At 70.8% G+C, this 56,943-nt stretch carries 53 protein-coding genes, 2 tRNA genes and 1 pseudogene (2 of these 56 cut by a window edge); 12 read left to right on the forward strand and 44 right to left on the reverse strand.

The genetic code is table 11. The features are described 5' to 3' along the window. Both NLX86_RS02450 and pyrR read right to left on the reverse strand, forming a co-directional pair. Positions 1-262, reverse strand: partial view of an aspartate carbamoyltransferase catalytic subunit gene (locus NLX86_RS02450; protein ID WP_254369877.1) — the start only. 776 nt of this gene lie to the left of the window's left edge; 262 of the gene's 1,038 nt are visible here — the first part of the coding sequence; it begins with the start codon at positions 260-262; its stop codon lies beyond the left edge, outside the window. 97 nt (positions 263-359) lie between these two features. Next, on the reverse strand, positions 360-935 hold the full coding sequence (gene pyrR, locus NLX86_RS02455; protein WP_254369878.1) for a bifunctional pyr operon transcriptional regulator/uracil phosphoribosyltransferase PyrR: 576 nt from the start codon (positions 933-935) through the stop codon (positions 360-362). Positions 936-1,155: 220 nt separating this feature from the next. Between pyrR and bldD the strand changes: the two genes are divergently transcribed. Further along, on the forward strand, positions 1,156-1,656 hold the full coding sequence (gene bldD / locus NLX86_RS02460) for a transcriptional regulator BldD (protein WP_254369879.1): 501 nt from the start codon (positions 1,156-1,158) through the stop codon (positions 1,654-1,656). A 546-nt stretch (positions 1,657-2,202) separates the two neighbouring features. Here bldD and nusB read toward each other — a convergent pair. The 14 genes from nusB to NLX86_RS02530 form a co-directional block, all read right to left on the reverse strand. Further along, on the reverse strand, positions 2,203-2,631 hold the full coding sequence (nusB, locus tag NLX86_RS02465) for a transcription antitermination factor NusB (RefSeq protein ID WP_254369880.1): 429 nt from the start codon (positions 2,629-2,631) through the stop codon (positions 2,203-2,205). A 2-nt stretch (positions 2,632-2,633) separates the two neighbouring features. Continuing rightward, the gene (efp, locus tag NLX86_RS02470; protein ID WP_254369881.1) at positions 2,634-3,200 is read right to left on the reverse strand and encodes an elongation factor P; all 567 of its coding nucleotides are present in this window, start codon (positions 3,198-3,200) and stop codon (positions 2,634-2,636) included. A gap of 52 nt (positions 3,201-3,252) precedes the next feature. Beyond that, complete coding sequence (locus NLX86_RS02475; protein ID WP_254369882.1) at positions 3,253-4,359, reverse strand: aminopeptidase P family protein; 1,107 nt, start codon at positions 4,357-4,359, stop codon at positions 3,253-3,255. 85 nt (positions 4,360-4,444) lie between these two features. Next, positions 4,445-5,437 carry an AAA family ATPase gene (locus NLX86_RS02480; RefSeq protein WP_254369883.1) on the reverse strand — a complete coding sequence of 331 codons (993 nt, stop codon included), beginning with the start codon at positions 5,435-5,437 and terminating at the stop codon, positions 4,445-4,447. Positions 5,438-5,576: 139 nt separating this feature from the next. Further along, positions 5,577-6,017: a type II 3-dehydroquinate dehydratase gene (aroQ, locus tag NLX86_RS02485; protein WP_254369884.1), complete on the reverse strand. Its 441-nt coding sequence runs from the start codon at positions 6,015-6,017 to the stop codon at positions 5,577-5,579. Beyond that, the gene (gene aroB / locus NLX86_RS02490; RefSeq protein ID WP_374213819.1) at positions 6,014-7,150 is read right to left on the reverse strand and encodes a 3-dehydroquinate synthase; all 1,137 of its coding nucleotides are present in this window, start codon (positions 7,148-7,150) and stop codon (positions 6,014-6,016) included. The genes aroQ and aroB overlap by 4 nt, the downstream gene beginning before the upstream one ends. Next, a complete protein-coding gene (locus NLX86_RS02495; protein ID WP_254369885.1) occupies positions 7,147-7,662 on the reverse strand; it encodes a shikimate kinase in 516 nt (171 codons plus the stop codon). Before NLX86_RS02495 ends, aroB begins: the two co-directional genes overlap by 4 nt. After that, entirely contained in the window at positions 7,659-8,843 is a 1,185-nt protein-coding gene (gene aroC, locus NLX86_RS02500; protein WP_254369886.1) for a chorismate synthase, read from the reverse strand. The genes NLX86_RS02495 and aroC overlap by 4 nt, the downstream gene beginning before the upstream one ends. 209 nt (positions 8,844-9,052) lie before the next feature. Beyond that, the gene (locus tag NLX86_RS02505; RefSeq protein WP_254369887.1) at positions 9,053-9,877 is read right to left on the reverse strand and encodes a shikimate dehydrogenase; all 825 of its coding nucleotides are present in this window, start codon (positions 9,875-9,877) and stop codon (positions 9,053-9,055) included. Between the two features lie 4 nt (positions 9,878-9,881). Then, positions 9,882-11,558, reverse strand: coding sequence for an endolytic transglycosylase MltG (mltG, locus tag NLX86_RS02510; protein WP_254369888.1), 1,677 nt, complete (start codon positions 11,556-11,558; stop codon positions 9,882-9,884). 124 nt (positions 11,559-11,682) lie between these two features. Beyond that, complete coding sequence (gene ruvX, locus NLX86_RS02515) at positions 11,683-12,147, reverse strand: Holliday junction resolvase RuvX (protein WP_254369889.1); 465 nt, start codon at positions 12,145-12,147, stop codon at positions 11,683-11,685. Between the two features lie 8 nt (positions 12,148-12,155). Next, on the reverse strand, positions 12,156-14,825 hold the full coding sequence (alaS, locus tag NLX86_RS02520) for an alanine--tRNA ligase (RefSeq protein ID WP_254369890.1): 2,670 nt from the start codon (positions 14,823-14,825) through the stop codon (positions 12,156-12,158). Beyond that, entirely contained in the window at positions 14,825-15,166 is a 342-nt protein-coding gene (locus NLX86_RS02525) for a DUF6167 family protein (protein WP_254369891.1), read from the reverse strand. Before NLX86_RS02525 ends, alaS begins: the two co-directional genes overlap by 1 nt. A gap of 7 nt (positions 15,167-15,173) precedes the next feature. After that, positions 15,174-15,623: a DUF948 domain-containing protein gene (locus NLX86_RS02530; RefSeq protein ID WP_254369892.1), complete on the reverse strand. Its 450-nt coding sequence runs from the start codon at positions 15,621-15,623 to the stop codon at positions 15,174-15,176. 145 nt (positions 15,624-15,768) lie between these two features. Here NLX86_RS02530 and NLX86_RS02535 point away from each other — a divergent pair. Further along, positions 15,769-16,905, forward strand: a pseudogene (locus tag NLX86_RS02535) (hypothetical protein). Positions 16,906-16,954: 49 nt separating this feature from the next. On the opposite strand, the gene rpsD reads toward NLX86_RS02535, so the two are convergent. After that, positions 16,955-17,569, reverse strand: coding sequence for a 30S ribosomal protein S4 (gene rpsD / locus NLX86_RS02540; protein WP_254369893.1), 615 nt, complete (start codon positions 17,567-17,569; stop codon positions 16,955-16,957). A 188-nt stretch (positions 17,570-17,757) separates the two neighbouring features. Here rpsD and NLX86_RS02545 point away from each other — a divergent pair, with 188 nt between their 5' ends. Beyond that, positions 17,758-18,447, forward strand: a complete 690-nt coding sequence (locus tag NLX86_RS02545; protein ID WP_254369894.1) for a DUF2470 domain-containing protein — start codon at positions 17,758-17,760, stop codon at positions 18,445-18,447. Between the two features lie 24 nt (positions 18,448-18,471). Here the strand turns inward: NLX86_RS02545 and NLX86_RS02550 are convergent, their stop codons facing one another. From NLX86_RS02550 to NLX86_RS02565, 4 genes are all read right to left on the reverse strand, one after another. Further along, positions 18,472-19,827: a replication-associated recombination protein A gene (locus NLX86_RS02550; protein WP_254369895.1), complete on the reverse strand. Its 1,356-nt coding sequence runs from the start codon at positions 19,825-19,827 to the stop codon at positions 18,472-18,474. A 40-nt stretch (positions 19,828-19,867) separates the two neighbouring features. After that, complete coding sequence (locus tag NLX86_RS02555; protein WP_254369896.1) at positions 19,868-20,479, reverse strand: vitamin K epoxide reductase family protein; 612 nt, start codon at positions 20,477-20,479, stop codon at positions 19,868-19,870. 164 nt (positions 20,480-20,643) lie between these two features. Next, entirely contained in the window at positions 20,644-21,906 is a 1,263-nt protein-coding gene (hisS, locus tag NLX86_RS02560; protein WP_254369897.1) for a histidine--tRNA ligase, read from the reverse strand. Positions 21,907-21,919: 13 nt separating this feature from the next. Further along, on the reverse strand, positions 21,920-22,633 hold the full coding sequence (locus NLX86_RS02565; protein WP_254369898.1) for an MBL fold metallo-hydrolase: 714 nt from the start codon (positions 22,631-22,633) through the stop codon (positions 21,920-21,922). A 168-nt stretch (positions 22,634-22,801) separates the two neighbouring features. Here NLX86_RS02565 and NLX86_RS02570 point away from each other — a divergent pair, with 168 nt between their 5' ends. Both NLX86_RS02570 and NLX86_RS02575 read left to right on the forward strand, forming a co-directional pair. Next, on the forward strand, positions 22,802-23,581 hold the full coding sequence (locus tag NLX86_RS02570; protein ID WP_254369899.1) for a peptidylprolyl isomerase: 780 nt from the start codon (positions 22,802-22,804) through the stop codon (positions 23,579-23,581). Between the two features lie 154 nt (positions 23,582-23,735). After that, the gene (locus NLX86_RS02575; RefSeq protein WP_254369900.1) at positions 23,736-24,965 is read left to right on the forward strand and encodes a DUF349 domain-containing protein; all 1,230 of its coding nucleotides are present in this window, start codon (positions 23,736-23,738) and stop codon (positions 24,963-24,965) included. 65 nt (positions 24,966-25,030) lie between these two features. Here NLX86_RS02575 and NLX86_RS02580 read toward each other — a convergent pair whose 3' ends face one another. From NLX86_RS02580 to pgsA, 15 genes are all read right to left on the reverse strand, one after another. Beyond that, the gene (locus tag NLX86_RS02580) at positions 25,031-27,577 is read right to left on the reverse strand and encodes a RelA/SpoT family protein (protein ID WP_254369901.1); all 2,547 of its coding nucleotides are present in this window, start codon (positions 27,575-27,577) and stop codon (positions 25,031-25,033) included. A gap of 169 nt (positions 27,578-27,746) precedes the next feature. Next, positions 27,747-28,286, reverse strand: coding sequence for an adenine phosphoribosyltransferase (locus tag NLX86_RS02585; RefSeq protein ID WP_254369902.1), 540 nt, complete (start codon positions 28,284-28,286; stop codon positions 27,747-27,749). Continuing rightward, complete coding sequence (gene secF, locus NLX86_RS02590) at positions 28,283-29,401, reverse strand: protein translocase subunit SecF (RefSeq protein ID WP_254369903.1); 1,119 nt, start codon at positions 29,399-29,401, stop codon at positions 28,283-28,285. Before secF ends, NLX86_RS02585 begins: the two co-directional genes overlap by 4 nt. A 1-nt stretch (position 29,402) precedes the next feature. Further along, entirely contained in the window at positions 29,403-31,163 is a 1,761-nt protein-coding gene (gene secD / locus NLX86_RS02595; protein ID WP_254369904.1) for a protein translocase subunit SecD, read from the reverse strand. Between the two features lie 146 nt (positions 31,164-31,309). Next, complete coding sequence (gene yajC, locus NLX86_RS02600; RefSeq protein ID WP_254369905.1) at positions 31,310-31,798, reverse strand: preprotein translocase subunit YajC; 489 nt, start codon at positions 31,796-31,798, stop codon at positions 31,310-31,312. 164 nt (positions 31,799-31,962) lie between these two features. After that, complete coding sequence (gene ruvB / locus NLX86_RS02605) at positions 31,963-33,030, reverse strand: Holliday junction branch migration DNA helicase RuvB (protein WP_254369906.1); 1,068 nt, start codon at positions 33,028-33,030, stop codon at positions 31,963-31,965. Between the two features lie 105 nt (positions 33,031-33,135). After that, a complete protein-coding gene (gene ruvA / locus NLX86_RS02610; RefSeq protein WP_254369907.1) occupies positions 33,136-33,768 on the reverse strand; it encodes a Holliday junction branch migration protein RuvA in 633 nt (210 codons plus the stop codon). Then, positions 33,765-34,307, reverse strand: coding sequence for a crossover junction endodeoxyribonuclease RuvC (ruvC, locus tag NLX86_RS02615; RefSeq protein WP_254369908.1), 543 nt, complete (start codon positions 34,305-34,307; stop codon positions 33,765-33,767). The genes ruvA and ruvC overlap by 4 nt, the downstream gene beginning before the upstream one ends. A gap of 129 nt (positions 34,308-34,436) precedes the next feature. Next, entirely contained in the window at positions 34,437-35,189 is a 753-nt protein-coding gene (locus tag NLX86_RS02620; protein WP_254369909.1) for a YebC/PmpR family DNA-binding transcriptional regulator, read from the reverse strand. Positions 35,190-35,254: 65 nt separating this feature from the next. Further along, positions 35,255-35,845, reverse strand: coding sequence for a pyridoxal 5'-phosphate synthase glutaminase subunit PdxT (gene pdxT / locus NLX86_RS02625; RefSeq protein ID WP_254369910.1), 591 nt, complete (start codon positions 35,843-35,845; stop codon positions 35,255-35,257). Next, positions 35,845-36,759, reverse strand: coding sequence for a pyridoxal 5'-phosphate synthase lyase subunit PdxS (gene pdxS, locus NLX86_RS02630; RefSeq protein ID WP_308409536.1), 915 nt, complete (start codon positions 36,757-36,759; stop codon positions 35,845-35,847). Before pdxS ends, pdxT begins: the two co-directional genes overlap by 1 nt. Positions 36,760-36,866: 107 nt before the next feature. After that, positions 36,867-37,412: a hypothetical protein gene (locus tag NLX86_RS02635; protein WP_254369911.1), complete on the reverse strand. Its 546-nt coding sequence runs from the start codon at positions 37,410-37,412 to the stop codon at positions 36,867-36,869. Between the two features lie 703 nt (positions 37,413-38,115). Continuing rightward, the gene (locus tag NLX86_RS02640) at positions 38,116-39,276 is read right to left on the reverse strand and encodes a glycosyltransferase family 4 protein (protein WP_254369912.1); all 1,161 of its coding nucleotides are present in this window, start codon (positions 39,274-39,276) and stop codon (positions 38,116-38,118) included. Next, a complete protein-coding gene (locus NLX86_RS02645) occupies positions 39,273-40,175 on the reverse strand; it encodes a phosphatidylinositol mannoside acyltransferase (protein ID WP_254369913.1) in 903 nt (300 codons plus the stop codon). The genes NLX86_RS02640 and NLX86_RS02645 overlap by 4 nt, the downstream gene beginning before the upstream one ends. Continuing rightward, complete coding sequence (gene pgsA / locus NLX86_RS02650; protein WP_254369914.1) at positions 40,172-40,849, reverse strand: phosphatidylinositol phosphate synthase; 678 nt, start codon at positions 40,847-40,849, stop codon at positions 40,172-40,174. Before pgsA ends, NLX86_RS02645 begins: the two co-directional genes overlap by 4 nt. A gap of 247 nt (positions 40,850-41,096) precedes the next feature. Here pgsA and NLX86_RS02655 point away from each other — a divergent pair, with 247 nt between their 5' ends. After that, a complete protein-coding gene (locus tag NLX86_RS02655; RefSeq protein WP_254369915.1) occupies positions 41,097-43,295 on the forward strand; it encodes an elongation factor G-like protein EF-G2 in 2,199 nt (732 codons plus the stop codon). 181 nt (positions 43,296-43,476) lie between these two features. Then, positions 43,477-45,132 carry a hypothetical protein gene (locus NLX86_RS02660; RefSeq protein WP_254369916.1) on the forward strand — a complete coding sequence of 552 codons (1,656 nt, stop codon included), beginning with the start codon at positions 43,477-43,479 and terminating at the stop codon, positions 45,130-45,132. A gap of 25 nt (positions 45,133-45,157) precedes the next feature. Here the strand turns inward: NLX86_RS02660 and NLX86_RS02665 are convergent, their stop codons facing one another. Further along, positions 45,158-45,715: an HIT domain-containing protein gene (locus NLX86_RS02665; RefSeq protein ID WP_254369917.1), complete on the reverse strand. Its 558-nt coding sequence runs from the start codon at positions 45,713-45,715 to the stop codon at positions 45,158-45,160. Between the two features lie 67 nt (positions 45,716-45,782). Between NLX86_RS02665 and NLX86_RS02670 the strand changes: the two genes are divergently transcribed. Continuing rightward, the gene (locus tag NLX86_RS02670; protein WP_254369918.1) at positions 45,783-46,463 is read left to right on the forward strand and encodes a potassium channel family protein; all 681 of its coding nucleotides are present in this window, start codon (positions 45,783-45,785) and stop codon (positions 46,461-46,463) included. 104 nt (positions 46,464-46,567) lie between these two features. Here the strand turns inward: NLX86_RS02670 and thrS are convergent, their stop codons facing one another. The 3 genes from thrS to NLX86_RS02685 form a co-directional block, all read right to left on the reverse strand. Beyond that, positions 46,568-48,544: a threonine--tRNA ligase gene (gene thrS / locus NLX86_RS02675; RefSeq protein WP_254369919.1), complete on the reverse strand. Its 1,977-nt coding sequence runs from the start codon at positions 48,542-48,544 to the stop codon at positions 46,568-46,570. Positions 48,545-48,926: 382 nt separating this feature from the next. Then, on the reverse strand, positions 48,927-50,147 hold the full coding sequence (locus tag NLX86_RS02680) for a hypothetical protein (protein ID WP_254369920.1): 1,221 nt from the start codon (positions 50,145-50,147) through the stop codon (positions 48,927-48,929). After that, on the reverse strand, positions 50,147-50,713 hold the full coding sequence (locus NLX86_RS02685) for a DUF4365 domain-containing protein (RefSeq protein WP_254369921.1): 567 nt from the start codon (positions 50,711-50,713) through the stop codon (positions 50,147-50,149). The genes NLX86_RS02680 and NLX86_RS02685 overlap by 1 nt, the downstream gene beginning before the upstream one ends. A gap of 202 nt (positions 50,714-50,915) precedes the next feature. Here NLX86_RS02685 and NLX86_RS02690 point away from each other — a divergent pair, with 202 nt between their 5' ends. Next, positions 50,916-51,641 carry a 3'-5' exonuclease gene (locus NLX86_RS02690; RefSeq protein ID WP_254369922.1) on the forward strand — a complete coding sequence of 242 codons (726 nt, stop codon included), beginning with the start codon at positions 50,916-50,918 and terminating at the stop codon, positions 51,639-51,641. 67 nt (positions 51,642-51,708) lie between these two features. Here the strand turns inward: NLX86_RS02690 and NLX86_RS02695 are convergent. After that, positions 51,709-51,780, reverse strand: a tRNA-Val gene (locus NLX86_RS02695). Between the two features lie 140 nt (positions 51,781-51,920). Here NLX86_RS02695 and NLX86_RS02700 point away from each other — a divergent pair. Further along, positions 51,921-54,794, forward strand: coding sequence for an SCO7613 C-terminal domain-containing membrane protein (locus NLX86_RS02700; RefSeq protein ID WP_254369923.1), 2,874 nt, complete (start codon positions 51,921-51,923; stop codon positions 54,792-54,794). Positions 54,795-54,866: 72 nt separating this feature from the next. Here the strand turns inward: NLX86_RS02700 and NLX86_RS02705 are convergent. After that, positions 54,867-54,938: transfer RNA gene (locus NLX86_RS02705), tRNA-Val, on the reverse strand. Between the two features lie 55 nt (positions 54,939-54,993). Beyond that, positions 54,994-55,425, reverse strand: coding sequence for a TIGR02611 family protein (locus NLX86_RS02710; protein WP_254370083.1), 432 nt, complete (start codon positions 55,423-55,425; stop codon positions 54,994-54,996). A 190-nt stretch (positions 55,426-55,615) separates the two neighbouring features. Between NLX86_RS02710 and NLX86_RS02715 the strand changes: the two genes are divergently transcribed. Next, positions 55,616-56,029, forward strand: a complete 414-nt coding sequence (locus NLX86_RS02715) for an SsgA family sporulation/cell division regulator (protein WP_003959770.1) — start codon at positions 55,616-55,618, stop codon at positions 56,027-56,029. A 190-nt stretch (positions 56,030-56,219) separates the two neighbouring features. Further along, the gene (locus tag NLX86_RS02720; protein ID WP_254369924.1) at positions 56,220-56,777 is read left to right on the forward strand and encodes a CGNR zinc finger domain-containing protein; all 558 of its coding nucleotides are present in this window, start codon (positions 56,220-56,222) and stop codon (positions 56,775-56,777) included. Positions 56,778-56,805: 28 nt separating this feature from the next. On the opposite strand, the gene NLX86_RS02725 is transcribed toward NLX86_RS02720, so the two are convergent. Beyond that, positions 56,806-56,943: the 3' portion of a hypothetical protein gene (locus NLX86_RS02725; protein WP_254369925.1), read on the reverse strand. The gene runs 15 nt beyond the window's last position; only the last 138 of its 153 coding nucleotides appear in the window; its start codon lies off the right edge, out of view — the gene reads right to left on this strand; its stop codon occupies positions 56,806-56,808.

The raw sequence follows: 56,943 nt of genomic DNA on the forward strand, positions 1-56,943 counted from the left end.
TGAGCGACTCGCCCTTGGAGACGGACGAGCCCTTCGCGGAGAAGTTGATGACGTCGGCGGAGAGGCGCTTGGCGGCGGCCTCGAAGGAGATGCGCGTACGGGTCGAGTCCTCGAAGAAGAGGTTGACGACGGTACGGCCGCGCAGGGTCGGCAGTTTCTTGATCGGCCGGTCGGCCACCCGGGCCATTTCCTCTGCGGTGTCGAGGATGAGGACGGCGTCGTCGCGGGTGAGGTCGGCGGCCGAGATGAGGTGGCGCTTCATCTGGGAGTGCTCCGGGGGTGAGGAGGGCGCAGGCATGCGGTCGGGCGGGCAGGCAGGCCGTACGCACCTGGATCGGCAGGGGCGTACGCGGCAGTTGCTACTGCTCGCCGGCCGGGGCGGTCTGCTGGACACCGAGCAGCACGGCGTCGCGGCCGTCCTCCTCGGCAAGCTGGACCCTGACCGTCTCCCGCAACGACGTGGGGAGGTTCTTGCCGACGTAGTCGGCGCGGATCGGAAGTTCGCGGTGGCCGCGGTCGACGAGGACCGCGAGCTGCACAGCGCGGGGCCGGCCGATGTCGCCGAGGGCGTCCAGCGCGGCGCGGATGGTGCGGCCGGAGAAGAGCACGTCGTCGACGAGGACGACCAGGCGTCCGTCGACGCCGTCACCGGGGATCTCGGTGCGGCCCAGCGTGCGGGCAGGGCGAAGCCGCAGGTCATCGCGGTACATGGTGATGTCGAGGGAGCCGACGGGAATCTTCCGGCCGGTGATCTCTTCGAGCTTGGCGGCGATCCGGCCGGCCAGGAACACACCGCGGGTCGGAATGCCGAGGAGCACCACGTCGTCGGCGCCCTTGGCGCGTTCGACGATCTCGTGGGCGATGCGGGTCAGTACCCGCGCGATGTCGGGGCCCTCGAGAACAGGGCGCGCCGCATCAGTATTGATGGCGTCCATACGAAACGGACCTCCTTCTCCGCCTCACGGGACGGACCTTAAAGGACGTCGGATTTACGCCACCCACGGTACCAGGGGCTTGCGCGGGACCTCCGGGCGCCCCTCGAAAGGCGCGGTCGTGAGCATTCGGCTTGACGCAGCCAAGTAACGCTGCGTAACCTCACAGTGAGTTACCAGCCGCGCGGCGCAGCCGCATGTTGTCACAGCGTCCGGGAGCGTTATGTCCAGCGAATACGCCAAGCAGCTCGGGGCCAAGCTCCGCGCCATCCGCACCCAGCAGGGCCTTTCCCTCCACGGTGTCGAGGAGAAGTCCCAGGGCCGTTGGAAGGCCGTGGTGGTCGGCTCGTACGAGCGCGGCGACCGTGCCGTGACCGTGCAGCGTCTCGCCGAGCTGGCGGACTTCTACGGGGTGCCGGTGCAGGAACTGCTGCCGGGCACCACACCGGGCGGCGCCGCCGAGCCGCCGCCGAAGCTCGTCCTGGACCTGGAGCGCCTCGCCCACGTCCCGCAGGAGAAGGCGGGCCCCCTCCAGCGGTACGCCGCGACGATCCAGAGCCAGCGCGGCGACTACAACGGCAAGGTGCTGTCGATCCGCCAGGACGACCTGCGCACGCTTGCCGTGATCTACGACCAGTCGCCGTCGGTCCTGACCGAGCAGCTGATCAGCTGGGGCGTCCTGGACGCGGACGCGCGGCGGGCCGTGGCCCACGACGACGTCTGACCGAACTGCAGAAACGTGCCGCCGGGACCGGCGAAGCCTTGTGGCTCCACCGGTCCCGGCGGTCTTTGCACCTGCGCGCCTGCGCCACCGCTCCCCTGCCTCCAAGCGAGCCCGCTCCGGGCAGTGGGCCCCACGGGCCGGCGGGCCGCCTGACGGCGCGAAGCTGCCACGCACGGACGGCAGGAGACCCGCAGCGCGAGCGCCCCGGGTGGTACGCCCCACGGGCCGGCAGGTGCCGACTTGACGGCGCGAAGCTGCCGCGCAGAGACGGCAGCTTGGCCCGCACGCGTGCGCTGCGGGCCCTTCGTACGGCCGGTGCGGCGTGGTCCAGGCCGGCAGCCCCCAGGCCCTGGTGCTCGGCAGCGAGGGGCGAGGGCGGCCGACACGGCGCCGCGACCGGCCGGGCCCGGCGACCGGCTCGTGAGAAGGCCGTCGCGGCGCCGCGACGGCCGGGCCGCGACAGCGAAGGGCCCGCGGCGCGACGCCGCGGGCCCTGTGCCGCTGAACCTCGCCGGAGGCCAGCCGTCGCTGAACCCCGCCGGGAGGCTAGCCGCGGCGCAGGCTCGGCTTGAGGTCCTTGAAGCGGCCCAGCAGGCCGTTCACGAACGCCGGGGAGTCGTCGGTCGAGAACTCCTTGGCGAGCTGCACGGCCTCGTCGATCACCACCGCGTCGGGGGTCTCGTCGACCCACACCAGCTCGTACGCCCCGAGCCGGATGATGTTGCGGTCCACGACCGGCATCCGGTCGAGCGACCAGTCCACCGAGTAGGTGGCGATCAGGTCGTCGATCCGGTCCGCGTAGTCCGCGTACCCCTCGACGAGCTGCATCGTGTACTCGTTGACCGGCGGCTGCCGGTCGTCCGTCCGGGCATGGCGGATCCAGTCCGCGAGGACCGTCTGCACGGACTCACCGCGCTGGTCGGCCTCGAAGAGGATCTGGAAGGCGCGCTTGCGAGCCTTGTTCCGGGCAGCCACGGTTAGCTGTTCACCCGGCCGAGGTACTCACCGGTGCGGGTGTCGACCTTGATCTTCTCGCCCGTCGTGATGAACAGCGGGACGCCGATCTCGTAGCCGGTCTCGAGCGTGGCGGGCTTGCTGCCGCCCGTCGAGCGGTCGCCTTGGACGCCCGGCTCGGTGTGCTGGATGACCAGCTCCACGGCGGCCGGAAGCTCGACGTAGAGCACCTCGCCCTCGTGGGTGGCGACGCTGGCGGTGAAGCCCTCGATCAGGAAGTTGGCGGCGCTGCCGACGGACTTGCGGTCCACCATCAGCTGGTCATACGTCTGCATGTCCATGAAGACGAAGTATTCGCCGTCCATGTACGAGAACTGCATGTCTCGACGGTCGACGGTGGCCGTCTCGACCTTCACACCGGCGTTGAACGTCTTGTCGACGACCTTGCCGGAGAGCACGTTCTTGAGCTTGGTGCGCACGAAGGCAGGGCCCTTGCCGGGCTTGACGTGCTGGAACTCGACGACGGACCAGAGCTGGCCCCCGTCGAGCTTGAGCACCATGCCGTTCTTGAGGTCGTTCGTGGAAGCCACGGTTGCGGAATCTCCTGGACTGAAGCTGGCGGGACCACGGCGCGCGCTCGTGCTAGAGAGCGAGCAGTTCCTTGGTCGTGATGGTGAGTAGCTCGGGTCCGCCGTCCGCCTCGGGGCGTACGACGAGCGTGTCATCGATCCGGACTCCGCCCCGGCCCGGGAGGTGAACCCCCGGTTCGACGGTGACCGGCACACAAGCGTCCAGTTTACCCATGGCAGAAGGTGCCAACTGCGGGTCCTCGTCGATTTCGAGTCCTACACCGTGTCCGGTCGAGGGTGCGAGCCGTTCTCCGTGGCCCGCGGAGTCGAGCACCTGACGGGCCGCACGGTCCACATCACGGTATGCGGCGCCCGGCGCCAGGGCCTCGCGGCCGGCCCGCTGAGCGGCGAAGACGACGTCGTACAGCTCGATCTGCCAGTCCGCGGGGGTCGTGCCGATGACGAACGTACGGCCGATCTCGCACCGGTACCCGCGGTAATTGGCACCGAGGCAGACCGAGAGGAAGTCGCCCTCCTCGACGCGCCGGTCGGACGGCCGGTGGCCGCCGCGGCCCGAGTTCGGCCCGGTCGCGACGGAGGTCGGGAAGGCCGGACCGTCCGCGCCGTGGTCGACGAGCCGGCGCTCCAGCTCCAGCGCCAGATGGCGCTCGGTGCGGCCCACCAGGATGGATTCGAGCAGCTCGCTCAGGGCCTGGTCGCTGATCTCGGCCGCGATGCGGAGGCAGGCGATCTCCTCCTCGTCCTTGATGATCCGCTGCTGTTCGACCGCCTGACCGAGATCGGCGAGCCGCAGCCGGGGCGCCACCGAGCCGAGCGCGTGGTAACGCGCGACGGTCAGGTGGTGCTCCTCCACGGCGAGGGACTCGGCTCCGGTGGCGGCGGCCGTGTCCGCGCCCGCGACCGCCGGGTCCCCGTCCGGTGCGGGCAGGACGGTGAGCCGCAGCTGCTCGTCGAGCCGGCCTTCGGACGGGTCACCCGTCGGCGTACCGGCGCAGAGCAGGACGTCCTCGGCCGGGCCGACGAGCAGTACGGCCCCGTGCGGCGAGGCGCCCGCGAGGTAGCGGACGTTCGCGGGGCGGGAGATCAGTGCGGCTGTACTGCCGGCGGCGGCGCAACGGTCGCGCAGCTGGCCGCGGCGGGCCGCGTACACCTCTGACATGTGACGAGCCTACGAGCCCCGGCCGGAACCGGCCCGGTCAGCGCGTCCGGACGGGCGGCGGGGCGGCCCGCGCGGCGGCCCCGGCTTACCAGCTGGGCGGGGAGGCGATGGCTCGGGCGAGGACGTCGTCGAGCACCCGGGCGGTGGTCTCGACGTCGTACTTCGAGTTATCGATGATCGGCAGCCCCGAGCCGTACCACCCGGCCATCCGGCCGTGGATACGGGCGACCTCCTCGTCGCTGAGGCGCCGGTTGCCGCTGCGCTCGGCGTTGCGCTCGAGGACGATCTCCAGGCCGGGGAGGAGGACGACGGGCAGCAGGCCCGGACCGACATGGCGCTTCCAGCCGCCGAGTCCGACGACCGGGCGGTCCGGGAAGACCGCGTCGTCGAGGATGCAGGAGATCCCGTTGGCCAGGAAGTTCCGGGCGGCGAAGCCGCAGGTGCGGCGGGCCAGCCGGTACTGCGCCTCGGAATGGTCGTTCCAGCCGGCCTGCGGGTCGGCGAAGCCGGAGCAGACCCATTCACGGACGTCGTCGAGGCTGATGTGGGCGGTCGGAACCTGGCGGCTCCTGGCCCAGTGCTTGGCGACCGTGGTCTTGCCGGCTCCGGCGGGACCGATCAGCAGGACCGCGAGCATGGTCCCCCCGGTGTCGGCGTGCGTGGGCCCGGCAGGCGCGGCGGGTATGGGTACGGGACCGCCTGGCGGCAACGGAATATGCCCGGTGGTGTCCCGGCCCGGAGACGCGGCGGAAGCGTGCGGAACGGACCGGCCCCACCCAGGCGCGGCCGGACCCTGCGGATGGCCCGAGGACGCCGGCCCCTGCGCCGAAGGCGGCCCCGGGTGGTGACCTGCGGGCGGGCCTTGCGGCACGGGCAGGCGCGAGTCTCGACCCGCGGGCGGCGGCCCCTGCGGCGCGGGCGGCCCCGGGTGGTGGCCTGCGGGCGGCGGCCCCTGCGGCGCGAGCCGGCTCGGGTGGTGGGACGGGGGCTGCGGGCCCTGCGGGCTGGGCCATTCTGCGGGCTTGCTCTGCCCCTGGCCGTGGGGTGGTGGCAGCGGAGCCCCCACTGCTTGCTGCATCCGGTGCCACTCCGTCTCGTACAGGCAACTGGCGCTGACAGGGCAGGTCTTCCCCCATGGGCACCCTGCGCCTGCTACCGAACGGTATCTCCCCCGCCCGCCGTTCAGTGAACGGGCGGGGAAGCGCAATGGTGCCCGGTCAGCCGGACAGTTCGTCCGCGAGGGCGCGCAGCGCCAGCCGGTACGAGCCGATTCCGAAGCCGGCGACCGTGCCGCTCGCGACGGCCGCGACCACCGACGTGTGGCGGAACTCCTCACGCGCGTACGGATTCGAGATGTGCACCTCGATCAACGGCGCGGTGCGCTGAGCGGCCGCGTCCCGCATTCCGTACGAGTAGTGAGTGAACGCCCCCGGGTTGAGAATGACCGGAATTGATTGGTCCGCCGCCTCGTGGAGCCAGCGGATCATCTGCCCCTCGTCGTTCGTCTCCCGCACCTCGACCTCGAAGCCGAGCTCCTTGCCGAGCGTCTGGCAGGCGTCGACGAGGCCCGCGTACGAAGTGGCCCCGTACACATCGGGCTCGCGCGAACCGAGCCGCCCCAGGTTCGGCCCGTTGAGCACGAACACCCGTCGCGTCACTTGGACACCTCGCCATAGGCGGCCAGCAGCACCGCGGGGTCCGGGCCTTCGAGCACCGTCGGCTTTGCGAGACCGTCGAGGACGATGAAGCGCAGCAGGTCGCCTCGCGACTTCTTGTCGACCTTCATGTTCTCCAGCAGCTTGGGCCACTGGTCGCCGCGGTAGGTGAGCGGCAGCCCGACCGACTCCAGGACCGCACGGTGCCGGTCTGCCGTCGCGTCGTCGAGCCGGCCGGCCAGCCGGCCGAGTTCGGCCGCGAAGACCATGCCGATCGAGACGGCCGCGCCGTGCCGCCAGTTGTAGCGCTCGTTCTTCTCGATCGCGTGGGCCAGCGTGTGCCCGTAGTTGAGGATCTCGCGCAGACCGGATTCCTTGAGGTCGCTGGAGACGACCTCGGCCTTGACCCGGATGGATCGCTCGATCAGCTCGGCGGTGTGCGGTCCGGCGGGCGTACGGGCCGCCGCCGGGTCCGCCTCGATCAGTTCGAGGATCGCCGGGTCGGCGATGAAGCCGGCCTTGATGATCTCGGCGAGGCCGCTGATGTAGTCGTTGACCGGCAGCGAGTCCAGCGCGGCCAGGTCGCAGAGCACTCCGGCCGGCGGGTGGAACGCACCGACGAGGTTCTTGCCCTCCGCGGTGTTGATGCCGGTCTTGCCGCCGACCGCCGCGTCCACCATGGCGAGCACAGTGGTCGGTACGGCGATCCAGCGCACGCCGCGCAGCCAGGTCGCGGCGACGAAGCCCGCCAGGTCAGTGGTGGCACCGCCGCCGACGCCGACGATCACATCGGTACGGGTGAAGCCGGTCTGCCCGAGCGCCTTCCAGCAGTACGCCGCGACCTCGACGGTCTTGGCCTCCTCCGCGTTGGGCAGCTGGATCGCGATGGCATCGAGGCCCTGCGACGCCAGGTCCGCGCGGATCGCCTCGCCGGTCTCGGCGAGCGCCTCCGGGTGCAGTACCGCGACCCTCCCCCTGCCTGCGGCGGGGGGACCCCCAGCCTTGGGCCCGATCAGGCCGGGAAGCTCGCCGAGCAGCTGCCGGCCGACGAGCACCTCGTACGGGTCGGCTCCCTCGGTGCCGCCGACCTGGATGCGCGTGGGCGTGTTGTCATCGGTCATGCGTCCGTCGGTCATGCGTCCTTCAACTCCAGTGCGTCGAGGACCGCTTGTGCGACCTCTTCGGGGGTGCGCTCGTCGGTGGCGACGACGGCGCGGGCCACCTGGTTGTAGAGCGGGCGCCGCTGCTCCATCAACTGGCGCCACTGCTGGCGCGGGTTGACGGCGAGCAGCGGACGGGCGGTGTTCAGGCCGACCCGCCTGACCGCCTCGTTGACTTCCACGTCGAGGAAGACGACCGGCAGTCCGGTCAGCAGCTCTCGGGTGGACGGGTCGAGGATCGCCCCGCCGCCGAGCGCCAGCACACCCGTGTGCTCCTCGACCGCGCTGCGTACGGCCTGCCGCTCGCGCTCGCGGAAGTACGCCTCGCCCTCCTCCACGAAGATGTCCGAGATCGGCCGGCCCTCGGCCGCCACGATGTCGGCGTCGGTGTCCCGGTAGGCGGCGCCGAGCCGCACGGCCAGCTGCTCGCCCACCGTGGACTTGCCGACGCCCATCGGCCCGACCAGAACAACCAGCGGAGCGCTCATCGGATCCCGAGGTTCTCGAGGAAGGACTGGACGTTGCGGCGGGTCTCGGGCACCGAGTCGCCGCCGAACTTCTCGGCCACCGCGTCGGCCAGCACCAGGGCGACCATGGCCTCGGCGACGATGCCCGCCGCCGGCACGGCGCACACGTCCGAGCGCTGGTGGTGGGCCTGGGCCGCCTCGCCGGTGGACACGTCGACCGTGGCCAGCGCGCGCGGCACGGTCGCGATGGGCTTCATGGCGGCCCGTACGCGCAGCAGCTCACCGGTGGTCAGACCGCCCTCGGTGCCGCCGGAGCGGCCGGAGGTACGGCGGATGCCGTCCGCGGTGGTGACGATCTCGTCGTGCGCCTTGGAGCCCGGCACCCGGGCCAGTTCGAAGCCGTCGCCGACCTCGACACCCTTGATGGCCTGGATGCCCATGAGGGCGGCCGCCAGCCGGGCGTCCAGGCGCCGGTCCCAGTGCACGTGCGAGCCGAGGCCCACCGGCACGCCGTACGCCAGCACCTCCACGACACCGCCGAGCGTGTCGCCGTCCGTGTGGGCCTGGTCGATCTCCGCGACCATCGCCTTGCTCGCGTCCGCGTCCAGGCAGCGCACCGGGTCCGCGTCGAGCTTCTCGACGTCCGCCGGGACGGGGTAGACGCCGTACGGGGCCTTGGCCGCGGCCAGCTCCACGACGTGCGAGACGATCTCGATCCCGGCCGTCTCCTTGAGGTACGAACGGGCGACCGCGCCCAGTGCGACCCGGGCCGCCGTCTCGCGGGCACTCGCGCGCTCCAGGATCGGCCGGGCCTCGTCGAAGCCGTACTTCTGCATGCCGGCGAGGTCGGCGTGGCCGGGGCGGGGGCGGGTCAGCGGGGCGTTGCGCGCGAGACCGGCGAGGATCTCGGGGTCGACCGGGTCGGCCGCCATGACCTGTTCCCACTTGGGCCACTCGGTGTTGCCCACCATGACCGCGACGGGGGAACCGAGGCTCAGTCCGTGCCGCACGCCGCCGAGGAAGGTGACCTCGTCCTGCTCGAACTTCATCCGCGCGCCACGGCCGTAGCCGAGACGCCGCCGGGCAAGCGCGTCCGCCACCATCTCGGTGGTGATCGGTACGCCGGCGGGGAGACCCTCCAGCGTCGCGACGAGTGCGGGGCCGTGCGACTCTCCCGCGGTCAGCCAGCGCAACCTGCTCAACGGTGCTCCTCATGTTCGCGCCTGGAACTGCGACGACGCGACCGGGTGCGCGGCCCTGGCCCGCCACCACTGATCCTCCCACGTCCGGGCCCATGTCCCGGCCGCCGGTCCAGCAATCGGACGCCGGTGGACCCCGCCGGGTCAGCCGGAGTCGCCGTCGCGGCGCACGGCGAGCCTGCGCGAACGCCGGAGATCTTGGCGCCGATGGTCTAGCGGGCTTCGAGCGCCTGTTCGCCTGCCCTGCGCAGCGCGGCGAGCGGCACGGGAGTCCGGCCCGTCATCTGCTCGACCTGAAGCACCGCCTGGTGGACCAGCAGGTCGAGCCCGCCGACCACCGCACCGCCCCGCTCCGCCCAGGCCGCCGCCAGTGCGGTCGGCCACGGGTCGTACAGCACGTCGAACAGCGTGCCGGGAGCGTCCGGGACCGCCGCGGACAGGGCGTCGGTCGTCCCGGCCGGCGTGGTGGCGATGACCAGCGGGGTACGGAGGGCCTCGGCGGCGTCCGCCCAGTCGGCCGTACGCACGCCGACCCCGAGCCGCTCGCCCCACTGCCGCATCTCCTCGGCGCGGGCCCGGCTGCGTACGTACGCGGTGACCTCGCCCGTACAGATGCGGGAGAGCGCGGCCAGCGCGGAGGAGGCGGTGGCGCCGGCGCCCAGGACGGCGGCGGCCTCGACCTTCTCCACGCCGCGCTCGCGCAGCGCGGCGATCATGCCGGGGATGTCCGTGTTGTCGCCGACCCGCCGGCCGTCCTCGGTGAGGACGACCGTGTTGACCGCCTCGACGGAGGCGGCGGTGTCACTGATGCCGTCGAGCAGCGGGATGACCGCGCGCTTGAGCGGCATGGTCAGCGACAGCCCTGCCCAGGTCTCGTCGAGCCGCTCGAAGAAGCCGGGGAGGCCGGCCTCGTCGACTTCGAAGCGGTCGTACGACCAGTCGGTGAGCCCGAGCTCCGCGTACGCGGCGCGGTGCAGCACCGGCGAGAGCGAGTGGGCGATCGGCGAGCCCAGTACGGCGGCTCGGTGACGTGACATGGATCTAGTCGCCATTCTTCTGCCGCTCGTTGAATTGATCGACGAGCTTCTCGTGCTCAGCCAGCGTCTTGGTGAACTTCGTCGTCTGTCCGTCGACGGACACGAAGAACATCCAGCCGCCCTTGTCCGGCGCCAGCGCGGCGGTCAGCGCGTCCTCGCCCGGGTTTCCGATCGGCCCGGGAGTCAGACCCTTGTAGAAGTACGTGTTGTACGGGTCGTCGTGGCCCCGGATCTCCTCGATGGAGATATTGATTTTGCTCTGGTTCTTCAGGTAATTGAACGAGGAGTCGAATTCGAGCTTCCGGTTTGTGACCGTGTTCGCCGGCTTGAGCCGGTTGTAGACGACCGCGGACATCTTCTTGAAGTCGTCGTGGGTCATCCCCTCGGCCTGGACGAGGCTGGCGACCGTGATGACCTGGAGCGGAGAGTCGAGACCGAGAGCCGTGGCCTTCGCCTCGAGATTCAGGGCCCCGTACTTCTCATTGGCGCGGGCGACCATCTGCTGGAGCACCTTCTCCGGCTTCGTCGATTTGCCGACGTCGTAGCGGGAGGGGAAGAGGAAGCCTTCCAGCGGGTCCTTGATCTTGGAATTGTCGTCCGCCCACGAGGGCAGCCCGAGATTCTTCACCTGGGACGTCGCCACACCCTTGGTGGTGCCGGCCTTGAGGCCCAGTTGTTTGTCGATCGCCGCGTAGACCTGGACGTTCCGCATGCCTTCGCGAATGATCAGACCACTGCGACTGGCCGGATCGATCATGAGCGCGACAGCCGCGCCGGCCGACATCTCCTTCTTGAGCGTGTAGACGCCCGGCTGGATGAGCTTGCCGTCCGGATGCCCCGTCTGAGCCGCGACGAAGGCGCCGACGCTTTTCACGACCCCCTTCTGCTTCAGGATGTTGCCGATGTCGGTGCCGCTCGCGCCGCTGGGGATCTCGACCTCGACCTGCCCCCTGCCCTCGCCCGCGAAGTCCTCCGCCGGGCCGAATCGGTCCTGCCAGAACTGGTAGCCGTAGTAGGATACTCCGCCGAACCCGCCCACCAGTACGACCGCGACCATCAGGCAGGCGCAGCCGTTGCGGCGTTTCGGTTTGGACTTGCCCCGGCGTTCGCCGCCGCCCCGGCCGCGGCGCCTCTCGCGCGGGTCGTCGTCGTACTCGCCGTCGTCGTCCCGGCCGTCGCCGCCCGCGAAGAACGCGTGCTCCGGCTCATCGGGCTCGTTCGGCTGCGACTCGGGACTCTGTTCCGGCATGTGGGGCCGGCGGCCGGGGGGCTGCGGCGGCGGGTACGCGTCCGGGGTGCCGTACAGGTCGGGCGTCTCGCCCGGGTAACCACCGGGCTGCTGGGTGTACGGGTCGGCCGCGCCGGCGCCGTAGGGGACGGCGGCCGGGTTCTGGCCGGTCTCCCAGCCGCCGTTGTACTGCTGGTTCTGCTGCTGCCCGGGATACTGCTGGGCCTGCCGGCCCTGGTACGGGGGGGCTTGCTGCCCGGGGTACGGACCCTGCTGGCCGGGGTACTGGCCCTGCGGGTCTCCGTACTGCGGCTGCTGAGGATACTGCTGCTGCGGCCGGCCGCCGTACGGACTCCGGCCGTCATCGGCCTGCCCTCTCCATCCCAGGTCCCCGTACAACGGGTCCTCGGGATGCCACGGTTCGGAGCCTTGGCCCCGGCCATACTCAGTCATCGATCCCCTAGAGCCGCGAGACGGCGGCCGCTGGGCACTTCTGCCACGGCTTCCGGTCCACCTCATTCGTATGCGGCGGCTGTTCGAACACCGCCGCATCGCGCGGAACGTTACCGTATCGCGATCAGACAACCACTTCGACGCCCTCGCCGGGAGCCGTGCCTGACGCCCGTTCGGACTCCAGAGCGTTCTGAAGGATCACCACAGCGGCAGCCTGGTCGATGACAGACCGGCCCTTCTTGGACTTCACGCCCGAAGCGCGCAGCCCCTGACTGGCCGTCACTGTGGTCATCCTCTCGTCCACCAGTCGTACGGGAACCGGTTGGATGCCCCGGGCCAACTCCTGGGCGAACGCCCGGACCTTGACCGCGGCCGGGCCCTCCCCGCCGCTGAGCGAGCGGGGCAGGCCGACCACGACCTCGATGGGTTCGTACTCCTCGACGAGCTGCCGCAGCCGCCGGTGGGCGGCCGGGACGTCGCGTCCCGGCACGGTCTCCACCGGCGTGGCGAGGACCCCGGAGGGGTCGCACGAGGCGACCCCGATCCGGGCGTCCCCGACGTCGATCGCGAGCCGGCGACCGATGCGCATCGCCACGGTCACGCCGTCTCGACGACGAGGCGCTCGACGGCGGCCACGGCATCGCCGATGGCCTCCGGGTTCTGGCCACCGCCCTGGGCCACGTCCGGCTTGCCGCCACCGCCGCCGCCGAGGGTCTTGGCGGCCGTACGGACCAGGTCGCCCGCCTTGAGGCCGCGCTCGCGGGCGGCCTCGTTGGTGGCGATCACGGTCAGCGGACGGCCGCCCGCGGTGGTGAACAGGGCCACGACGGCCGGGCGGTCGCCGGCGATGCGTCCCCGGACGTCCAGGACGAGCCTGCGCAGGTCGTCGGCGCCGGTGCCGTCGGGCACCTGGCCGGTGACAACGGCGATGCCGCGTACGTCCTTGGCGCCCGCGGCCAGACCGGCGGCGGCCTGGAGGACCTTCTCCGCGCGGAACTTCTCGATCTCCTTCTCGGCGTCCTTGAGCTTGGCGAGCATCCCGGAGACCTTCTCCGGCAGCTCCTCCGGACGGCCCTTGACCAGCTCCTGGAGCTGGGCGACCACCGTGTGCTCGCGGGCGAGGAAGTGGTACGCGTCCACGCCTACCAGGGCCTCGATACGCCGTACACCCGAGCCGATGGAGGACTCGCCGAGCAGCTTCACCAGGCCCAGCTGGGCGGTGTTGTGGACGTGCGTGCCGCCGCACAGCTCCTTGGAGAAGTCGCCGATGGTGACCACGCGCACGCGCTCGCCGTACTTCTCGCCGAACTCGGCGATGGCGCCCTGCTTCCTGGCGTCGTCGATGCTCATGACCTCGGCCTGGACGTCGAGCTCACGCGCGAGGACTTCGTTGATCTTCTGCTCGACATCGGTGAGGACCGTGCCGGGGACGGCGTTCGGCGAGCCGAAGTCGAAGCGGAAGCGGCCGGGCGAGTTCTCCGAGCCGGCCTGGGCGGCCGTCGGTCCGAGAGCGTCACGCAGCGCCTGGTGGGTGAGGTGGGTGGCGCTGTGGGCGCGGGCGATGGCGCGGCGGCGGCGGATGTCGATGGCGGCGTAGGCGGGGGCGCCGACCGTCACCTCACCGACCTGGACCGAGCCCTTGTGCACGCTGACACCGGGGACCGGCTGCTGGACGTCGCGGATCTGGATGACGGCGCCGGAGTCGAGCCTGATCCGGCCCTGGTCGGCGAGCTGGCCGCCGCCCTCGGCGTAGAACGGGGTGCGGTCGAGGACGACCTCGACCTCGTCGCCCTCGGTGGCGGCCGGCGACGGCACACCGTCGACGAGCAGGCCGACGATGGTCGACTCGCCCTCGGTGTGGGTGTAGCCGGTGAACTCGGTGGAGCCGGAGCTGTCGGCGACCTCGCGGTACGCGGACAGGTCGGCGTGGCCGGTCTTCTTGGCCCTGGCGTCGGCCTTGGCCTTGTCCCGCTGGTCCTTCATCAGGCGGCGGAAGCCGTCCTCGTCCACCGACAGGCCCTGCTCGGCGGCCATCTCCAGGGTGAGGTCGATCGGGAAGCCCCAGGTGTCGTGGAGCAGAAACGCCTTGTCGCCGGCGAGGACCGTGCCGCCGGCGGCCTTGGTCTCGGTGACGGCGGTGTCGAGGATGTTGGTGCCGCTCTTGAGGGCCTTGAGGAAGGCGGCCTCCTCGGCGAGAGCAACGGTCTCGATGCGCTTGCGCTCGGTGATCAGCTCCGGGTACTGCTCGCCCATCGACGTGATGACGGTGTCGACGAGCTCGCCGACGACCGGGCCGGTGGCGCCCATCAGGCGCATGTTGCGGATGGCGCGGCGCATGATGCGGCGCAGGACGTAACCACGGCCCTCGTTGCCGGGGGCGACGCCGTCGCCGATGAGCATCACGGACGTACGGATGTGGTCGGACACGACCCGCAGTGAAACGTCCGAGCCGTGCTCGGCGCCGTACCGGACGCCGGTCAGCTCGGTGGCCTTGTCGATGACGACGCGCAGGGTGTCGGTCTCGTACATGTTCTGTACGCCCTGCAGGATCATCGCGAGACGCTCGAGGCCCAGACCCGTGTCGATGTTCTTCGACGGCAGGTCGCCGAGGATCGGGAAGTCCTCCTTGCCCTCGCCGGCGCCGCGCTCGTACTGCATGAAGACCAGGTTCCAGATCTCCACGTACCGCTCGTCGTTGACGGCCGGGCCGCCCTCGACGCCGAAGTCGGGGCCTCGGTCGTAGTTGATCTCGGAGCAGGGTCCGCAGGGGCCGGGGACGCCCATGGACCAGAAGTTGTCCTTCTTGCCCAGGCGCTGGATGCGCTCGGCCGGGACACCGATGACCTCGCGCCAGATCTGCTCGGCCTCGTCGTCGTCGAGGTAGACCGTGATCCAGAGGCGCTCGGGGTCGAGCCCGTAGCCACCGTCCGCCACGGAGCTGGTGAGCAGCTCCCAGGCGTACTTGATGGCGCCTTCCTTGAAGTAGTCCCCGAAGGAGAAGTTGCCGCACATCTGGAAGAACGTGCCGTGGCGGGTGGTCTTGCCGACCTCTTCGATGTCCGGCGTACGGACGCACTTCTGCACGCTGGTGGCGCGCGGGGCGGGCGGCTTGGCCTCGCCGAGGAAGTACGGCTTGAAGGGGACCATGCCCGCGTTGACCAGCAGCAGAGTCGGGTCGTCCGCGATCAGCGAGGCCGACGGCACGACCTTGTGGCCGCGCTCCTCGAAGAAGCTCAGCCAGCGGCGGCGGATTTCAGCCGACTCCATCAGTGGTCCTCATTCCGGTTGTACTTGTACGAGTTCTTCGTCTTCGGGTGCTTCGGGTGACTCGAGTAGTCGATGGCGGCGACGCGGCGCGGCGCGTCGAGCTCATGCACGTCGGGGGCCTGCAGGCCCAGCGCGTCATTGAGCTCGTCCTCGCGCTGCGCCATTCCCGCCCTGACGTCGAGCGCGAAGTCCTTGAGCCGGTGGCCCGCCTCGATCGCCTTGTCCGCGGCCTGCGCGGCGAGGCTCTCGGGCGTCAGCTGCCTGAGCTTGCGGTTGACCTTGGTGGTGGCCCACACGCCGGCTGCTGCGCCTGCGGTGAACCAGAACGTACGGCGGAACATCGCTGCGTCAGTCCTTCGATCCGCGGGAGCCTCGGCCGGTCCTCTTCGCCCGCCGGGCCGACGGCACGGTGCGGCCGACGATCACCGTACGACGGGACGGCTGCGGCGGCACCTCTTTACGGCCCAGCGCTCTGCGTACGCCGTATCCGAAGGCGGCGACCTTGACCAGCGGGCCGCCGAAGGTGGAGGCCACCGTGGTGGAGAGCGCCGAGGCGTTGGAGGTGACTTCCTGGACGTCGGTGGCGATGGCGTCGACCCGGTCGAGCTGGGTCTGCGCGGAGCGCACCGTGGCGGAGGCGTCGGCGAGCAGCGGGACGGCCTGTTCGGTCACGTCCGCCACCAGCTTGGTGGTCGCCTTGAGCGTCTGGGCCAGCCTCACCAGCACCACGGCGAGGAACGAGACCAGGATCGCCCAGAAGACGGCCACAAGGATCCCGGCCACCTCTCCACCGGACACGTTGCACCGCTCCCTGCACGTCGAAGTCGTCACCCGACCCTATCGCGCCGCGGGTCGGGGACCGTACCGCATTACCGCGGTGAGCGGCGGCAGTTGTCCGGTTGGATTGTACGCAGTGCGCACGCACCAGTACGCTCCGTGTCCCATGCGAAGGACTAACCTCCCTGCCGAACTGAACGCGTTCGTGGGCCGCCGGACAGAACTGGCGCTGCTGGGGCCGCATCTGGAGGAGTCCCGGCTGGTCACGGTGACCGGGGTGGGCGGCGTGGGTAAGTCGCGCTTTCGCCGTCCGGGCCGCCTGTGACCTGCAGGAACGCTACTGCGACGGGGTCTGGCCGGCCGAGCTGTCGGCGGTCCGCGACGAGGCGCTGCTCGACCACGCGCTGTTCCGTACTGGTCGACCATCGTGCCGGGCGTGAACTCCTGCTCGTGCTCGACGGTTTCGCCTCGACGGGATCCCGCTCGCCCTGGAGTTGGCCGCGGGCCGGCTGCGGACCTTGTCGGTCGAGCAGGTGCTGGAACGGCTGGGCGACCGCTTCCAGCTGCTCACCGGCGGCAGCCAGGGCGCGCTGCCGCGCCATCAAGCGCTGCGTACGACGATCGGCTGGAGTCATGAGCTGTGCGCGCCTGGGGAGCGGCTGCTGTGGGCGCGGCTGTCGGTGTTCGCCGGGCAGTTCGACCTGGATGCCGCCGAGTACGTGTGCAGCGGAGCCGACCTGCCGGCGGACAGCGTCCTCGATGTGCTGGGTGAGCTGCTCGCGCAGTCCCAGCTGGTCCGGCAGGACTCTCCCACGGGGGTCCGGTACCGGATGCTCGACACCGTCAGGGCGTACCGAGCGGGCTGGCTGGAGGCGCTGGGCGACGCCGCTCGTATGGGCGCAGGCATCCACGATCTGGTGGGCCTGGTGCTGGCGATTGACTGCTGGCCCTGGTGACGGCCGGCGAGGGCGACCCGTCGGAGGCCGCGGTGCTGCAGGGCGCCGCCGAGCCGATCTGGGACTCGGTCGGCCTGCCGCTGTTCGGTTCGGGCTATTTCAGCTCACCGCGGGCCCAGTGCGAGCAGCAGGCCGGCCGGCTCCTCGGGGCCGAGCGGTACGCGGAGTGTGTGCGGGAGGGCCGCGCGATGGGGCTGGAGTCGCTGGTGGAGCGGGCGCTGCGGGTGAAGAGACCGCCGACCGCACCGGCCCAAGTGGTGCGTGGCGGCCACGCAGGCATGCCCCCGCAAACGCGGAAGCCCGCCGGCTCCCCCTCCGCACAGGGCGGCGGGGAGACGGCGGGCTGACCAGCCCGAGTGGGTACTCCCCCAGCTACCGCTGGGAGGTGCCCCCAGATCAGCGGGCGTAGTACTCGACGACGAGCTGCTCGTCGCAGATGACCGGGATTTCCTTGCGGTTAGGGTCACGGTCCAGGCGGAAGGCCAGGGCCTTCAGGTTCACCTGGAGGTAGCGCGGGGTCTCGCCCTCGCCGGCGTAGCCACCCTCGCGGGCAACCTGGAAGGGGTGCTTGTCGCGGCTGCGCTCGCGGACCGTCACGACGTCGTCGGGACGGACGCGGAAGGACGGCTTGTCGACCTTGCCGCTGTTGACCTGGATGTGGCCGTGGACGACCATCTGGCGGGCCTGGTAGATGGTGCGGGCGATGCCCGAACGCAGGACCAGGGCGTCGAGACGGCGCTCGAGCTCGACGACCAGCGCCTCGCCCGTCTTGCCCTCGGCCTTCTTGGCGCGGTCGTAGGCACGCGCCATCTGGCGCTCGCTGATGTCGTACTGGGCGCGCAGACGCTGCTTCTCGAGCAGACGGACCTTGTAGTCCGAGTTCTGCTTGCGGCCACGGCCGTGCTCGCCCGGCGGGTAGGGGCGGGCTTCGAAGTACTTGACAGCCTTCGGCGTCAGCGCGATACCGAGCGCGCGAGACTTCTTGACCTTGGGACGCGACTGGTTAGGCACGTTCTCCAGACCTCCGTTGTAGGTTAGGTTAGGCTCACCTTACTCAAGGAGATCGCATGTCTCGCCCTGGGAACACCAAGCGCATCACGGACAGCACAAAGAACACCGACGCTTCTGAGAGCGTCGAGGCGACGGAGGTCCGATCAGCTCATGGTCAGCCGCGTCCCAGCGGGCTTGAAATCACTCGGATGCCGTCAGCAGCCGAGCGCACACGAACTCTCGTACAGGGTACATGCTCAGCCGTACTGCTCATTACCGGGCTGGACGGCGCACGCCCCGACCAGCTGATGCCGGCCGCGCGAAGCGTGGGTCCGGACGGCGAGGTGTACCTCGAATTTCCGGCCGACTCCCCGGCCGTACGCGCCGCAACGCACGCACAGGACGACGAACTGGCCGCCGTGCTGGAGATCACCGATGTCGCGCCGGTCTCCGTCCCCCACCGTATCCGCGGCCGCGCCTGGATCTCCGGCTGGCTCACCCACGCACCCGGCATGGCCGAGCCCGGCCGGATGATGCTGCGGCTGGAGGTGGGCGAGGCGTCGGTGGACGACCTGTGGGGCGCGTCGAGCGTCGAGCCGGAGGAGTTCGCGCACGCCACCGCCGATCCCCTCGTCGCGCACGAGGCGGAGCTGCTCCAGCATCTGCACGCCGCGCACAGCGACCAGGTGCAGGAGCTGTGCGGGCTGCTGGGCGATCGCGAGCCCGGCGCCTGGTCGGGCCGGCGCGCGGTGCCGCTGGCCCTGGACCGGTTCGGGCTGCGGGTGCGGTTCAGCGGAGAGCAGTGCTTCGACGCGCGGTTCGAGTTCCCCGAGCCGGTACGTGACATCACCGGCCTGCGCCGGGCGATGCACACGCTCTTCGAGGCGGCCTCGTACTGAGGCGGACTCGTACGGAGCCTCCTGTCAGGGGGTGCCCCCCCGCAGCCGCTCACGGACCTTCTCCACCACGTCCGCGTACCGCGCCTCCGCGCCGTACCGCGTGGGCTCGTAGTACCGCTTGCCGTGCACCGCGTCCGGGGCGTACTGCTGCGCCGCGATCGCGCCCGGCACGTCGTGCGGGTACACGTACCCCTGGGCGTGGCCGAGCTTGGCCGCGCTCTTGTAGTGGCCGTCACGCAGATGCGGCGGCACCGGGCCGGCCAGCCCGCCGCGCACATCGGCGAGCGCGGCGCCGATCGCCGTGGTCGCGGTGTTCGACTTGGGCGCCAGGGCGAGCGCGATGGTGGCGTGGCTGAGGGTGAGAGCCGCCTCGGGGAAGCCGATCAGCGCGACCGCCTGGGCGGCGGCCACCGCCGTCGGCAGCGCGGTCGGGTCGGCCAGGCCGATGTCCTCGCTGGCGGAGATCATCAGCCGCCGGGCGATGAACCGGGGGTCCTCCCCCGCCTCGATCATGCGGGCCAGGTAGTGCAGCGCCGCGTCCACGTCCGAGCCCCGGATCGACTTGATCAGGGCGCTCGCCACGTCGTAGTGCTGGTCGCCGTCGCGGTCGTACTTCACCGCTGCCCGGTCCACGGCCTCCTCCACGGCCCGCAGGGTGACCTCCTGCTCGCCCTGGGAGATCGCCGAGCCCGCACCCGCCTCCAGGGCCGTGAGAGCCCGGCGCGCGTCGCCGCCCGCGATCCGCAGCAGATGCGCCTCGGCGTCGGCGGGCAGGGTGACGGCTCCGCCGAGGCCGCGCTGCTCGGTGAGCGCTCGGTGCAGCAGGGCGCGCAGGTCGTCGTCGGTGAGCGGTTCGAGCGTGAGCAGCAGGGAGCGGGAAAGCAGCGGGGAGATGATCGAGAAGTACGGGTTCTCGGTGGTCGCGGCGATCAGCGTCACCCAGCGGTTTTCGACCGCGGGCAGCAGCGAGTCCTGCTGCGCCTTGCTGAACCGGTGGATCTCGTCCAGGAAGAGGACGGTCTCCTTGCCGAAGCCGCCCGCGGCGCGGCGGGCGCCGTCGATGACCGCCCGAACTTCCTTGACGCCGGCGGTGATCGCGGAGAGTTCGACGAAGCGCTTCTGGGTGGCCTGGCTGACGACGTACGCGAGCGTCGTCTTTCCGGTGCCCGGCGGCCCCCAGAGGATCACCGAGGAGGGCCCGGCGGGCCCGCCGCCTCCCTCGCCCACCAGCCGGCGCAGCGGCGCACCCGGCTTCAGGAGGTGCTGCTGGCCCACGACTTCGTCGAGGGTGCGCGGGCGCATCCGTACAGCGAGCGGAGTGCTGGACGGATCCTTCTCCTGGCGGTCCTCTGCGGCGGCGGTGAACAGGTCGGGTTCCACGCGTGAAGCCTATGTCAGCCCACTGACAACGCCGCCGGGCTCAGCTGGTCCAGAAGTCCCACCAGCGGGTCAGGATCAGCATCCCGATGATGCCGACCCAGACCACCGGAACGACCCAGTGGAACTCCAGCAGCCCGCTCCGCATGCCGGCCGGAACCGGAAGGAAGCGGTGCTTGATGTTGTGCAGGGTGACGTAGCAGAACATCACGATCGTGGCGACCCAGGCCAGGCAGCACCACAGGCACAGCGAGTTGATGGTGTACAGCGACTGGTACTGGAGCCAGGTGCAGAAGCCGACGCCGAACAACGTGCCCGCGTTCAGGCCCAGCCAGAACCAGCGCCGGTAGCGCGCCCCGGCCAGCAGGCCCATGCCGATGGCGATCACCATCGCGTAGGTGACCAGGCCGAGCATCGGGTTGGGGAAGCCGAAGGCCGACGCCTGCTCGCTCTTCATGATGTTGCCGCAGGAGACGATCGGGTTCAGGCTGCAGCCGGGGACGAAGTCCGGGTCTTCGAGCAGCTTGAACTTGTCGAGCGTGATGATCCAGGAAGCCAGCAGACCTGCCGCACCGGTGATCACCAGCAGCCAGGCGAACGCCCGCCCGGCACCGACCGAACGCCCGGTCCCCTCGTCAGCCGCAGTCGTCGTCATATGCCGTTCCGTCGCTCCCGTAGGACCTTGCAGGGCACGCCCATTGTGCCGCACCCCGCCGGCCATCCTGCCGAGTCCGGCGTTCGCCGGACATAAGGCGGCCCGGATCGTCGGCGACGGTCCGGGCCCCGTGGTGCATTCCCTGTTCAGGCGAACTTCGCCGTTCAGACGAGCTTCGCCCGGATCTCGTCGACCACCGCGTCCAGCGCGACCGGGGTCTGCTCGCCGCTCTCCATGTCCTTGAGCTGCACCACGCCGTCGGCGAGGTCACGCTCGCCCGCGACGATCGTGAACCGCGCGCCCGAACGGTTTGCGTTCTTCATCGCGCCCTTCAGGCCCTTGCCGCCGTACGCGAAGTCGGCCGCGACCCCGGCCCTGCGCAGCTCGGTGACCACGCCGAAGAGCAGCCGGCGGGCCTCCTCGCCGAGCGGCACCGCGAACACGCTGGTGGCGGCGGGGAGTTCGAGCGTGATGCCCTCGGCCTCCAGCGCCAGCACCGTACGGTCCACGCCGAGCGCCCAGCCCACGGACGGGAGCGCCGGGCCGCCGATCATCTCCGAGAGACCGTCGTAGCGGCCGCCGCCGCCCACCGCGGACTGCGAGCCGAGCCCGTCGTGGACGAACTCGAACGTCGTACGGGTGTAGTAGTCGAGGCCGCGGACGAGCTTCTCGTCGTCCTCGTACGCGACTCCGGCCGCCCCCAGCAGCTCGCCCACCTCCTCGTGGTACGCCTTGCACGCGTCGCAGAGGTAGTCGCGCAGCATCGGCGCACCGGCGAGCTGCTGCTGCACCTCGGCGCGCTTGTCGTCGAGGATCCGCAGCGGGTTGATGTCGATACGGCGCCGGGTGTCCTCGTCCAGCTCCAGCCCGCGCAGGAAGTCCTGCAGGGCGGCCCGGTAGACGGGACGGCACTCCTTGTCGCCCAGCGAGTTCAGCAGGATGCGGAAGGTGCGCAGCCCGAGCGAGCGGTACGCCTGATCGGCCAGGATGATCAGCTCGGCGTCCAGTGCCGGGTCCTCGGCGCCGATCGCCTCGGCCCCGACCTGCGAGAAGTGCCTGTAGCGGCCCTTCTGGGGCTTCTCGTAGCGGTAGTAGGAGCCCGAGTACCAGAGCTTGACCGGCAGGTTGCCTAGCTTGTGCAGGCTGGCCTCCAGGGCTGCGCGCAGTACGGACGCGGTGCCTTCGGGGCGCAGCGCCAGCTGGTCGCCGCCCTTGGTCTCGAAGGCGTACATCTCCTTGGAGACGATGTCGGTCGACTCACCGACTCCTCGGGAGAAGAGCTCGACGTTCTCGAAGCCGGGCGTCTCGATGTAGCCGTAGCCGGAGTTCTTCAGGGGTGCGGCGATCGCCTCGCGTACCGCGAGGTACTTCGCGGAGTCGGGCGGCAGCAGGTCGTACGTGCCCTTGGGGGCCTGAAAAGTGCTCACGGGAAGTCTCTCGTCACATTCCTCGTCGGGGAGCGGCGGTCGGGCCGTCTCCGAAGCCGGCGGCCACCTCGCGCAGATACGGGTTGGTGGCGCGCTCGCGGCCGATGGTGGTCTGGGGGCCGTGGCCGGACAGCACCACGGTCGAGTCGTCGAGCGGCAGGCACACACGCGCCAGCGACTCGAGCATCTCGGCCTGGTCGCCGCCCGGCAGGTCGGTGCGTCCGACGGAGCCGGCGAAGAGCAGGTCACCCGAGAAGAACACCTGCGGGATGTCAGCGCTCTCGGGCATCCGGAACGTCACCGACCCCTTGGTATGGCCGGGCGCGTGCGCGACGGTGAACTCCAGGCCCGCGAGCTTCAGTCGCGCCCCGTCGGTCAGCTCCTGCACGTCGTCGGGCTCCCCCACGGTCAGCTCGCCCATGAGCGGCATGCCGATGGAGCGGCCGAGGGCCCTCTCCGGGTCGTTCATCATGTACCGGTCGGCGGGGTGGATCCACGCCGGTACGTCATGTGCTCCGCACACCGGCACCACCGAGGCCACATGGTCGATGTGGCCATGGGTGAGGACGACCGCGACAGGCTTGAGCCGGTGCTTCCTGAGTGCTTCCTCGACTCCCTGAGCGGCCTGGTGGCCCGGGTCGATGATCACGCACTCCTCGCCTGCGGCGGGGGCGACCAGATAACAGTTGGTCCCCCAGGCCCCGGCGGGGAACCCGGCAATGAGCACGATCGTCCTTAGGTGTTGTCCGGCTTGGGTCGTCCGGCGGGATTTCGGCCGGCGGGGATTGCAGCAGATCAGAGCCTACCGGCGCTGCTCATCACACAGCGAACCCATATACGGTACGGGCTAGCCCGGCCGGACAGCAGTACCCGATACGCACAAGGAGACGACCCGGTGGTCAGCAGCGATCAGCGGCGGCGACAGCTCGCCAGGGAAAAGTTCGAGCGTCAGCAGCAGCGCAGGGCCGAAGCCCGCCGCAAGGCGCGCCGGCGCAATGCGGTGATCGCGTCGGCAGTTGCAGTGGTCCTGGCAGCCGGCGCCGCGGCGGCCGCGACCGGGGCCTTCGAGAAGGACAAGAAGGCCGACAACGCGGACGCCGCCGACCCGTCCCCGTCGGCCGGCGAGTCGAAGTCGCCGGAGCCGCCGCTGACGATCGACAAGAAGGCGAAGTACACCTTCGCGATCAAGACCAACCAGGGCGACATCAAGCTCGCCATGGACGCCGCGAAGACCCCGCACACGGTGAACTCGTTCAAGTCGCTCGCGGACAAGGGCTTCTTCGACGGAACGAAGTGCCACCGCCTCACCACGGGCGGCATCTTCGTCCTGCAGTGCGGCGACCCGAAGGGCGACGGCACCGGTGGCCCCGGCTACACCATCCCGGACGAGAACCTGACCGGCCTGGGCAAGGCGGGCGCGGACGGCAAGGTGACCTACCCGGCCGGCACGGTCGCCATGGCGAACACCGGGCAGCCCGGCTCCGGCGGCAGCCAGTTCTTCCTGGTGTACAAGGACAGCAAGCTGCCCCCGACGTACACACCGTTCGGCACGATCGACGCGGCGGGCCTGAAGACCGTCAACGCGGTGGCCAAGGCCGGCGTCGAGGGCGGGGCACAGGACGGGGCTCCGAAGAAGGCTGTCACCATGGAGAAAGCGGCTGTGACCAAGTCCTGAGGAGGGGATTTTCGGTCGCGCTGGATGCGGACAGCCGACCCGCCGTTCGCCTATGTTGGCGTTGTGCAGGGCGGGCGCTGCCCGCCCCAGGAAACTGTGGACGATGCCCAGGGGGTGGCAAGCCCCCTCGTAGGCATCATGTGGAGGAGGCGCTGTGAGCAGCGACCCGTGGGGCCGCGTCGATGAGACGGGCACCGTGTACGTGCGTACTGCCGATGGCGAGAAGGTCGTCGGCTCGTGGCAGGCCGGATCTCCCGAGGAGGCTCTGGCTTACTTCGAGCGCAAGTACGAAGGCCTGGTTGTCGAGATCGGCCTCCTCGAACGACGGGTACGGACCACCGACCTGTCGGCGAAGGACGCGACGACCGCGATCGAGCATCTGCGCCAGCAGGTCGAGGAGCACCACGCCGTCGGCGATCTCGACGCGCTGCGTCAGCGGCTCGACAAGCTCGTCGCGACCGTGGACTCGCGCCGCGAGGAGCGCAAGGCACAGAAGGCGAAGCAGACCGACGAGGCGAAGCACGCCAAGGAGGCGCTGGTCGCCGAGGCCGAGGAGCTGGCGCAGAGCGAGCAGTGGCGGGCCGCCGGTGAGCGGCTGCGCGCGCTGGTGGACACCTGGAAGGGCCTGCCGAGGCTCGACCGGAAGTCGGACGACGAGCTCTGGCACCGCTTCTCGCACGCCCGCTCGGCCTTCTCCAAGCGCCGCAAGGCCCACTTCGCCTCGCTCGACGCGCAGCGCGAGGATGCCCGCAAGGCCAAGGAGAAGCTGGTCGCGGAGGCCGAGTCGCTGTCCGGCTCCACCGACTGGGGTCCCACGGCGGCGCGCTACCGCGACCTGATGACGGAGTGGAAGGCGGCGGGCCGCGCCCAGCGCGAGGCCGAGGACGAGCTGTGGAACCGCTTCCGCGGCGCCCAGGACGTCTTCTTCGCCGCGCGCAGCGAGGTCTTCGCGGAGCGCGACGCCGAGCAGTCCGAGAACCTCAAGCTCAAGGAGGAGCTCGCGGTCGAGGCCGAGAAGCTCGTGCCGGTGACGGACCTGAAGGCGGCCCGTGCCGCGTTCCGGGCCATCAACGAGCGCTGGGAGGCCATCGGCCACGTACCGCGGGACGCTCGGCCGAAGATCGAGGGCCGGATGCACGCCGTGGAGCGGGCCATCCAGGAGTCCGAGGAAGCCGAGTGGCGGCGGACGAACCCGGAGGCGCGGGCGCGTGCCGCCGGTCTGACGGGCCAGCTCCAGGCGGCGGTGGACAAGCTGCGTACGCAGGTCGACGCGGCGCGCGCGGCGGGGAACAACGTCAAGGCCGACAAGCTCGCCAGGGAGCTCGAGGGCCGGCAGGCGCTGCTGGACCAGGCGCTCAAGGGCCTGGAGGAGTTCGGCGGCTGATTCGCCGGGCACGACATGGGGCGGCCCCGGTACGGATTTCCGTACCGGGGCCGCCGTGTGCGCTGCTACGGCCTGCGGGCCGAGGTGACGCGGTAGACGTCGTACACGCCCTCCACGCCCCGTACCGCCTTCAGTACATGGCCGAGGTGCTTGGGGTCGCCCATCTCGAAGGTGAACCGTGAGGTGGCCACCCGGTCGCGCGAGGTCTGCACGGCCGCGGAGAGGATGTTGACGTGCTGGTCGGACAGCACGCGCGTGACGTCCGAGAGCAGCCGGGACCGGTCCAGCGCCTCGACCTGTATGGCGACCAGGAAGACGGAGGACTGGGTCGGAGCCCACTCGACCTCGAGGATGCGCTCCGGCTGCTGCGACAGCGAGTCGACGTTGACGCAGTCGGCGCGGTGGACGGAGACGCCGCTGCCGCGGGTGACGAAGCCGATGATCGGGTCGCCGGGGACCGGCGTACAGCAGCGGGCCAGCTTGACCCACACGTCCTCGACGCCCTTGACGACCACACCGGGGTCGGCGTTGGCCCGCCGCTTGCTGCGGCCGCGCACCGGGACCGCGGTCTCGGCGATGTCCTCGTTGGCGGCATCCTCGCCGCCGAGGGCCTGGACCAGCTTCTGTACGACGCCCTGCGCCGCGACATGACCCTCGCCGATCGCCGCGTACAGGGAGGAGATGTCGGGGTAGCGCATCTCGTGCGCGAGCGTGACCAGGGAGTCGCCGGTGAGAATCCGCTGGATCGGCAGGTTCTGTTTGCGCATGGCGCGCGCGATGGCGTCCTTGCCGTGCTCGATCGCCTCGTCGCGACGCTCCTTGGAGAACCAGGCGCGGATCTTGTTGCGAGCGCGCGGGGACTTGACGAAGCCCAGCCAGTCGCGGGACGGGCCCGCGCCGACGGCCTTGGAGGTGAAGACCTCCACCAAGTCGCCGTTGTCCAGAGTCGATTCGAGGGGTACGAGCCGCCCGTTGACCCGCGCTCCTATGGTGCGGTGGCCGACCTCGGTGTGGACCGCGTACGCGAAGTCGACCGGGGTGGCTCCCGCGGGCAGCGCTATGACGTCGCCCTTGGGGGTGAAGACGAAGACCTCGTTGCGCGAGAGGTCGAAGCGCAGCGACTCCAGGAACTCGCCCGGGTCCTCGGTCTCCTTCTGCCAGTCGAGCAACTGCCGCAGCCAGGCCATGTCGTTGACGGTGTCCTGGCCGGCGCTGCCCTTGGCGGCCCGGGGCACGTCGGTGCGCACCTTGGAGCTGCCGGCGACGGTCTCCTGCTTGTACTTCCAGTGCGCGGCGATGCCGTACTCGGCGCGGCGGTGCATGTCGAACGTACGGATCTGCAGCTCGACCGGCTTGCCGCTGGGCCCGATGACGGTCGTGTGCAGCGACTGGTACATGTTGAACTTGGGCATCGCGATGTAGTCCTTGAACCGCCCCGGGACCGGGTTCCACCGGGCGTGGACGGTGCCGAGCGCCGCGTAGCAGTCGCGGACGGTGTCGACGAGGACGCGGATGCCCACCAGGTCGTAGATCTCCGCGAAGTCGCGGCCTCGCACGATCATCTTCTGGTAGACGCTGTAGTAGTGCTTCGGCCGGCCGGTGACGGTGGCCTTGATCCGGGCGGCGCGCAGGTCGGACTGGACCTCGTCGGTGACGACGGCCAGGTACTCGTCGCGCTTGGGGGCCCGCTCGGCGACGAGCCGCACGATCTCGTCGTACATCTTGGGGTAGAGGATCGCGAAGGAGAGGTCCTCCAGCTCCCACTTGATGGTGTTCATGCCGAGCCGGTGGGCCAGGGGAGCGTAGATCTCCAGCGTCTCGCGGGCCTTCTTCTCCTGCTTCTCCCGCTTGAGATAGCGCATGGTGCGCATGTTGTGCAGGCGGTCGGCGAGCTTGATGACCAGGACGCGCGGGTCCTTGGCCATCGCCACGACCATCTTGCGTACGGTCTCGGCCTGCGCGGCCTCGCCGAACTTGACCTTGTCGAGCTTGGTGACGCCGTCGACGAGCAGGGCGACCTGGTCGCCGAAGTCGCGGCGCAGGGTGTCGAGGCCGTACTCGGTGTCCTCGACGGTGTCGTGCAGCAGGCCGGCCATCAGCGTCGCCGGGTCCATGCCCAGCTCGGCCAGGATGGTGGTGACGGCGAGGGGGTGGGTGATGTACGGATCGCCGCTCTTGCGCTTCTGGCCGCGGTGCCAGCGCTCGGCAACCTGGTACGCGTGCTCGATCTGCCGCAGCGTGGCGGTCTCGATCTTGGGGTCGTTGCTGCGCACTATGCGCAGCAGCGGTTCGAGGACCGGGTTGTACGGGCTGGAGCGCTGGACGCCGAGACGGGCGAGCCGGGCGCGAACCCGGTTGGACGAACCGCCGGAGCGGGGCGCCTGGCCGGGCGCGGGCTTGGCGGGTACAGGCTTGGCGGGCACGGGCTTCGCCGCGGAGGCCGGGAGCGGGGCCTGGGAGGCCGAGCCGTTGGACCGCGTGGAGACGGGCGGCGTGGGGTTCTCGGCGGGCTGCTTCGCGCTCTCCTGGGGCATGGCGGCGGCCGCCGCGGCCTTGTCGGCCGGCTGGTCGGGCTGCGCGGCGGCGGCCAGTGGCTGGACCTCGTCTGGCAAGAGCGCTCCTCATGCGTATCCGGGTCCCCCGGTCAGGTCCGGATAGCCCATGGTATCGATCCCTGGCCCGAAGCTCGTCCCGGGCCGGTGAGAGACGCCACAACGAACGGCGGCCACCCGGATTTCTCCGGGTGGCCGCCGTCGATGATTTCCGTACCGGCCTATGGGCTCAGACCGTGATCAGAGCCTCCAGGGGGGCTCCGCGCAGGGCCGTCTCCAGGCGCGCGCGGCCCGCGAGGAAGCTCAGCTCCATCAGTACCGCCACGCCCGCGACCTCGGCGCCGGCCCGCCGGATCAGCTCCAGCGAGGCCTCGGCCGTGCCGCCGGTGGCCAGGACGTCGTCGATGACCATGACACGGTCGCCCGCGGCCAGGTCCTCGGCGTGGATCTCGATCTCGGCGGTGCCGTATTCGAGCTCGTACGCCTGGGACAGCGTCGCGCCGGGCAGCTTGCCCGCCTTGCGGACCGGGACGAACCCGATTCCGGAGCGGACGGCGGCGGGCGCGGCAAGGATGAAGCCGCGTGCCTCCAGACCGACGATCTTCGTGGCGCCGTGCCGTACGCACAGCTCGGCAAGCACCTCGGTCAGCGCCGTGAAGGCCTTCGGGTCCGCGAGCAGCGGGGTGATGTCCTTGAACATCACCCCCTGCTTCGGGTAGTCGGGCACATCCCGGATCCGGCTGAGCAGCAGCTCGTGCGTGCTCGTCATCGGCGCTTGCCCCGCCCACGTCCGCCGCCGGGCGGCGTGGTCTGCCGGCGCTGGCCGACGACGGCCGCCTCGGCATCGCCGTCCGAAACGTCGCGCGCGTCCTGCGGCCCACCGGCGGTGGCCTCGTCCGCCCGCTCGCCCTTGGCGGCCGCGGCGGCCCGCTTGGCAAGCACCCGCTTCTTCAGGGCCTTCATCTGCGGGTCGCGCTCCTTGAGGTCGGCGACCAGCGGGGTGGCGATGAAGATCGAGGAGTACGCACCGGCCGCGAGGCCGACGAACAGCGACAGCGAGATGTCGTTGAGCATGCCGGCGCCGAGCACACCGCCACCGATGAAGAGCAGGCCCGCCACCGGCAGCAGTGCGACGACCGTGGTGTTGATGGAACGCACCAGGGTGCTGTTGATGCTGCGATTGGCGACCTCGCTGTAGGTCCAGCGGGTCTGCTTGGTGATGTCCTTCGACCCCTCCTTCAACGAGTCGAAGACGACGACCGTGTCGTAGAGGGAGTAACCGAGGATCGTCAGCAGACCGATCACGGTACCCGGGGTGACCTCGAAGCCGACCAGCGCGTACACACCGACGGTGATGGTGATGTCGTGGATCAGCGCGATCAGCGCGGCGAGCGCCATGCGCCACTCGAAGGCGATCGCAAGATAGATCACCACGAGGAACATGAAGATGCCCAGACCGGTCCATGCCTTGTTGGCGATCTGCTCGCCCCAGCTGGGGCCGACGAGATCGGCGTTGATGTCCTTCTCCTGGACACCGAGGGCGTCGGCCAGATCCTTCTTGACGTCGGCCGCGGCGTCGGTGTCCAGACCGCTGAGCTGGATCCGCATACCGCCGCTGCCCAGTTCCTGGACGATCGCGTCGTGGCCGGAGGCCTTCTCGGCCTCCTCCTGCACCTGCGAGACGGAGACGTCCGTCTTGGGTGTGGTGAGGACGGCACCGCCCTTGAACTCGATGCCCATGTTGAGGCCCTGTACCGCCAGGGCCACGATGGCGGTGATGGTGATCAGGATCGAAACGCCGTACCAGATCTTCCGCTTGCCGACGAAGTCGTAGCCGACTTCGCCCTGGTAGAGCCGGTGGCCGAGGCTGCCGAGTCGCGACATCTCACGCCTCCTTCGGGTCGACGGGGGCGGAGATACGGCGGGTGCGGCGCAGCGGGGGCTGTACGCCCAGCCGCTTCGGGTCCAGGCCGGACCACGGGTGACCGCTGGAGAAGAACTTCGTACGGGCCATCAGCGTCATCACGGGCTTGGTGAAGAGGAACACCACGACGACGTCGAGAAGGGTGGTGAGGCCGAGCGTGAAGGCGAAGCCCTGCACCTTGCCCACGGTCACGATGAACAGCACCGCCGCGGCCAGGAACGACACGAAGTCGGAGACCAGGATGGTGCGCCGGGCGCGCGGCCAGGCCCGCTCGACGGCCGGACGCAGCGTGCGGCCCTCGCGGATCTCGTCCCGGATGCGCTCGAAGTACACGATGAACGAGTCCGCGGTGATTCCGATCGCGACGATCGCACCGCAGACGGCCGGCAGGTTGAGCGCGAAGCCGATGCCCTTACCGAGCAGCGCCATGATCGTGTAGGTGAGGATCGCGGAGACGAGAAGGCTCACGATCGCGATAAAGGCGAGGCCGCGGTAGTAGGCGACCAGGTAGATCACGACCAGCGCGAGGCCGATCGCACCGGCGATGAGGCCCGCCTTCAGCTGCTCACCGCCGAGCGCGGCCGTGACGGTGGTGACGCTGTCCTCCTGGAAGGAGAGCGGGAGCGCACCGTACGAGAGGATGTTGCCCAGGTCCTCGGCGGTCTGCTGGTTGAAGCTGCCGGAGATCTCGGCGCTGCCGCCGGTCAGTGCCTGGCTGACGGAGGGGTCGGAGACCACTTCACCGTCGAGCACGATGGCGAACTGGTTCTGCGGGGACTGCTGGGCAGCGAGCTTGCCAGTGATGTCGGCGAACTTCTTCGCGCCCTTGTCCGTGAAGTCCATCTGGACGATCCACATGCTGCGCTGCGGGTCGAGGACACCCTTCGCGTCGTCGACGTCGGTGCCGTTCACCTCGGCCGGGCCCAGGATGTACTTCTGCCACTGACCGGCCGGGCTCTTACCGCAGGCCACCACCGTGTCGGTGTCCTTGGTGCCCACGCCGACCTCTGCGCGGGACTCCTTCTTGGTGCAGTCGAGCGCAGTGAACTGCTTCTCCAGCTTGCTCGCCGCGGCGGACTCGGAGGGGTTCGGCGTGGGGGCCTTGGCCGCGTCGGGCTGCTTCGAGTCGCTGCTCTTCGGCGTCGGAGTGGCGTCGTCCTTCAGCGCGTCGGTAACGGCACGGCCCTGGGTGGTCGGGGTCGACGTCGGAGTTGCCGTAGAGGTGGCCTCCTCGTCGGAGCCCTTGTCCTTGTCCGCGGCCTTCGGCGTGCCGGAGGAGGCGCTGGGGGACGGCTGCGGGGCCTGCGGGGAGCCGGCGGCGATCGTCAGAACCGGACGGAAGAAGAGCTGAGCGGTCGTGCCGACCTGCTGACGCGCCTGCTTCTCGTCCGTCCCCTTGGGGATGTTGACGATGATGTGCTCGCGGCCCTGCCGCTGGACCTCGGCCTCGGACACACCCAGACCATTGACACGGCGCTCGATGATGCCGACCGCGGTGTTCATGTTGGTCTCGTTGACCGCGTCCTGCTTGCCGGGCTGGGGCTTCGCCTTGAGCGTGATGCTCGTACCGCCGGCCAGGTCGATGCCCAGGCGGGGCGTCGTCTGCTTGGAGAGGAACATCCCCCCGGTAAGCGCCACCATGGCGATCAGGATCAGGGCCAGGGCACGCCCCGGCCTCCCCTGAGCGCCCGTGGACCCTCGGCCCTTCTTCGGTGCTGCCACCTTCTCGTTTCTCCCTGTCCAACCGCCCGCGCCGGGTGTGCGCCCTGGCGGCCACTAAGTGTTGTGGGGACCTGCCCCCGCAGAAGAAAGCACTCACGGGGGATCGTGGCAGGCGCCGGTGGGCGCTCCACGATCCCCGGTCGTGACTACTTGGCGTCGGTCTCGCCGTCGGTCTTCCCGTCGGCCTTGCCGTCCTTCTTCTCCGGCTCGACGTCGTCCGCCTCGGCCTTCTTGCCCAGGTCGATTCGGGTGTCGTCGGCGGCGGGCTCGGCGGGCGCCGGGGAATCGGCGGGGCCGGTCAGCGCGGATGCGTCGTCCGGTACGACGGGGCCGTCGGCCTCGAGGTCCTCACCGGCGCCGTGGACGATGCGGTTGTACTCCACGTCCTCGAGGACGGCGCCGACGGAGTTCTTCGCGTAGACGGCGTGGACGCCGGGGGCCACCTCGAGGAGGAGCGTGTCGTCGTGGACCTCCTTGACGGTGGCGTACATGCCGCCGATGGTCCGGACGCCGGCGCCGGGCTGGACCTGGTCGCGCATGTGCGCGGCGGCCTGCTGCTTCTTCTTGGCGGACCGGGTCATCAGGAACATGGCCCCGATGAGCACGATGAACGGGAGGAGAGTCACGATATCCACGGGACGGGGTTTCCTTCGCACGACCGCTTGATGTGCGGCCTGATCTTCGGGGGTGGGCACGCCGGCCTGGAAGGTCGGCATCGGCGGAGTCTAAGCGAGTCCGTACCGATGGAACAACGCCCAGCATGGCACCGTGGTTCCTGCCCTCGCGAGCCTCCGCGCCGTCACGCCCCGAACAGGCCCTGTTGTCCGCTTACTCCTGCGCTGTGCTGCGGCGGAACCAGTCCGAGGTGGGCCCAGGCGGCCGGTGTCGCCACCCGGCCACGGGGCGTACGGGCCAGTAGGCCCTCCCGTACCAGGAACGGCTCCGCGACTTCCTCGACCGTCTCCCGCTCCTCCCCCACGGCCACCGCCAGGGTGGACAGGCCCACCGGACCGCCGCCGAAGAGCTTGAGCAGGGCTTCGAGTACGGCCCGGTCCAGCCGGTCCAGCCCGCGGGCGTCGACCTCGTACACCCGCAGGGCCGTTTCCGCCACCTCACGGGTGATGAGGCCGTCTGCCTTGACCTGGGCGTAGTCCCGTACGCGGCGCAGCAGGCGGTTGGCGATGCGGGGCGTGCCACGGGAGCGGCCGGCGATCTCGGCGGCGCCGTCCACCTCGATGTCGAGGTCGAGGAGCCGGGCGGAGCGGTGGATGACGCGCTCCAGCTCGGCGGGAGCGTAGAACTCCATGTGCCCGGTGAAGCCGAACCGGTCGCGCAGCGGTGGCGGCAGCAGTCCCGCCCTGGTGGTGGCGCCGACCAGGGTGAAGGGGGGCAGCTCCAGCGGGATGGCGGTGGCGCCGGGGCCCTTGCCGACGATGACGTCGACCCGGAAGTCCTCCATCGCCATGTAGAGCATTTCCTCCGCCGGACGGGACATCCGATGGATCTCGTCGAGGAAGAGCACTTCGCCCTCCTGGAGGGAGGACAGGATCGCCGCGAGGTCGCCGGCGTGCTGGATGGCCGGGCCCGAGGTGATCCGGATCGGGGCGCCCATCTCGGCGGCGATGATCATGGACAGGGTGGTCTTGCCGAGGCCGGGAGCGCCGGAGAGCAGGACGTGGTCGGCGGTGCCGCCGCGCTGGCGTGCGGCGCGCAGCACCAGGTCGAGCTGCTGGCGGACCTTCTCCTGACCGACGAACTCATCCAGGTCCTTGGGCCGCAGTGCCGCTTCGACCGCGGTGTCCTCGCCGTCGGCGTCGGCCCCGACCAGCCGGTCGGGGCTCTCGGGGGCCGTGTCGTCCCAGTTCACTGCAGCTCGCCTCGCGGAGTCGGGGTCGGAGTCGTCCCGGCCGGGTGCGGGGTCGGCCGGTGGTGTGTGGATCGGGCCGCGGCTGCGGTCCTGCGGGCGCCCATGTCAGCGCGTGCGGTTCAGAGTCTGCAGGGCCGCGCGGAGCAGCTGCGGAACGGGCGGGGCGGAGCCTTCGGCGACAGCGGCCTCGGCCTGCGGGGTGACGGCCTCAACGGCCTCGTCGGCCTCCCGCGTCGCGTACCCGAGGCCGATGAGAGCGGCGTGCAGCTGCTCGCTCCAGGGCGCGGGACCGCGCGCGGCGACGCGCTGGGCCCCCAGGTGCGCACCCGTGCCCAGCGGCTCGCCCAGGCGGTCCTTCAGCTCGAGCAGCAGCTTCTGGGCGCCTTTCTTCCCGATGCCGGGGACGGCCATGAGCGCCTTCTCGTCCCCGGTGGAGACGGCGATGCGCAGCGCGTCGGGGCTGTGTACGGCGAGCATCGCCTGGGCGAGGCGGGGGCCGACGCCGCTGGCGGTCTGGAGCAGCTCGAAGACCTGCCGCTCGTCGTCGTCGGCGAAGCCGTACAGCGTGAGCGAGTCCTCCCGTACGACGAGAGAGGTGGCGAGCTTCGCCTGCCGGCCGATACGCAGTCCGGCCAGGGTGCCCGGCGTGCACTGGACAGCCATGCCGACGCCCCCGACCTCGATCACGGCGGTGGTCGGGGCCAGGGCCGCGACCGGGCCCGAGACAAAGGCGATCATGCGGTACGGCCTTTCGTCGTGTACGTCGTACGGTGTGCGGCGACGGCATGCTGGAGACGGTTCTGCGCGGGGGCCCGCCAGATGTGGCAGATGGCGAGCGCCAGTGCATCGGCGGCGTCGGCCGGCTTGGGTGGTGCGTCCAGCCGCAGCAGCCGGGTCACCATGGCCCCGACCTGCTCCTTGCCGGCCCGGCCGCTGCCGGTGACGGCCGCCTTGACCTCGCTGGGGGTGTGCAGGGCGACGGGGATGCCGCGGCGCGAGGCGCAGAGCATGGCGACGGCACTGGCCTGGGCGGTGCCCATGACCGTACGGACGTTGTGCTGGCTGAACACCCGCTCCACCGCGACCAGTTCGGGCCGGTGTTCATCGAGCCAGGCTTCTATGCCCTGCTCGATGGCGACCAGCCGCAGACCGATCTCAGCGTCCGCGGGCGAACGAACAACCCCCACACCCAGCATTTTCAGCGGGCGGCCCGCGACGCCCTCGACCACCCCGATACCGCACCGGGTCAACCCCGGGTCCACGCCCAGTACGCGCACCGCGCCCCTCCCCTCGCACCCTTCGACCACGTGTTCCTGAAGGCTATCGGCTCGTACTGACAACAAGCAGGACGGGCCGACAGGAGCGTGTCCTGTCGGCCCGTCCACCAACGCAGTGCTGAGCACCCGTCAGGCGTCGACCTTCTCCATGACCTCGTCGGAGACGTCGAAGTTGGCGAAGACGTTCTGCACGTCGTCGCTGTCCTCGAGCGCGTCGATCAGCTTGAAGACCTTGCGCGCGCCCTCTTCGTCGAGCTCGACCTGCATGGTCGGCAGGAAGTCGGCCTCGGCCGAGTCGTAGTCGATGCCCGCCTCCTGGAGCGCGGTGCGGACCGCGACCATGTCGGTGGCCTCGCTGACGACCTCGTACGACTCACCCAGGTCGTTGACCTCTTCCGCGCCGGCGTCCAGGACCGCGCCGAGGACGTCGTCCTCGGTCAGCTCGCCCTTGGGGACGATCACCACGCCCTTGCGGTTGAAGAGGTACGAGACGGAACCCGGGTCGGCCATCGAGCCGCCGTTGCGGGTCATCGCCACGCGCACATCCGAAGCGGCGCGGTTGCGGTTGTCGGTGAGGCACTCGATGAGCACCGCGACACCGTTCGGGCCGTAGCCTTCGTACATGATCGTCTGGTAGTCGACGCCGCCCGCTTCGAGACCGCCACCGCGCTTGACCGCGGAGTCGATGTTCTTGTTCGGGACGGAGCTCTTCTTCGCCTTCTGGATGGCGTCGACGAGCGTCGGGTTGCCCTCGGGGTCGACGCCACCGGTGCGGGCCGCGACCTCGATGTTCTTGATCAGCTTCGCGAAGAGCTTGCCGCGCTTGGCATCGATCACGGCCTTCTTGTGCTTCGTCGTAGCCCATTTAGAGTGGCCGGACATCCGCCTGTCTCCTTCGCGTAACCAATAACTGCTCTGCGTTCGCCAGAGATCCTACCGGGATCGCTTCACGACCCGGCGCGCACCATGTCCACGAAGTAGGCGTGGACGCGGTGGTCGCCGGTGAGTTCCGGGTGGAACGACGTGGCGAGCACGTGGCCCTGGCGGACGGCCACCGTGTGGCCGTCGTACGTGGCGAGCACGTCGACCGCGCCGCCCACCGACTCCACCCAGGGCGCGCGGATGAAGACACCCTCGACGGGTCCGCCCGCTATCCCTGCGAAGTCGATAGCCGCCTCGAACGACTCGTTCTGGCGCCCGAAGGCGTTGCGGCGGACGATCATGTCGACGCCGCCCAGGGTCTCCTGGTCCTCGCGGCCGTCCAGCAGCTTGTCGGCGAGCATGATCATGCCGGCACAGGTGCCGTACACGGGCATGCCGGCCCGTACGCGCTCCCGCAGCGGCTCCAGCATGCCGAAGAGAACCGCCAGCTTGGACATGGTCGTGGACTCGCCGCCGGGTATGACGAGGGCGTCGACCTCGGCGAGTTCCTCGGGGCGCCGGACCGGCCTGGCCACGGCGTCCGCCGCGGCCAGGGCGATCAGGTGCTCCCGTACATCACCCTGGAGAGCCAGGACACCAATGACGGGAGTGGTCATTACCAGCCCCGGTTGGCGTAGCGCTCGGTCTCGGGCAGGGTGTCGCAGTTGATGCCGACCATGGCCTCGCCCAGGTTGCGGGAGGCGTCCGCGATGATCTTCGGGTCGTCGTAGAAGGTGGTGGCCTTCACGATGGCGGCGGCACGCTTGGCCGGGTCGCCGGACTTGAAGATGCCCGAGCCGACGAAGACGCCCTCGGCCCCCAGCTGGCGCATCAGCGCGGCGTCGGCGGGAGTGGCCACACCACCGGCGGAGAACAGCACGACCGGCAGCTTGCCGAGCTCGGCGACCTCCTTGACGATCTCGTACGGGGCGCGGAGCTCCTTGGCCGCGGCGTACAGCTCGTTGTTGTCGTAGCCGCGCAGCTTGGCGATCTCGTTCTTGATCTGGCGCAGGTGGCGGACGGCCTCGACGACGTTGCCGGTGCCGGCCTCGCCCTTCGAGCGGATCATGGCCGCGCCCTCGGCGATGCGGCGCAGGGCCTCGCCCAGGTTGGTGGCACCACACACGAACGGCGTGGTGAAGGCCCACTTGTCCGAGTGGTTGACCTCGTCCGCCGGCGTCAGCACTTCGGACTCGTCGATGTAGTCGACGCCGAGCGCCTCCAGCACCTGGGCCTCGACGAAGTGGCCGATGCGGGACTTCGCCATGACGGGGATGGAGACGGCGCCGATGATCTCTTCGATCATGTTCGGGTCGGACATACGCGCCACGCCGCCGTCCTTGCGGATGTCGGCGGGGACCCGCTCCAGGGCCATGACGGCGACGGCGCCCGCGTCCTCGGCGATCTTCGCCTGCTCGGCGTTGACCACGTCCATGATCACGCCGCCCTTGAGCTGCTCGGCCATGCCGCGCTTCACGCGGGCGGTGCCGGTCTCGGGGGCCTGAGGGGTGGTGGGAAGCGTGCTGGACACGGTATGACCTCGCTCGGTGATGAAAAGGGGGTACTTCCTACTACACCGCCGAGGAAACCTCTCCGGACCAGTCCACTGCAAGGGCCAATAGTGAGCCGGTGGATCGTTTACGTGCCCGGCCGGTCGGCCAGCGCCGCCGGGGGCTCGTCGTCCATCTCGAACGCGAGGGGGAACGGGGCGTGCCCGGCCAGCCGGAACCAGCGCACCGTGCGGTGCCGGCGCAGGGCGCGGGTGGCCCGTACCGAGTCGTTGTGGAAGCGCCGCGCCATGGGCACCCGGCGCACCGCCGCGGCCAGCTCGTTCGCGGCGTCCTCGCCCCCGGGGGCCTCCTTGACGGCCTCCACCTGGTCCACTTCCGCGAACACCGCCCGCAACGCCTGGCTCAGCTCGCTCTCCGCGACCTCCCGCTGCTCCTCCTCGGCCTGCCGGGCGGCGTGGGCGGCCTGGTACAGCACGATCGAGGCGGCCGGATCGAGTACACCGGAGGTGGCCAGCTCCTGGGCGACCGAGGCACGTCGCAGCAGCTGCGCGTCGAGGGCGGCGCGCGAGGCGTCGATCCGGGCGTGCAGCCGGTCGAGCCGGCCGGCGGTCCAGCTGAGATACAGGCCGATCGCGAAGAGGGCGACGGCGATCCAGATAAGGGTTTCGATCACGGGCGCCCACGTTACGGGGCTCCCTGGCGGTCGCGGTGCCCGGGGCGGGGGCGCCGAAGCATGGAAGTTCCCCTACCCGCCCCTTCCCGAAACTGGGGGCAAGCCCCCAGCCCCCTGCGCGCCCGCTCCGCGGCGCGATGCGGGCCCCGCCCCTGGTTCGACGCCCGCTACGCGGCGCAACAACACCCGGCCCGCGCCCGCCACGCGGCGCGAACAACAGCCCCGCGCCCGCCACGCGGCGCAACAACACTGGGCCTGCGCCCGCGGGGCAACACAGGAGCGCCCCACGGCCCCGGCCTCGCGGCACGGACGACACGGGGCGGGCGGGCCCCGTACCGGGGCCGGGCAACGCGCCCGGCGGCTGGGGACGGCGGGAGGGGGTCGGGGTCGGAGGGAGTGGTGTTCGGGACGTAGAAGTGCGATTTGTGGCGCAGGGCCCCGGGCACCCAAAGCGACCCCGCTGAACGCGCCGTAAATCGTACAGTCCCGAACGCCGCTCCCGCAGGCCCCGGCGCCCGGCCCACGACACCCCCCACACCCGCGCCGCAGGCGAACCCGCCCCGGCACCCGGCCCACGACACCCCCCACACCCGCGCCGCAGGCGAACCCGCCCCGGCACCCGGCCCACGACAGACCCGCGCCACCCCACCGGAGCCGAACCGCGCTCCCGGAGCGCTCCCGAGCCCGCAACCCGCCGGAGGGGCTAGTCCCGGGCCAGGCCGAATCTCGCGCGGAAGCCCGTGCGGTCGTCCTCCGCCACCGATGCCGCGCCGTCCGTCACCGTTTCGTACACCGCCAGGATGTCCGCCCCCACCGTCGACCAGTCGAAGCGCCGCACATGCGCGCTCCCCCGCTCGCTCAGCTCCGCGCGACGCCCCGCGTCGCCCAGCAGCCGCACCGCCGCCCCGGCCAGCGCATCCGCGTCCTCATTGGCGAACAGCTCGCCCGCCGCCCCCTGATCCAGGACCTGGGCAAACGCGTCCAGGTCGGCGGCCAGTACCGGCGCGCCCGCCGACAGCGCCTCGACCAGGATGATCCCGAAGCTCTCGCCACCCGTGTTGGGCGCGACGTACACATCGACACTGCGCAGCAGCCGCGCCTTGTCCTCGTCGCTCACCATGCCGAGGAATTCGACGCGCTCGCGCATCTCCTTCGGCAGCGAGGCCACCGCCTCCTCCTCGTCGCCGCGGCCGGCGACCAGCAGCCGCGTCTCGGGGCACGCGGCGAGGATCTTCGGCAGCGCGCGCATGAGGACCGGCAGGCCCTTGCGAGTCTCGTCGATGCGCCCTATGAAGCCGAGCGTGCCCCCCTGCCACTCCGCCTTGGGCTCCGCCTTGGCGAAGAAGTCGACGTCGACGCCGTTGGGGATGACGACCGCGTCGCCGCCGAGGTGCTCGACGAGCGTGCGCCGCGCGTACTCGCTCACCGCGATCCGCGCGTTGATCTTCTCCAGCGCCGGCTGGAGGATCGGGTACGCCGCGATCATGGCCCGCGAGCGCGGGTTGGAGGTGTGGAAGGTCGCGACGATCGGCCCCTGCGCGGCCCAGCAGGTCAGCAGCCCCAGCGAGGGCGACGTCGGCTCATGGATGTGGATGACGTCGAACGTGCCGTCGTGCAGCCAGCGCCGTACCCGCGCGGCCGACAGGAAGCCGAAGTTGAGCCGGGCCACCGAGCCGTTGTACGGGACGGGGACGGCGCGGCCCGCCGAGACGACGTACGGCGGGAGCGGGGTCTCGTCGTCGGCCGGGGCCAGCACGGAGACCTCGTGCCCGAGCCGGATGAGATGGTCGGCCAGGTCCCGGATGTGGAACTGCACGCCGCCCGGTACGTCCCAGGAGTACGGGCAGACGATGCCGATCCTCACTCTGTTTCCCCCCTCGGGTCGAGATCGGCGAGCCAGAGCCGCTGAAGCATGTGCCAGTCCTCCGGGTGCTCGGCGATTCCGGTGGCGAAGACATCTGCCAGCGCCTGTGTCATCTGGGACGTGTTCACGGCCCGGTTACCTGACTCGGGTACCCCGACGGGCGGATGGACGCGGCCCCGCAGCCCCGATTCCTCGTACCAGAGCGTCGCCGGAAGCAGCAGGGCCCCGGTCTGCTGCGCCAGCAGGGCGGGCCCGGCCGGCATCCGGGCGGCCTCGCCGAAGAACGTCACCTCGACGCCCGAGGCGGACAGGTCGCGGTCGGCGACCAGGCAGATCAGGCCGCCCGCCCGCAGCCGCCTGGCCAGCGCGCCGAAGGCGCTGCCGCCGGTGTGCGGCAGCACCTCCATGCCGAGGCTCTCGCGGTAGGCGACGAAGCGGTCGTACAGCGTCTCTGGCTTCAGCCGCTCGGCGACCGTGGCGAAGGGCACCCCGAGGTGGGTGGTGACCCAGGCGCCCGCGAGGTCCCAGTTGCCGAGGTGCGGGAGGGCGAGGATCACGCCGCGGCCCGAGGCCAGACCGTCCATGATCAGGTGGAGGTCCTTGATCTCGACGCCGGCGCCGATGCGCTCCCGGCTCCACGCGGGCAGCCGGAACGACTCCATCCAGTACCGCATGTACGAGCGCATGCCCGCCCTGGACAGCTCGGCCAGGCGCTCCGGTGTGGCGTCCGGCACCACGCGCGCCAAGTTGGACTCCAGGCGCAGCACGCTCTTGCCGCGCCGCTTCCAGGCCGTGTCGGCAATGCGCCGGCCCAGACCGGCGGCCACCGGCTCGGGCAGCTTCCTGACCGTGCCCCAGCCGAGGCCGTACAGCGCGTCGGTCAGACGGTCCCGCATCATGTCGCCTCGCTCCCCTGGCCGGCACCGGGGGTCGCGCCGGTCCCCGCGTCCGCCTCGGCCGCCTCCCGGCGTACCGTGACGACCCGCTGCCCGAGTGTCACGACGCTGCCCACCGCCACGATCCACAGCGCGATCGGCAGCAGGATGTCGATCCCCCGTACACCGAAATTGTGCAACCCGGCGAGCCCGGCCGCGACGAGCGTGATGACCAGCCGCTCGGCACGCTCCACCAGCCCGTTGACGGCGACCGGCAGGCCGATCGCCTCACCGCGGGCCTTGGTGTACGAGACCACCTGGCCGCTGGCGAGGCAGAAGATGGCGACGGCGCACAGCAGGTTGTTGTCACCGCTGCCCGCGTACCAGAGGGCGAGCCCGCCGAAGATGGCCGCGTCGGCGACCCGGTCGAGGGTCGAGTCGAGGAAGGCGCCCCACCGGCTGGAGACCCCCGCCTGGCGCGCCATGTTGCCGTCGACCAGGTCGGAGAAGACGAACAGCGTGATGACGATGGTGCCCCAGAAGAACTCCCCCCTGGGGAAGAAGACCAGCGCACCCGCCATCACACCGCCGGTTCCGACGAGGGTGACCGCATCGGGGGTGACCCCGAGACGAAGCAGCAGTGCGGCGAACGGTGTGAGAACACGCGTGAAGAAAGCACGCGCGTACTTGTTCAGCATGGCCTTCCCGGAGGGTCGGTGGGCCGCGCGGCCACTCCGGCCACCGGCGGGCCCATCGTAGTCACGACCCCGGCGGTCCATCACCGGGCACCCGCGGGTTCGCGTCACGTACGACGTATGGACGCACTGTGACGGGAGTGCCAAGCTCGAAGGACCGCGGGCGTCGCCGGAGCCGCCACGGCCGTCGCGTCTCCCCCGGGTCCGCGCCCACCCTCCTCACCGTGCAATGAACCGGGAGGCAAGACTCATGGGCGACAAGACGAGTGCACACCCCGGAGCCGCCGGCAGGGCAGCTACGGCCGACCGGCCCTCCGACGTACGGAACGTGGTGCTGGTCGGCCACAGCGGCTCGGGAAAGACGACTCTGGTCGAGGCTCTCGCCCTGGCGGCGGGAGCGGTCAACAGGGCAGGCCGGGTCGAGGACGGCGCGACCGTCTCCGACTACGACGACATCGAGCACCGCCAGCAGCGGTCGGTGCAGCTGTCCCTGGTCCCCGTCGAATGGGGCGGAATCAAGATCAATCTTCTGGACACCCCCGGATACGCCGACTTCGTCGGTGAACTCAGGGCCGGTCTGCGGGCGGCGGACGCGGCCCTTTTCGTCGTCTCCGCCTCCGACGGCGTCGACGGCGCGACCCGGATGGTGTGGGACGAGTGCGCCGCGGTGGGCATGCCGCGGGCCATCGTGGTCACCCACCTCGAGGCGGCACGGTCCGACTACGAGCAGATGACCTCCGTATGCGGGCAGATGTTCGGCGGCGACGACCCAGACGCCGTACTCCCGCTCTATCTGCCGCTGTACGGCCGGGCCGGAGCGGACGGGCATGCTCCGGTCGCCGGCCTGATGGGCCTGCTCTCCCAGCGGGTCTTCGACTACTCCTCCGGCGAGCGCAAGGAGGCAGCGCCCGATCCGGAACAGCTGGCGCTGATCGAGGGCGCCCGCAACCGGCTGATCGAGGGGATCATCGCCGAGAGCGAGGACGAGGGCCTCATGGACCGCTATCTCGGCGGCGAGGAGATCGACCTCAAGACCCTCATCGACGATCTGGAGCGGGCCGTCGCCCGGGGCACGTTCCACCCGGTGCTCGCGGCCGCGCCCGCCGTCAACGGCTCCAAGCAGGGCCTCGGCACGGTCGAGCTGCTGGAGCTGATCACCGGCGGGTTCCCGACCCCGCTGGAGCGCGAGAGTCCGGTCGTGACCACCCCGCAGGGCAAGCCGCGTCCGCCGATCACCTGCGACCCCGAGGGCCCACTGGTGGCCGAGGTGGTCAAGACGTCGTCCGATCCGTACGTGGGGCGGGTCTCGCTGGTACGTGTCTTCTCCGGCACCCTGCGCCCGGACGAGACCGTGCACGTGTCGGGGCACGGTCTGGAGGACCGCGGCCACGAGGACCACGACGTCGACGAGCGGATCGGCGCGCTCTCCTCGCCGTTCGGCAAACAGCAGCGGCAGCTCGCGCAGTGCATCGCCGGTGACCTCGCGTGCGTGGCCAAACTGGGCCGGGCGGAGACCGGTGACACGCTCTCCGCGAAGGACGACCCGCTGCTGATGGAGCCCTGGGTGATGCCCGACCCGCTGCTGCCGCTGGCGATCCAGGCGCACAGCAAGCCGGACGAGGACAAACTCTCCCAGGGACTCTCGCGGCTGGTCGCGGAGGATCCGACGATGCGGCTGGAGCAGAACCAGGACACCCACCAGGTGGTGCTGTGGTGCCTGGGCGAGGCCCATATGGATGTGGCACTGGAACGGCTGCGCAACCGGTACGGGGTCCAGGTCGACGTCGTCCCGCACAAGGTGTCGCTGCGCGAGACATTCGGCGAGCAGGCCACGGCCCGTGGCCGGCACGTCAAGCAGTCCGGCGGCCACGGCCAGTACGCGATCTGCGAGATCGAGGTGGAACCGCTGCCTCCTGGATCGGGTATCGAATTCGTCGACAAGGTGGTGGGCGGCGCGGTGCCGCGCCAGTTCATCCCGTCCGTCGAGAAGGGCGTACGCACCCAGGCGGCGCGCGGTGTGGCGGCCGGCTACCCGCTGGTTGACGTCCGGATCACCCTGGTGGACGGCAAGGCCCACTCGGTCGACTCCTCCGACGCGGCCTTCCAGACGGCGGGCGCGCTGGCGCTGCGGGAGGCAGCCGCGGACGCGAAGATCCACCTCCTCGAGCCGGTCGCGGAACTGACCGCGATGGTGCCCGACGAGTACGTCGGCCCGGTGATGAGCGATCTGTCCGGCCGGCGCGGCCGGGTGGTCGGCACCGAACAGGCGGGCGGTGGACGGACGCTCGTACGGGCCGAGGTCCCGGAGATCGAGATCGGCCGGTACGCAGTGGACCTCCGCTCGATCTCGCACGGCACCGGGCGGTTCAGCCGCTCGTACGCCCGTCACGAGCCGATGCCGCCGCAGCTGTCGGTGAAGATCCGCGAACAGGCGGAGAAGGGTACCTAGTTGGCTGATGACCGACCGACGCCGCCCGCCAACCCCCGTGGTGGCGGGCGGCATTTGCCTGTCCCCTGACGAGTGCGGTGTGTCACCGTTACGCTGAGGTCGCAGCTCAGCAGGTGTGCCGGGAGCGGCGACGGGGAAAAGGCCGCTGGAGCGGCGGCGTGTGCGGCGAGTGGGGGCAGCAGTGGCGGACGACGTATTCGACTTCAGGCCCGGGGCGCAGGTTCCGCTCTCGGGCTCGGCCGGCCAGACGGCGGCGACGCATGCCCTCGCCTCGGCCGCGTACCGCGACGGCAAGGTCGAGGAGATCCTCAAGGCCAACAGCGAGTGGCACACGTCCACGGTGAAGAAGGGCAAGCTCTCGCTCTGCGAGCCGAACCTCGGCGAGGCCTTCTCCCGGGCGGTGCAGGTGCGGATGCTGGGCGGCGCGCGCAAGCCGCTGATCCAGTCCTTCGGCACCGAGCCGCAGGCCGTCGTCGAGCACTGCCTGGCCGCTACCCGCCTCCGCAAGGAGCGCGACAAGAAGCTCACTCTCGTGATGGTGGTGTGCGGGCTGCTGTTCCTGCCCGGACTCCTGGTGTGGCTGGCCCTGTTCCAGCTGCGGCGCACGATCGCGGGCGCGAAGGACAGGCGGGCCGGCGCGCTGGGCACCGCGCTGCTGGTCGCGTTCGGCGGTCTGGCGGTGATCTTCCTGATCAGGCTGCCGTTCGGCGGCTTGTGGGCGTACTACCTGCGCGGGATGATCGTCGCCCCGGTCGTCGGCTGGCTGCTGGCCAAACAGATCAGCGAGTCCACCGCGAAGGACATGCGCGCCCGCTGGGACAGCCTGCTGGCGGGCGGCGGCGTGGGCGCCAAGATCCCCGAGGCCGTACCGCGGAACCCCAACGAGACCGCGGCCGAGCAGCTGCGCCAGGGGCTCGCGAAGCTCACCGCGGAGGACCGGAGCAACGCCGTCTTCTACGCGGGCCCCAAGGGGATACTCGGCATGGGCACCCGCTGGGGCAGCTGGCAGCTCGCCGAGGAGCTGCTGCCACGCGAGCCGGCCACGGAGATCCACCCGTTCCGCAGCTGGGACGTGATCCGGGCGGTGCACGACCAGCTGCGCATGCTGGAGCGCGGCCCGCTGCACACCGGCGGCTTCCCGGTCCCCTCGATCAAGCACTGGATCGTCTCCCCGGTCGGTGAGAACGCCAAGGAGGTGGCCAGGCCCGTCGGCCAGGACGTGGACACCTTCCAGATCAAGGGCCACGAGATACAGCGGATATGCAACGAGCAGCAGTTCGGCAGCGGCAACCGGCACTACCTCGGCGTCCAGTTCACCCTGTGGGACGGCCAGTTGGTCATCACCATGCTGATCACCGTCACCGTGCTGCACCAGACGCTGCGGATCGAGGTGACCGGGCACGCGCTCGGCCCGGTGCACTCGCTGTTCACCACCAAGCCGCTGCCCAAGACGGTCGAGGTCAGCAAGACCATCCGGTTCTGGGAGACCACCGAGAAGCATCTCCCGCTGGTGGACGCCGCCGAGGTGGTACGCCTGGCCGTCCGCGCCCCGCTCACCTGGTTCCCGCCGGCCCTGGACTTCTTCGGCGGCAGGCTGATCCTGCCGGAGCCCTTCGGGCTGCGACACGCCTGGGCCGAGAAACCCTGGCGTCACCGCTTCATGGCCGACGACGCGATACGCACGGCGACGCCGGTGCTGCGCGTGGTGCACACCGCCGCGATGCGGGTGCTGGAGGAGAACGGCGTGGACACCGAGCGCTTCACCAACCGCTCGCTCTTCCTCAGCACCCTCGTCCAGGATCCGGCGCCGAGGAAGGCGGACGTCTACGACGCGTAGCGGTCCGGCGGGGTCGGGCGCCGGATCAGGCCGGCCACGCGTCGGCCAGCATCTTCCTGGTGTCGGCGAGGAGTTGAGGCAGGATCTTGGTGTGCCCGACCACCGGCATGAAATTCGTGTCGCCGCCCCAGCGGGGCACGATGTGCTGGTGGAGGTGGGCGGCGATACCCGCGCCGGCCGCCGCGCCCTGGTTCATGCCGATGTTGAAACCGTGCGCGCCCGAGGCGGTGCGCAGCGCGACCATGGCCCGCTTGGTGAGATCGGCCAGCTCGGCCGTCTCCGCGTGGTCCAGCTCGGTGTAGTCGGCGACGTGCCGGTACGGGACCACCATCAGGTGGCCGCCGTTGTACGGGTAGAGGTTCAGCACGGCGTAGACGTGCTTGCCCCGGGCGATGACCAGCCCGTCCTCGTCCGACATCTCCGGGATCGCGCAGAACGGACAGCCGTCGCCGGCCTCCGGGCCGGTCGGCTTGTTCTCGCCCTGGATGTACGCCATCCGGTGTGGCGTCCACAGGCGCTGGAACGCGTCCGGCGTCCCGACTCCGATCTGCTGCTCCGGCTCAATCGTCATGCTGTGCAGCATATGACTTCGCCCGTACGCGGCGTGTCGCCGGGGTTGGTGGCGGTACGGGTACGGCGATGCTGGGCCCATGCAGGTCCACAAGGCCGATGGTGCGGCCGAGGGCGACAGCCGGCTGCTGCGCTGGGAGCAGCGCGTCGAGCTGCCGCTCTTCGCGGCCTCCCTCCTCTTCCTGGGCGGCTACGCGGTGCGCGTACTGGCCCATGGGGCGCCGGTGTGGCGGGACCTCGCGCTCGCCCTGGTGCTGCTGACCTGGCTGATGTTCGCGGTGGACTACGCGGTGCGGCTGGGGCTGAGCGGGCAGGGGGCGCGTTTCGTCCGGACGCACTGGCTGGACACCGTGGTGGTGCTGCTGCCCCTGCTGCGCCCGTTGCGCATGGTGAAGGTGTACGCCGCCGTGCAGCGACGGCGCGGCGAGCCCCGGCTGAGTCTGCATGTCCGGGTGATCGCCTATGCCGGAATGTCGGCCGTACTGCTCGGCCTGTCCGGGGCTCTCGCCGTCTACCAGCAGGAACACTCCGCGCCGGACGCCACCATCCGTACCTTCGGGGACGCGGTGTGGTGGACCTGCTCGACGCTGACCACTGTCGGGTACGGGGATGTGGCGCCCGTGACCGCGCTGGGGCGGGTGATCGCGGTGGGCCTGATGACCTGCGGGCTCGCGCTCCTGGGCGCGGTGACCGGCTCGTTCTCCTCCGGGCTGCTTCAGGTCTTCGGACGGGAGGACGAGGAGAGGCCCCCGGCAAGCTGATCGCTTGCCGGGGGCCCGTAACCCCCGCGCCGGCGGGACAAGGTCGACATCTGCCACGTCCGGCCGATGGCGTCCGGATCACCCCCGCTCAAGCGGGGACCACGTCACACCTGGATGCGACGCTCTACTGCATCAACGATCTCCGCAAGCGCTTCGTCGCGCGGAATGCCGTTCTTCTGTGAACCGTCGCGGTAGCGGAAGCTGACCGCGTCGTTGGCGACGTCCTCATCACCCGCGATGATCATGAACGGGACCTTGCTCTTCTGGGCGTTCCTGATCTTCTTCTGCATCCGGTCCGAAGACGCGTCCACCTCCACCCGCAGCCCCTTCGCCTTCGCCTCGGCGGCGAACTCCTGGAGGTACGGCACGTGCGCGTCGCCGATCGGGATGCCGGTCGCCTGTACCGGGGCGAGCCAGGCCGGGAACGCGCCCGCGTAGTGCTCCAGCAGGACCGCGAAGAACCGCTCAATGCTGCCGAACAGCGCGCGGTGGATCATGACCGGGCGCTGCTTGGTGCCGTCGGCGGAGGTGTACTCCAGGTCGAAGCGATCCGGGAGGTTGAAGTCGACCTGGATGGTCGACATCTGCCAGGTTCGGCCGATGGCGTCGCGCGCCTGGACCGAGATCTTCGGCCCGTAGAAGGCGGCGCCGCCCGGGTCCATGACCAGCTCGAGGCCCTGCTTCTCGGCGGCCTTACGAAGGGTCTCGGTGGCCTCTTCCCAGTTCTCGTCCGAGCCGATGGACTTCTCCGGATCCTTGGTGGAGAGCTCCAGGTAGAAGTCCTCCAGGCCGTAGTCGCGCAGCAGGTTCAGCACGAAGGTGAGCAGGGAGTCGAGCTCCTCCGCCATCTGTTCGCGGGTGCAGTAGATGTGCGCGTCGTCCTGGGTGAAGCCGCGGGCCCGGGTGAGGCCGTGCACGACGCCCGACTTCTCGTACCGGTAGACGGTGCCGAACTCGAACAACCTGAGGGGCAGTTCACGGTAGGACCGGCCCCGCGCGTCGAAGACCAGGTTGTGCATCGGGCAGTTCATGGGCTTGAGGTAGTAGTCCACGCCCTCGTCGAGCTGCATGGGCGGGTACATGCCGTCGGCGTACCAGTCCAGGTGGCCGCTCTTCTCGAAGAGCTTCCCCTTGGTGGCGTGCGGGGTGTACACGAACTCGTAGTCGGCCTCCTCGTGGCGGCGCCGCGAGTAGTCCTCCATCACCCGGCGGATGATGCCGCCCTTGGGATGGAAGACCGCGAGCCCGGAACCGATCTCCTCCGGGATGGAGAACAGGTCCAGCTCGGAGCCGAGCTTGCGGTGGTCACGCTTCTCGGCCTCGGCGAGGAACTCCAGGTGCGCCTTGAGTTCTTCCTTGGAGGGCCACGCGGTGCCGTAGATGCGCTGCAGCATCGGGTTCTTCTCGCTGCCGCGCCAGTACGCGGCGGCGTTGCGCATCAGCTTGAACGCGGGGATGTTCCGGGTGGTGGGCAGGTGCGGACCGCGGCAGAGGTCCTTCCAGCACAGGTCGCCGGTCTTGGCGTCGAGGTTGTCGTAGATGGTCAGCTCGCCGGCACCCACCTCGACGTCCGCGCCGTCGTCGTGCGAGGCGGAGCCCTTGAGGCCGATCAGCTCCAGCTTGTACGGCTCGCCCGCGAGCTCCTCGCGGGCGGCCTCGTCGGTGACGACGCGCCGCGAGAAGCGCTGTCCGCGCTTCTGGATCTCCTGCATCTTCTTCTCGACGGCCTTGAGATCCTCGGGGGTGAACGGCTTCTCGACTTCGAAGTCGTAGTAGAAACCGTCCCGGACCGGGGGACCGATGCCGAGCTTCGCCTCGGGGAAGAGCTCCTGCACGGCCTGTGCCATGACATGCGCGGTCGAGTGCCGGAGGATGTTCAGGCCGTCCTCGGAGGAGATCTCGACGGGCTCGACGACCTCGCCCTCACCGATCTCGTACGCGAGGTCCTTCAGATCGCCCTCGACGCGCGCGGCGACGACGGTGCGCTCACCGGCGAAGAGCTCGGCCGCCGTGGTGCCCGTGGTCACCACGCGCTCTTCCCGCTCGGAATCGCGTTGGATGATCACACGGACGTCTGACACCGGTCTCTCCTGACTGAGGGGGCGCGACAGCGGACACTGCGCGCCTGAATCGTACCGAGCCGGAAGGGTCCCAGGCGAAACGGTTAGCGCTGCGCGCAGCACCCCTGTCCCGGCGGGTGCCCTGCCCCATCGCCGCTGCCCGGCCCGGCCGAGCCCTTCGCCGCGTCCCGCATCTCGGGGCGTACCCCGACAGGGGCGCTCGCCGGGGCGGGACCGGACCGGTTCTGCGGTCGCGCGCAGGTGACGCATCGGGCGCCGGGCGACCGGTGCGCGGTCACGCGTAGGCGAGACGCGGGCCAGGCGGGCCACCCGTCTGCGGTCGGGCGCCGAGACAGCGGCCGCCAGGCGATGGCGGATCGCGCAGCCGCCGCCCGGGCCGGCGTCAGTCGGTCTCCGTGCAGGCCTCCTCGAAGAAGTCCAGGTTCTCCTGGAGCGACTTCATCAGGCGGTCCCGTTCTCCCTCGTCCAGCCGGACCGGCATCACCCCGGACGGGTCGGTCAGGCGGCGGAAGCCGCCGCGGCTTTCCAGGCGTCCGTTGACCCGGATCGGCAGGCCGACCAGGTGCGCGTGGCCGGCGATCCGGTACGCCTCCTCGTCCAGCACCGTTCTGACGTGCGGGATCTCCGCCCCGGCCAGCACCCGCAGGCGTACGGTCCCGCCGCCGCGCGGGGCCGAGCGACGCATCCGTACCACCGTGCCGGCGATCCGGACGGGTACGGACGGCTCGTCCGTCATATAGCGCGCTCCCGCGAGCCGCAGCGCGGGCAGGTCGCCGGGCGAGAACTCCACCGGCTCCGGCCGGGCCGCGCAGCCCTCGGGTACACCGGCCGCCGGCGCCCAGTCCAGCGCGATGCCGGCCCCCTCCGAGCCGCGGACGAGCGCGATGACCGCCTCGGTCAGCTCGCGGCTCACCCCCGCCTCCACCGCCGCGTCGAAGGCCTCCATCCCACCGGTCGCGCGCTGGTAGTCGGCCGCCTCGCGGGCGGCGTGCAAGGCATGGTGCAGCCTGATCACCGCCGCCCGTCCGGCCTCGACCGGTACGAACGCGGTCAGCCGGCGCCCGCCCGGCGCGGGCCCCACCAGTACGCCCTCCAGCGCGCCCTCCGCCTGCCGCCGGTGGCGCGCCCCGTAGTAGCCCGCGCGCGCCCGCGCCGCGAGCGCCCCTGCCAGCAGCATCCGCCGGGCCGCCGAACGCAGTTGTTCCTCCGCGGTCCACGAGGACGCCCCGGAGGGGCCCGGCGGCACGTCGCGCCACCAGCGGATCTCGTCGCTGGGGACGGTGAGCCCGACGAGCACGTCGCGCGCGGAGGGCACCGCGCTGCGCGACAGCGCGGTGAGCGCCTCGCCGAGCAGATCCTCGCTGTCGGGGAACGCCCTGCTCTCCGGGACGAGGAGGCTCGTGCCGCCCAGCCCGGCACCCGGCGGAGTCCATCGCGCGTACCGCCCGGCCGCTCCCCCGCGCCGCTGCCACCCGTGCCGGTCCAGCAGGGCGCCGAGCACGGCGGGGTCGACCTGCGCGGGTTCGGGACCGGGCGCTCCTGCCCAGAATCCCGCCGGCTCGGCGGCCTGCGGTCGTGTGCCGAACGGCACCGCTTCGTGCATCAGGGTCTCCCTCCCACCCCGACCCGCGTCATGATCTCGCAGAGCGCGCGGTCGTCGAAGATCCGCGAGGTCGGGATGCGCACGGTGGTCCTGCGCCTGCCCGTCACCGGGTGGCCGGCCAGGTTGGTCCAGTAACAGCAGTACCGCAGGTCCAGGCCGTCGTGTCCGGCGCGCAGCCAGTCGTCCTGGGACCGCGGTACGAGCATCACGACCAGGATCTTGTGCACCGAGACCGGGGTGCGGGCGAGCTTCACCAGGTGCTCGTTGTCGAGCGTGAAGGAGAAGGCCGGTCCTGCCGGGTGCGGCGGGATCTGGTACGTGCACTTGAGCTGCACCTTGATCGTCACTTCGTCGTCGACGGTGTGCGCGGGAGCGCTGTGGCTCACGTGCCAGTCGATGCCGTTGTCCGGAAACGGCTGGGAGAGCGAACATCCCGCGGCAGCCGCGACCGCGTGCAGGTAGCCCACCTGGAGGGTCTCCATGCAGGCGGTGGCGGCGAGTCCGCCGCGCAGCGGTGTGATCCGCTCGGGCAGCAGCCCCCCGGGTTCGGGCTGCGTGAGCGCCATGGCTCTGATTGCCTTCCGGGCCGTTCTGATCGAATTCTTCCCATGAGTGGCCGTTAACTGGCCGTCAACTGACCAGGCCCTCACCTGTGTTGTCTCCGCAGTGCGTAGCCCGCAAACGGCGTACGGCGCAAACAGCCCGGGTATCACCGAATCGGGCAGGGGGACGCACGCCATCTGCCAAACGGGTACGAGGAGTTCGGACATGACGTGCTGGTACGAGGGACCCCTGGCCGCCTTCGACACCGAGACCACCGGAGTGGACGTCGAAGAGGATCGCATCGTTTCGGCTGCCATCGTCGTCCAGGACACGGCCGGCGCCCGGCCGCGCGCCACCCGGTGGCTGGTCAACCCGGGGGTACCGGTGCCCCCCGGAGCGACGGAAGTTCACGGTCTGACGGACGAGCACCTGCAGCGCAACGGCCGCTGGCCGGCCCCGGTGGTCGAGGAGATAGCCAGGGCGCTCGCCGAGCAGAGCGCCGCCGGCCGTCCGCTCGTCGTGATGAACGCGCCGTTCGATCTGACGCTGCTGGACCGGGAGTTGAGGCGACACCGCGCCTCGCCCCTCGCCCGCTATCTGGACAACCGCCCGCTGTACGTCCTCGATCCCCGCGTGCTCGACAAGCATCTTGACCGCTACCGCAAGGGGCGCCGCACGCTCACCGATCTCTGCGCGCAGTACGGCGTGGAGCTGGACGCCGCGCACGACGCGGCCGCCGACGCCGCTGCCTCGCTGGAGGTCGTACGGGCGGTGGGGCGCCGGTTCGCCGCGCGCCTGGAACGGCTCACGCCCGCCGAGCTGCACACCCTCCAGGCGGTGTGGCACGCGGCCCAGGCCCGGGGCCTGCAGGCCTGGTTCGCCCGCAACGGCTCGGAGGAGGCGGTGGACCCGCACTGGCCGCTGCGTCCCGACCTGCCGGCCGCCGCGTGACGCCTGACGTCGGCTGTGGAAACGCAAGTGAGGCCGGTCCGTCAGCTGACGGACCGGCCTCTCCCGGTGGGCGATACTGGTTTCGAACCAGTGACCTCTTCGGTGTGAACGAAGCGCTCTCCCACTGAGCTAATCGCCCGGGAACGCACTGAACGATACAGGTGCGGACGGGCTTCCTTCAAACCGCATTCGGGGGCGTGCGTACTCGCCCGTACTCACTGCGTATCTGAGTATCCGCACCCATGCCCCTGCGGCGTGACGGCGGCCACACTCCAGAGCATGGAGAACGTTCCGCCACCCGCCGAGGAACTGGCGATCCTCGACCGCGAGCTGGTTCAAATAGAAGCTCGCCGCGCCCAGTTGCTGGCCCGGCGAGCCTGGCTGCTCAGTGTGCTGCACGCCCCCGCGCCGCAGCACTTCGGTCCGCCGCCCTTCGCCGCACCGCCCGCCGGCCGGGCGCCGGCACGGGAGACCGCTCCGCCGAGCGTGCAGAACGTGCTGCTCACGCTCGGCGCCGTCCTGCTGACGATCGCCGCGATCGCCTTCACGGTGGTCAGTTGGGGCCACTTGGGCATCGGCGGCCGCACCGCCGTCCTCGGCGCGGTGACCGTCGCGACTCTCGCGGCGCCGGTGGCGCTGCTGCGCCGCGGGCTGGCCTCGACCGCCGAGTCGGTGGCGGCTCTCGCCCTGGTGCTGATGGTGCTGGACGCGTACGCCCTGCACCGGGTGGCCCTGCCGGACACGGACGGTGTCGGGTATGCGGCCGTTGTCTCAGCCGCCCTCGCGCTGCTGTGGACGGTGTACGGCGTGGCGCTCGGCCGGCTGCGGCTCCCGCTGCCGGTGGCCGTGGCAACCGCGCAGCTGCCGATCCTGCTGTGGGCCCTGGCGGCCGGCGCCGGACCGTTGCCGCTCACCTGGGCACTCCTCGCGACGGCCGCCCTCGACACGGCGATCGCGCTGTGGGGGAAGGGCGTTGCGGTACGTGTCATCGCCTGCGTCGGCGCCTGGGCGACCGGTGCGTGGGCGCTGCTGAGCGCCGGCTGGATGTCGGTGGACGCCGACACGACGGCCGACGCGGTGGCGCCGGGCGTCCTGATGCTCGCGGCAGCGGCGCTGGCCCTGTTCGCCGCCTGGCGCGCGCCGTCCCCCGAAGCCGCCCGGAAGGAACTCGGCACCGCTGCCGCTGTGGTGGCCGGTCTCGCGGCGGTCGCCGCCGTCGGCGGCGTACTGCGCACGGATGTGGCGCGGACGTGGACCGTACTCGCGTACCTGCTGCCCGCGGTGGCCCTGCTGACGGTCGTACGCACCTCGCTGCCCGCCCGGATACGGCTCGGACTCGCGGGTGCGTCCGGCGCGGTGCACGTGGTGGCGCTGCTGTGGGCCCTGCCTGCCGTGGCACTCACCCTGGTGGGCCCGCTCAGCCAGGCCGACTCCGTGTGGTCGGGAACCCCGGGCGACGCGCGGGAGGCACTGGGCATCGGGGTGCGGTGGAACGACATGATCGCCGCGCCCGTGGTGCTGCTGATCGTGGCCGGCGTGCTCGCGGCCGCTCACCAGACCGCCTCCGCCGAGCGCACCTGGCGGCCTGGGGCCTCGTGCGGCGCTCTCGTCCTGGTCTGGGCGGCGGCGTTCATCCTGCCGCCGGCGCTCGACCTCCCGTACGCGGCGGCAATCGCCACTCACCTGCTGCTCACGGCGGCGGCGCTGGGCGCAGCCGTGCGCCTGAGCGCATCGACGGCCCGGGAACACGCGCAGACTGCGACCGCCCAAGCCCAGCCTGAGGCCACGGCACGGGCCGAGGCCCCGCAGGGGCAGGGCGCCCCGACGGCTGCGGCCGCGGCTGCGGCGCCGGGTACCGGCGCGGCCACCCCGGCCCGGGCTCCGGCCGGAACGCCCGCGGCGGCAGCGCCGGGTGCCGCCGCGGCCACCCCGGCGCACGGGGCCGAGGCCCCGCGGGGGCAAGGCGCCCCGACGGCCGTAGCCGCGAGTGCGGGCACCGGCGCCCCGGCGCAGGCTCAAGCCAGAACGGCCGCGGACGTCACGGCCACGGCCCAGCACCCTGCCGAATCCCCGGCTGCGGCGCCGGCCCCGCCCGCTCCGCCGCGCCCCGGCGCGGTCGGGTGGGGTGGTGTCGCCGCTGGGCGGCGTAGCTCCGGCGGTGTCGTACCCTCCGCCACGATGCCCGTCGCCGCGCTCCTCTGCGGCCTCGCGGGGGCGCTCAGCGTCTCGCTGCTGTCCCTGGCCGCACGCCCCGCCACCTTCGTCGCGCTCGGCACCCTGCTCGTCCTGTTCACCGCCGCGGCGGTGACCGTCCGTGAGCAGTCGCTGCCCTTCCCGCGCCTGACGCAGGGGCTGTCGGCGTCCGCCGCGGTGGGGTTCGCCACCGGGCTCGTGGCAGCCGCCGCGGCCGCCCTGGAGTTCGCTTCCCACCAGGTGGGGCCGGCGGTGCTCGTGGTCACCGCGGCGGTGGCCCTGCTCGCGGTCCGGCTCGGCGGCCACCCCGCCCTCGAACCCGTCGAGCTCACCGGCGTGGCCGCCGGTCTGCTCGCGGTGCTCCTCGCCGTGGAGGACGCCCCCACGCTCGCCCTGGTGCTCGCGCTGTGCGGCGTCATCTGTGCGGGCACCGCGCTGCGGGCCGACCGCCGGCAGGCCCGGTACGCCGCCGCGGTGCTGTTCGTCCTGGCGACGTGGGTACGACTGGCAGCCTCCGAGGTGGTCACGCCCGAGGCGTACACGCTGCCCGTCACCGTGCCGGCCCTGGTCATCGGATGGCTTCGGCGTCGGCGCGACCCGCAGGCGTCCTCCTGGGCCGCTTACGGGCCCGGTCTGGCCGCGACCCTGCTGCCCAGCCTCTTCGCCGCCTGGGGCGACGGGCACTGGCTGCGTCCGCTGCTCCTCGGCGTGGCAGCCCTGGCGGTAACGCTGGCCGGCGCGCGGCTGCGGCTCCATGCCCTCCTAGTGCTGGGCGGCGCGGCGCTCGCGCTGGTCGCGCTCCACGAGCTGGCCCCGTACGTCGTCCAGGTGGTCGGCGCCCTGCCCCGGTGGCTGCCGCCGGCCCTGGCCGGCCTGCTCCTGCTCGGCGTGGGCGCCACGTACGAGCAGCGGCTGCGCGACGCGCGCAAGCTGCGGGACTCGCTGGGCCGGATGCGCTGACCGGCGGCCCGCCGCCGACGTGGGAACGCCGAAGGCCCGGAGACTCAGAAGTCTCCGGGCCTTCGGTCCGGGTGGGCGATACTGGGTTCGAACCAGTGACCTCTTCGGTGTGAACGAAGCGCTCTCCCACTGAGCTAATCGCCCGGACAGCAGGGCACACATTACCCCATGTCAGCGGCTGCCCCGGACCCTCTCCGGATCACCTGTCGATGTTCCACGGCATCGCGATGCCGAACTGCCAGACGTAGATACCGACCAGTACGGCAATGATCACGAGGCCGACCGTCGTGAGGATGATATTGCGCCGGCGGACCTTCGGATCGAGCGCCTTCTGCGCCGCTTCGGTCACTTTGCGTTTCGTCCAGCGCAGGACGATCTGCGCCCAGACGAACTCGGTGGCCCAGATCGCCATTCCCCCGAAGATCACCAGCCACCCCGGCCCGGGCACCACCAGCATGATCACACCCGCGCCGATTACCGCGAGTCCGACGATGAAGACGCCGACCTGCCAGCTCAGATGCAGGGTCCGCCGCGCCTTGATGAACTCCGGTGCCCGCGAGCCGAGCGCCGGCTCCTCGCTCGTCGCACTGGTGGTGGCACTGTCGCCGCGACCGTCACTCCCCGTATTCATGAAGCCCAACCTACCGGACTCCAACCAGTCACCGGAATGGCCGCAAAGCACGAGAAACCACTCCTCCGTAAGAGGGACCCGAAGACCCGCAAAACGGTCAGAGGGGTTTACAACGGCACCGTAGGTGGCATGTCGATTTCGCCGACGTGCGAATCCCCGAGCGCACACTGAGCGAAAGGCCCTGGCGCTTATGAACACCACGGTCAGCTGCGAGCTGCACCTGCGCCTCGTTGTGTCGAGCGAGTCCTCACTGCCTGTACCCGCGGGCCTGCGGTATGACACGGCCGATCCTTATGCCGTGCACGCCACCTTCCACACCGGAGCCGAGGAAACCGTCGAATGGGTGTTTGCCCGCGACCTCCTCGCGGAGGGCCTGCACCGGCCCACCGGAACCGGTGACGTCCGGGTGTGGCCGTCCCGTAGCCACGGCCAGGGCGTTGTCTGCATCGCCCTGAGCTCCCCGGAAGGAGAAGCCCTGCTCGAGGCCCCCGCGAGGGCCCTGGAGTCGTTCCTGAAGCGGACCGACGCCGCAGTGCCACCCGGCACCGAGCACCGTCATTTCGATCTCGACACGGAGCTTTCGCACATCCTGGCCGAGAGCTGAGCCAGCGCGAGAGCCGCTCGACGCCGTCCGACTCGGGGAGACGGTGCGGGCCGCACAACCACATACGGCAGACACCGGCGCTGTCTCCGCGGAATCCACCGTGGGGACAGCGCCGCTGCGCTGTGGGGCGAGCCGCTAAAGTCGGCCAGCATCGGCGGGCATCCGCCCGCGCAGGCCAGGGAGCGAAACCGTGCTGATCCCCCACGACACCCGTCGCGCGCTCGACGTCGTTGTCGATCTGGTGAACACCGCACCGGAGACCGACCAGCCCGACGGGCTCTCGGATGTCGAGGCGCTGAACGAGTTCGTACGACTGCACAAGATCAGTGACGTCGGTGTGCTGGGCGCGCGCGACCTGGCCGCCGTCCGGGCCGTACGTTCGCGCTTCGCACAGGTCTTCGCCGCCGCCGATGCCCGCAACGCAGCCGAGCTGATCAACGAGCTGGTGGCGGCGGCCGGAACTACTCCGCAGCTCACGGACCACGACGGCTACGACTGGCACGTGCACTACTTCGCGCCGGGGGCATCGGTCGGCGAGCACCTCGCGGCCGACTGCGGGATGGCCCTGGCCTTCATCGTGGTCTCCGGCGAGCAGGAGCGGCTGCGGCGCTGCGAGGCCCCGGACTGCCGGCGGGCCTTCGTGGATCTGTCGCGCAACCGTTCACGCCGCTACTGCGACAGCCGGACCTGTGGGAACCGGCTGCATGTGGCGGCGTACCGGGCCCGGCGCAAGGAAGCCGCGGAGTGAGCGGGCAGGGTCCTCGCAGCGGATTCCCTCACAGCAGATAGAGATCATGCATCGCGGCGATCAGCAGCAGGCAGCCGATCACCCCGAGGAAGATCATCAGGGGCGGCTGGGAGAGCGCGAAGAGGCAACCGCGCTGCTCGTCGGTGGGTACGGGGGGCTCGCCCCG

It is taken from the genome of Streptomyces sp. A3M-1-3, from assembly GCF_024213665.1.
Taxonomy (GTDB): Bacteria; Actinomycetota; Actinomycetes; order Streptomycetales; family Streptomycetaceae; genus Streptomyces.

What these genes read in the sequence shown, in the direction of transcription:
- NLX86_RS02690 (WP_254369922.1), top strand. Translation starts at nt 50,916, where the DNA reads ATGACGTGCTGGTACGAGGGACCCCTGGCCGCCTTCGACACCGAGACC.
- NLX86_RS02655 (WP_254369915.1), top strand. Translation starts at nt 41,097, where the DNA reads ATGGGCGACAAGACGAGTGCACACCCCGGAGCCGCCGGCAGGGCAGCT.
- NLX86_RS02710 (WP_254370083.1), bottom strand. Translation starts at nt 55,425, where the DNA reads ATGAATACGGGGAGTGACGGTCGCGGCGACAGTGCCACCACCAGTGCG.
- NLX86_RS02495 (WP_254369885.1), bottom strand. Translation starts at nt 7,662, where the DNA reads ATGAGCGCTCCGCTGGTTGTTCTGGTCGGGCCGATGGGCGTCGGCAAG.
- NLX86_RS02670 (WP_254369918.1), top strand. Translation starts at nt 45,783, where the DNA reads ATGCAGGTCCACAAGGCCGATGGTGCGGCCGAGGGCGACAGCCGGCTG.
- NLX86_RS02645 (WP_254369913.1), bottom strand. Translation starts at nt 40,175, where the DNA reads ATGATGCGGGACCGTCTGACCGACGCGCTGTACGGCCTCGGCTGGGGC.
- ruvA (WP_254369907.1), bottom strand. Translation starts at nt 33,768, where the DNA reads ATGATCGCCTTTGTCTCGGGCCCGGTCGCGGCCCTGGCCCCGACCACC.
- NLX86_RS02475 (WP_254369882.1), bottom strand. Translation starts at nt 4,359, where the DNA reads ATGTCAGAGGTGTACGCGGCCCGCCGCGGCCAGCTGCGCGACCGTTGC.
- NLX86_RS02545 (WP_254369894.1), top strand. Translation starts at nt 17,758, where the DNA reads ATGCCGTCAGCAGCCGAGCGCACACGAACTCTCGTACAGGGTACATGC.
- NLX86_RS02680 (WP_254369920.1), bottom strand. Translation starts at nt 50,147, where the DNA reads ATGCACGAAGCGGTGCCGTTCGGCACACGACCGCAGGCCGCCGAGCCG.
- alaS (WP_254369890.1), bottom strand. Translation starts at nt 14,825, where the DNA reads ATGGAGTCGGCTGAAATCCGCCGCCGCTGGCTGAGCTTCTTCGAGGAG.
- secF (WP_254369903.1), bottom strand. Translation starts at nt 29,401, where the DNA reads ATGTCGCGACTCGGCAGCCTCGGCCACCGGCTCTACCAGGGCGAAGTC.
- NLX86_RS02585 (WP_254369902.1), bottom strand. Translation starts at nt 28,286, where the DNA reads ATGACGAGCACGCACGAGCTGCTGCTCAGCCGGATCCGGGATGTGCCC.
- NLX86_RS02685 (WP_254369921.1), bottom strand. Translation starts at nt 50,713, where the DNA reads ATGGCGCTCACGCAGCCCGAACCCGGGGGGCTGCTGCCCGAGCGGATC.
- aroB (WP_374213819.1), bottom strand. Translation starts at nt 7,150, where the DNA reads ATGACCGACGGACGCATGACCGATGACAACACGCCCACGCGCATCCAG.
- NLX86_RS02505 (WP_254369887.1), bottom strand. Translation starts at nt 9,877, where the DNA reads ATGTCACGTCACCGAGCCGCCGTACTGGGCTCGCCGATCGCCCACTCG.
- ruvX (WP_254369889.1), bottom strand. Translation starts at nt 12,147, where the DNA reads ATGCGCATCGGTCGCCGGCTCGCGATCGACGTCGGGGACGCCCGGATC.
- NLX86_RS02665 (WP_254369917.1), bottom strand. Translation starts at nt 45,715, where the DNA reads ATGCTGCACAGCATGACGATTGAGCCGGAGCAGCAGATCGGAGTCGGG.
- NLX86_RS02700 (WP_254369923.1), top strand. Translation starts at nt 51,921, where the DNA reads ATGGAGAACGTTCCGCCACCCGCCGAGGAACTGGCGATCCTCGACCGC.
- NLX86_RS02480 (WP_254369883.1), bottom strand. Translation starts at nt 5,437, where the DNA reads ATGCAGCAAGCAGTGGGGGCTCCGCTGCCACCACCCCACGGCCAGGGG.
- NLX86_RS02555 (WP_254369896.1), bottom strand. Translation starts at nt 20,479, where the DNA reads ATGACGACGACTGCGGCTGACGAGGGGACCGGGCGTTCGGTCGGTGCC.
- pyrR (WP_254369878.1), bottom strand. Translation starts at nt 935, where the DNA reads ATGGACGCCATCAATACTGATGCGGCGCGCCCTGTTCTCGAGGGCCCC.
- NLX86_RS02715 (WP_003959770.1), top strand. Translation starts at nt 55,616, where the DNA reads ATGAACACCACGGTCAGCTGCGAGCTGCACCTGCGCCTCGTTGTGTCG.
- pdxT (WP_254369910.1), bottom strand. Translation starts at nt 35,845, where the DNA reads ATGACCACTCCCGTCATTGGTGTCCTGGCTCTCCAGGGTGATGTACGG.
- NLX86_RS02525 (WP_254369891.1), bottom strand. Translation starts at nt 15,166, where the DNA reads ATGTTCCGCCGTACGTTCTGGTTCACCGCAGGCGCAGCAGCCGGCGTG.
- bldD (WP_254369879.1), top strand. Translation starts at nt 1,156, where the DNA reads ATGTCCAGCGAATACGCCAAGCAGCTCGGGGCCAAGCTCCGCGCCATC.
- pgsA (WP_254369914.1), bottom strand. Translation starts at nt 40,849, where the DNA reads ATGCTGAACAAGTACGCGCGTGCTTTCTTCACGCGTGTTCTCACACCG.
- mltG (WP_254369888.1), bottom strand. Translation starts at nt 11,558, where the DNA reads ATGACTGAGTATGGCCGGGGCCAAGGCTCCGAACCGTGGCATCCCGAG.
- NLX86_RS02620 (WP_254369909.1), bottom strand. Translation starts at nt 35,189, where the DNA reads ATGTCCGGCCACTCTAAATGGGCTACGACGAAGCACAAGAAGGCCGTG.